The organism is Thioclava sp. 'Guangxiensis' (assembly GCF_045348365.1).
Lineage (GTDB): Bacteria > Pseudomonadota > Alphaproteobacteria > Rhodobacterales > Rhodobacteraceae > Thioclava > Thioclava kandeliae.
In genome coordinates this window covers 57,672-115,342 of sequence record NZ_CP155824.1, presented here as the reverse complement: position 1 = coordinate 115,342, position 57,671 = coordinate 57,672, and the positions used below count along the sequence as shown (strand labels likewise).

Sequence of the window (57,671 nt, the reverse complement as noted above, 5' to 3'; positions counted from 1 at the left end):
GGCACCCGTGCCGATCTGGTGCCGGGCACGGGGCTGGGCCTCACGATCACCAAGCTTCTTGTCGAGATCATGGGCGGACAGTTGCGCGTCGAAAGTGCGCCAGCCGAGGGCACGCGCATGTTCCTGCAGCTGCTGATGTTCGAGGCATCGGGCGGACCACAGGGGCAGGCGCAGGCTATTGCGGGCTATGAGGGACCACGCAAACGGCTGTTGCTGGTCGATGACGATGCCGATCATCTGGCCCTCCTGCGCCGCATCCTTGCGCCTTTGGGCTTTCAGGTCGTGGTGGCGCAGAACGGGGCCGAGGCGTTGCGCCTTGCGCCCTCGCTGCGCCCCGATCTGGCGCTTCTCGACATCACCATGCCGGTCATGACGGGCTGGGAGCTGGCCGGAAAGTTGCGGGCGCTCTCGTCAGAGATGAGGATCGTGATGCTGTCGGGTAATGCTCATGACAGCCATGCCGAGGGCGCGGGGGTGCATGACGCTTTCCTGCCCAAACCGGTCGATCTCGATGCGGTCGTGGCCGAGATCGGGCGTCTTCTGGACCTTCGCTGGCGTGAGGCGCAACCCGCCCGCCCGCCTGCGGCGCAGGTAAAAATCCCGCGCGAGATGCTCGAACGCTTGCTGGCGGCTGCGGAGATCGGTCACCGGCGCGGGGTTCTGGATATTCTGGAGGGCCGCCCGGCCGGATCGGTGGCGCATTGGATGCAGCTGGCGCAGGGGTTCGAGCTGCCACGGCTGGCACAGGAGCTGCGGGCTCTGCTGGAGGAGATAGGCGATGAGTGAGGATATCGTCCTGATCGTGGATGACACCCCGCAGACACTGGGGCTTCTGACCGACACGCTGGAGCGTGAGGGGATGACGGTGCTGGTCGCGACCTCCGGTCAGGCGGCGCTGGACCTTTTGGCCAAGATCGCGCCGCATGTGATCTTGATGGATGCAGTGATGCCGGGTCTTGACGGGTTCACCACCACGCGGACCATCAAGCAGACACCGGGACGCGAGAATATCCCCGTCATCTTCATGACCGGACTGTCAGATACCGAACATGTGGTGGCGGGATTGGCGGCGGGCGGGGTCGATTATGTCACAAAGCCGATAAAGCTGGAGGAGCTGATCGCTCGTATCCGCGTGCATCTGTCCAATGCGCGTCTGGCCGAAGGCGCGCGGGCGGCGCTGGATGCCACGGGCCGGTCGTTGATGGCGATTGATGCGGGCGGGCGGATCTTGTGGACCACGCCACGCGCCGAGGAGCTCTTGGGTGGGCTGTTCCACGGCGGGCAGTTGATGCTGACCGATGCGTTGGTGGGGCAGCTTCTGTCACTGACCCGTCAGGCAGGAGCGAGTGCGGTGGTGCCTCTGGGCGAGGCGGAGATCGGGTTCCATTATCTCAATCCGGTGCGCGAGGGCGAATATCTGTTCCGCGTGACCGAAGACCGTCCGGGTCTACGTGAGGAGATCCTGCGCCACCGGTTTCCGCTGACCCAGCGCGAGGCGGAGGTGCTTGTCTGGGTCGCCGCAGGAAAATCCAATCAGGACATTGCCGACATTCTGGGGAATTCGGTCGCCACCGTCAAAAAGCATCTGTTGCAGATCTATGCCAAATTATCCGTTGAAAATCGGGCCACTGCCGCGGCAATGGCGGTGCAGGTGCTGGCCGAGCAGGGATAGGCCGCTCGGCCAAATTGTCACAAATCACACATTGACCAGATGCGCGACTTCGGCGGCGGTATCCTCTGCCGTGCGTCCCTGACGGACCTGCCGCCCACGTTGCAGCACGCAATACTCATCGGCAAAGGACCATGCGAAATCGAGATATTGCTCGACGATGATGATGGTCACCCCCAGCTCGCTGCGCACGCGGCGCAGGGCCTCCTCGATCTGCTGGACCACATTGGGCTGGATGCCTTCAGTGGGCTCGTCGAGCAGCAGGAGTTTCGGCTGGCCACAGAGCGCCCGACCGATCGCCAGCTGCTGTTGCTCGCCGCCCGACAGAACCCCCGCCTTACGATGGCGGATCTGGTCGAGCTTGGGGAAGAGATCGAAGATATGATCGGGGATGCCCCGGCCAATCAGCCCCTTGCCGCGCCCCGCCAGAGCCGAGAGCCCGGAGAGCAGGTTTTCCTCTACGCTCAGATGCGGGAAAACATGGCGGCCCTGCGGCACAAAGCCGATGCCCGCGCGCGAGCGCTCATGCGGTTTGGTCGAGGTGACATCCGCCCCGTCCAGAGTGATGCGGCCCCTAGTGGCTTTCTGAACGCCCATGATGGTGCGCAAAAGGGTGGTCTTGCCTACGCCATTGCGCCCGATCAGGGCGAGCGCACCGCCGCGCTCTACATCAAGGTCGATATCGAACAGCACGGGGCTCTGGCCGTAACCTGCGCCGACGCGCTCCATTTTCAACAGGCTGTCCATGGGCTTACTCCTTTGCGCGGCCAAGATAGACGGCAGCGACCTCGGCATCGGCACGCACCTCGGCGACCGAGCCCTGTTTGAGGAATTTGCCCTGATGCATCACGGTGACCTTGGCGCCAAGTTCCTCGACAAAGGCCATATCATGGTCGATGACCAGAACCGCATGATCGCCCAGAAGCGAATGGATGAGCTTGGCCGTCTTCGAGGTCTCGTTGGGCCCCATGCCGGCGGTGGGCTCGTCGAGCAGAAGCAGCTCGGCTCCCGTGGCCACCACCATCCCGATCTCGAGCCATTGCTTCTCGCCATGGGCCAGATCGCGGGCATAGGTGTCTGCCCTGTCGGTCAGGCCGATCTTCTCCAGCAGATCATCAACCTGCCGGGCCTCCTCGCGCTTGGCGCCATGGCCGAAGCCCTTCCACCAGCGGCGATCCTTGCGTGCCGAGACGAGCAGGTTGTCGCGCACGGTGAGCGAGGGCAGCACCCCCGGTGTCTGGAATTTACGGCAGATGCCACGGCGGACGATTTCGAATTCGGGCAGGTTGGTGATATTGGCGCCGTTGAAGGTCACCGTTCCCGAGGCCGATTGCACCCGCCCGATGATCGTGTCGCAGAGCGTGGATTTGCCCGCGCCATTGGGGCCGATCAGCACCCGCAGCTGGCCGCGTTCGAGCGTCATCGAGAAATTGTCGATGGCTTTGAACCCGTCGAAATCCACCGTGATACCATCGAGTTTCAGGATATAGGGATCGGGGGTCACTGGGCTATAGGCGTTCATTTCACATCCTCCACCAATTCGGCCTCGGGGGTGCGGCGGTTACGGGATTTCTCGATCAGCTCCTCGATCAGACCGGCGATACCATTGGGCAGGAACATGACCGTCAGGATGAAGACGAGGCCCAGCACATAGAGCCACGCTTCCGGCATGGCCGAGGAGATCACGTCCTTGGCAAGGTTGACCACCAGTGCGCCAAGGACTGCGCCCCAGAGGCTGTGGCGGCCGCCGACCGCGACCCAGACCACCATCTCGATCGAGGGCACCACGCCTACGAATGCGGGCGAGACCACACCGGCATGGAGCGTAAAGAGTGCCCCTGCAATCGATGCGAACATGCCTGCGAATGCGAAGGCCACGACCTTGTAGGGGGTTGTGTTATAGCCCAAGAAGCGCACGCGGTTCTCGCCATCGCGTGTGGCGCGCAAAAGCGTGCCGTAGCGCGAGCCGGTCAGCCATTTGGTAAAGGCGAAGACTACGACCAGAAGCGCCAGTGTGACGAAATAGAGGATGCGGTTGGCCTCCGGAGTGCCCAGTTGCAAGCCGAAGATCTCGGTGAAGCCGGTGAGCCCGTTATAGCCGCCTGTCGTGCTTTGCTGGCTGGTCAGCAGCGTGGCAAAGGTCAGCGCCACGGCCTGTGTGATGAGGGCGAAATAGACCCCCACGATTCGGCGGCGGAAGACGAGCCACGAGAAGAGGGCCGCGAAAGCCGTCGGGATTACGATGATGGCGGCGATGGCAAAGGCGGGGTTGGCAAAGGGTACCCACCACCAGGGAAGCTCCATCACGCCCGACCATTCCATGAAATCGGGCAGGCTGCCCGCGGGCAGCGAGGCCAGTTTCATATACATGGCGATGGAATAGCCGCCCAGTCCGAAGAATACGCCTTGTCCGAGCGTGAGGATACCGGCCTCGCCCCAGATCAGCACGATGCCGATGGCAAGGATGCCCATGGCGAGGAAACGGCCCAGCAGATTGAGGTCGTAGGAAGACACGAAGGAGGGAGCGAGAACGGCCAGTGCCAGCACGGCGATCCAGCCATAGCGGTGAATTGCAGTCATATCAGTCCTCCAGAGCGCGCGAGCGGGTGGCCACCACGCCTTGCGGGCGGAATTGCAGGAAGATGATCACGGCCAGCAGCATCAGCACTTGGCTCATCGAGACATCGAGGAAGATCTGGCTGATCGCCGAGACGAGGCCGAGGATAATGGCGGCAATCGTTGTGCCCACCATCGAGCCAAGCCCGCCCATGACCACCACGAGGAAAGCGGGGATGATATAGCTCTGGCCGACCGAGGGGGTGACGGGTCCGAGAAGCGAGAGCACCACGCCCGCAAGCCCCGCGATGCCCGTGCCGAGGCAGAAGACGGCCAGATCGACGCGGCGGACATTGATGCCCGAGGCGCTTGCCATCATGCGGTCCTGATTGACCGCGCGGACCAGAAGACCCAGCCGGGTGCGCGCGATGAGAAGTCCCAGCGCCATTAGCACCAGAACCGCCACCAGAAGGATGAAGATCCGGGTGGAGGGGAAATAGACACCTGCCAGCATGAAGCCGGTATTGAGCCAGTCGGGCGCGGTGACCCCCACTCCGATGGGGCCGAAGATCGAGCGCGCCGCCTGTTGCAGGATGAGGCTGACCCCCCATGTGGCCAGAAGCGTATCAAGCGGGCGCGCCGAGAGTTTGCGCACTACGGTCAGCTCCATGATGCCGCCCAGAAGTGCCGCGCCGAGGAAGGCCACCGGCATCGCGACGAGGATCGCCAGCGGACCCGGCACGATCAGATAGGTGAGATAGGCCAGATAGCCGCCCAGCATCAGCATCTCGCCATGCGCCATATTGATCACCCGCATCAGCCCGAAGCTGAGCGCGAGACCGAGAGCGGCGAGAACAAAGAGCGAGGCAACACTGAAACCGTTGAAGATCTGCCCGACAACAAGTGCGGTGTCCAACATGGGTTTTCTCCTTCGCGGGAAAGAAATCGGCCCCCGGTGCGATCCGGGGGCCAGTCGGGGGATCAGTTGGTTGCGCTCAGGTCGCAGGATTTGCCCGGGAAGGTGAGAGCGTCATAGGGCTCGGGGGTGATTTCACCTTCGGATTTCCAGACGATGTCGAATTTGCCGTTCTCGTCGAGCTTGCCGACATAGGCGGTCTGGGTCAGCGACTGGTTGGGCGCGAAGGCCACATCGCCCATAGGCGTTGCCACATCGAGGTCGACAGCGGCTTTGCGCACGGCATCGGTCTCGAAGCTGCCGGCCTTTTCAACGGCTGCTTTCCAGGCATAGACATCAAGATAGCCATGCAGCATCGGATCGGTGATCGCGGCATCGGCGCCATATTTCGCGCGGTAGGCCTCGACGAATTTCGCGTTCGCATCGCCCGGCAGGGTCTCGAAATAGTTCCATGCGGCATAGGAACCTGCCACCAGCGAGGTGCCCATTGCTTGCGCTTCCTGCTCGGCGATCGAGAAGCTCATGACCGGCGTATCTTCCAGCGTGATGCCCGAGGCGGCGAGCTGCTTGAAGAAGGACACGTTTGAATCGCCATTGAGCGTGTTGAGGATGATATCGGGCTTGGCCGCGCGGATCTTGGCGACCACAGCGGAGAAATCGGTGCCGCCGAGGGGCACATATTCCTCGCCCGCCATGGTCAGGCCGTCTTTCTCGATATGTTTCTTCACGATCAGGTTGGCCGTGCGCGGGAAGACGTAATCCGAACCGACGAGGAAGAAGCTCTTGTCGCCTTCGGCCTTGGCCCATTCATAGGCGGGCAGGATCTGCTGGTTGGGCTGGGCGCCCGAATACATGATATTGGCCGAGCATTCGTTACCCTCGAACTGGACCGGATACCACAGCAGGTTCCCCGTGCGCTCGAAGACCGGCAGCATCGCCTTGCGCGAGGCCGAGGTCCAGCCGCCGAAAACGGTGACGACATCGTCATTCTCGATCAGCTTGGTGGCTTTTTGCGCGAAGATCGCGGGGTCGGAGGCGCCATCCTCGACAACCGCCTTGATCTGGTGGCCCATCACGCCGCCTGCGGCATTGATCTCGTCAATCGCCATGACTTCGGCGTTTTTCACGGTGACTTCCGAGATTGCCATCGTGCCCGAGAGCGATTGCAGAACACCGACATTCACGGTGTCTTCGGCCAGCGCGCCATGGGCGGAGGCGGCGCCGAAGGCCAGAGCCGCGATGGTCAGATTGGTTTTTTTCATAGTTCATCCCCGTTGTTGATGGTGCCGCGTTATTGGAAGGGGCGGCGTGGGGAGGACGATGACGCGATCGCGCGCAAAGGCATATGCACCAAAGGGAGTATGGCGGGTTGGCGCGCAGAGTGCTTGCCGCCTGGTCTGCCCGCAAAGATGCATGGCCGGTTTGCCTTATTTGCAAGGGGAAAACCGGCGCGGACGCGCTACCTTCAAATCCGGTTAGGTTGTGAAAGGGTAATCGGTGCTGGCGGAATATATTCTCTCGAAAGTCGATGGTCTCGTGCGCAGGACCCTGCAGCCGCGTCCTTCGCGTGAGGCGCGCCGTCATGCGCCACAGGGGCCCGTGCCACAGAGCCTCGTGCCGCGGCGCGGACGGCTTGACGAAGCCGACGACCCGCTCGAGCGGGCCTGTGCCAGGGTAGTGCTGTCGATGCCCGCCGATGAACGGCGTGTGCTGGAGTTGACCTACGGTCTGACCGGCCATCTGCCCGTCAAGCCGCATCGGGCCGCCGATATGCTAGGCTGGGGGCTCGCGCAGACCATGACCATCGGCGAGGGCGCGATCTTGCGGTTGCGCAATTCGGCCAGCGGTCAGGCAGCCTTCGGCGCGCTTCTGGCGGCGCTACATTTGCGACTTCTGGACGCCGCCGAGAGGATCTACGACCTGCGGATGGAAAACGCGCCGCGTGCCGAGAGGGATATGGTCCTCAAGCGGTTCTGGTGTGAGCTGAGCCCTGTCGAGCGGCTCTGCCTGCGGGGGTTCGGCGAGGGTGAAGTGGCCGAGATGCGGGTGGCGCTGGAGGCACGCGCGGACGGCCGGATCTGAAATCGGGGCTTATGCGGTCTCGCGGGCGACCAGCTCGCCCAGAAACATCCGGCTTTGCATCGGTTCCTGCGCCTCGAGCACCTCGACGAGATAGGCGGCCATCTCGGCCAGTGGCTGGCGATAGGTGGTCAGCCGGTAATTGGCGCCTGCCGCCTGTGGCACATCGTCGAAGCCGATCACCGCGATATCCTCGGGCACGCGCAGTTTCAGGTCGTGCCGGATGGCATCAATCGCCCCCAAAGCAAGCGCGTCATTCTCGCAGACGATGACATCGGGCAAGGCCCCCGCCGCCCGTCCGCGCAGGCTCTCGCGGATCAGCGATTCGGCTTTTTGCGAATCATAGGCACCGATCCAGGCGGTTTCCGGCGTGTGCTCATGCTTCTGCACCCAATACTCCATGAAGGTTTCCTTGCGCAGAAGATGCGCCGAGAAGGTCCGCGGCCCTGCCAGATAGAAGGGCCTCCGGAAGCCTCTCTGGGTGACATATTCGGCGATGCAGCGGGTCGCGGCCTGATCATCCACCGCGATCGAGATCACGCCGTCCACCTGCGAGGTCCGTGCGAAGACGATCAGTTTGGGCTGGCGCCCACCCTGATGGACCTGATCAAGGATTTCGTCACGGAACTGGATGCCGATCAGGATCGTCGCATCGACTCGGCGCTGGCTGGCATGGCGCAAGGCCGGCGCAGTATCATCGGTATCGAGCGTGTTCACCAGCAAGATATCCCATCCGCCCTGACGCAGCGCGCGGGTCAGATGCTCCAGCATTACCAGTTTGTGGGGATTGGCAAAATCGTCGATCAGAAGCGCAACCAGATTGGAGCGCGCCGAGACGGAGCGCGCCGAGGCCAGACCTGCTGCACGCAGATCGGGGATATAGCCCAGATCGGCTGCGGCCTGCATCACCTTCTCGCGGGCCTTGGCGGAAATCGAGGCATCTTTGCGGAAGGCACGATTGACCGTCCAGCGCGAGACACCCGCTGCGCGGGCCACGTCATCGGCGGTCACATAGCTGCCGTAAGCGGTGCTGGCCTCTGGGGTCGTCGGGACGTCGTTACTCATGCTCTGGTCCTTGTTACGCGATCGGGCAGCGTGGCTGTCCGGTCACCGTTTCTATAGCGCCTCTTGGACGGCAGCTCCACTCTACAGAGTAACTGTCGGCTGGCTCATAAATTTTGCACACGAGAGCAAATTTAGCTTGCACACGCGAGCAAAGGAAGTCTTAATATCCCCATCGCGGCCTTGAGGAGGGCGGCAACAGGGAGGGATAAATGCTGAAAGTTGGGCTTTTGGGCGCCGGCCGGATCGGTCAGGTGCATGCTGTGAACATTGCCGGAAACCCGCGCTCGACGCTGGTGGCGGTCTCGGATGTCTACCGTCCGGGGGCCGAGGCGCTGGCCGAGAAATTCGGGGCCGAGGCGCGCACCACCGAGGAGATCCTCGCTGATCCGGCGATCGATGCGGTGCTGGTGGCGACCTCGACCGATACCCATTCGGATCTGATCGAGCAGGCCACGGCGGCAGGCAAGGCGGTGCTCTGCGAGAAGCCGGTCGATCTGTCACTGTCGCGGGCCAAAGCCTGTCTGGCGCAGGCATCGATGACGGGCCGTCCGGTGATGATGGGCTTCAACCGTCGCTTCGATCCGAATTTCGCGACGCTGAAGGCTTCGGTGCAGCGCGGCGAGATCGGCAAGCCCGAGCTGTTGTCGATCACCTCCTTCGATCCCGCACCGCCTCCGGTGTCCTATATCAAGGTCTCGGGCGGGCTGTTCCGCGATATGATGATCCACGATTTCGACATGGCGAATTTCCTGATGGGCGAGGCGCCGGTGACGGTGCGCGCGGTCGGCAGCTCGATCGTCGATCCCGAGATCGGCGCGGCAGGCGATGTCGATACGGCCGTGGTCACGCTGACCTATGCCGACGGGCGGATCGCCGTCATCAAAAACTCGCGCCGGGCCGTCTATGGCTATGACCAGCGGGTCGAACTGCTGGGCTCCGAAGGGCTGTTGCAGGCGCAGAACATGCTGGAGAACACCGTGGTGCGGTCGACGACCCAGGGTGTGATGAGTGCCAAGCCCACCTATTTCTTCCTCGAGCGGTATATGCCCGCCTATGCGGCGGAATGGGAGGCCTTCGTGGCAGCCCTTGTGGATGGCGCGGCCCTGCCGACCTCGCTCGAGGACGGGATTGCCGCTTTGGCGATGGCGGAAGCGGCCACGGAATCGGCCAAAACCGGACAGGCTGTCTCGCTCGATCTGCATGAGGAGCTTTACCAGCGCGCGGTCTGACGTGCTGGTCCAGACACCCCCGCGGGGGCCGTGCCGGAAGAGGAGCCGGCAGGGACCACCCCTCGCAGGGTAAGTGGGGGCCGTAAAAGGCCCGACCGGCCAAGGGCCGGATAATCGGCGCAAAGGGCGACAGGGACGCCCGCGCCAAGACCTTTTTGGGAGGAGAGACCAATGAAAACCCTTTTTGCCACAGCAGCTGTGACCGCGATGATGGCTGGATCGGCGATGGCGCAAGAGATCATCGTCGTGACCCATGGTCAGGCCAGTGACCCGTTCTGGTCGGTCGTGAAAAACGGTGCCGCCGAGGCGGCAAAGGATACCGGCGCGACCGTCGATGTCCGCTCGCCCGAGACTTTCGATATGGTCCAGATGAGCCAGTTGATCGATGCTGCCGTGAACCAGGAGCCCGACGGGCTCGTCGTGAGCATTCCCGATGCCGACGCGCTCGGGCCATCGATCCAGCGCGCCGTCGATGCCGGTATTCCGGTGATCTCGATGAATTCGGGGGGCGATGTATCCAAGGAACTGGGCGCGATGCTGCATGTGGGCCAGTCCGAATATGATGCGGGCAAGGCCGCAGGGGTCAAACTCGCCGAGATGGGCGGCACCAAAGGCATCTGTGTGAACCAGGAAGTGGGCAACGTCTCGCTCGACCAGCGTTGCGCGGGCTTTGCGGAAGGGTTCGGCAATTCGGTCGAGGTCATCCCGACCATGACCGATCCGGCCGAGGTGGAATCCAAGGTCCGTGCGGCGCTTGAATCCGATCCGGATGTGAACACGGTTCTGGGCCTGTCGGCGCCGATCGTGGGCGAGCCCTCGGTCAAGGCGGTGAAGGCGATCGGGCGCGATGACGTGCTGGTGGCGACCTTCGATATGTCGTCCTCCTTCCTGCAATCGGTTGTTGATGGCGATGCGGCCTTCGCGATCGACCAGCAGCAGTTCCTTCAAGGCTATCTGCCGGTGGCCTTCCTGGCGCTCAATGCTAAATACGGGCTGATGCCTGCAGGCGATGTGCCCTCGGGTCCGAACCTGATCACGCAGGACAAGGCCGAGCAGGTCATCGACCTCGCGGCCAAAGGTATTCGCTAAGTCAACGGGATGTCCGGAGCACCCGCTCCGGGCATCCGCCGCGCCGTATTACGGGCGCATGTCATGTGACGCATGACACTTCCGGCCCGAGGGCCGGGCTGCTGGGGAAGAGCAGCCAATTTTCCAAGACGGATCGCATGAGGGAGGGAATCATGCCAACGGACGCCACCATCGAGGCGGACGAACGGATCAAATCCGAGTCGTTTGCCACTAAACTTATGAAACGACCGGAGCTGGGAGCGATCGGAGGGTTGATCCTCGTCACTCTGTTCTTCTTGTTCACCGCCGACAGCACGATGTTCACCCTGTCCGGCATCATGAATTTCCTGACGCCTTCGGCACAGCTGGGTATTCTGGGCATTGCCGCCGCCATGCTGATGATCGGTGGCGAGTTCGACCTGTCCATTGGCTCCATGGTAGCCTTCGCAGGCATGGTCTTCGGTGTGTTCACCGTCAATCTCGGCCTGCCGCTGATCTTTTCGATCCCGTTGACCATGGTCTTTGCCGCGGCGATCGGGGCGGCCAATGGTGCCATCGTCATCCGCACGGGGTTGCCCTCCTTCATCGTTACGCTGGCGGGTCTGTTCATCCTGCGCGGCCTGTCTCTGGTCGGGCTGAAGCTCTTCACCGGCGGTTCGACCCAGCTGCGCGGTGTGCGTGAGGCCGTCGAGGGGGATTTCCTGACCCCGTTCTTCTCGGGCGATGCGTTTACCGGCCTGTTCGCATGGATGGCCAAAGCGGGCATCATCGACAGTTTCAAATCGGGCGCGCCCAAAGTGCCGGGGGTGCCGGTCGAAGTGCTGTGGTTCATAGGTTTCGCACTGGTCGCCACCTATATCCTGCTACGCACGCCGGTGGGGAACTGGATCTTCGCCACCGGCGGGGACAGCAATGCCGCGCAGAATTCGGGTGTGCCGGTGAAGCGCGTCAAAATCTCGCTCTTCATGCTGACGGCCATTGCCGCGAGCCTTGTGGCCATCATCACCGTGATCGATGCGGGCTCCACCGACGCGCGCCGTGGCTTCCAGAAGGAATTCGAGGCGATCATCGCGGCCGTGATTGGCGGGTGCCTTCTGACTGGCGGTTACGGCTCGGCCATCGGGGCCTTCTTCGGGGCGATCATCTTCGGCATGGTCACCATCGGCCTGACCTACACCAATTTCGATCAGGACTGGTTCCAGGTCTTCCTGGGCGGCATGCTGCTGATTGCCGTGGTCTTCAACAATGTGGTGCGCAAACGCGTGACGGGGGAGCGTTGAGATGACCCTTCAGGATAGCAAATTCCATCACGGCTCGGTCGCCGGTGCGCAGGCCCCGATCATCGAGATGAAAGAGATCACCAAGCATTTCGGTAATGTCATCGCGCTCAACGGGGTGACTTTCAATGTGAAACCCGGTGAATGCCATTGCCTGCTTGGCGATAACGGCGCGGGTAAATCGACCTTCATCAAGACCATGTCGGGCGTGCACAAGCCCACCTCCGGCACGATCACCTTCGAGGACAGGCCGCTGTCCTTCTCCAGCCCGCGCGATGCGATGGAGGCGGGGATTGCCACCGTGTTCCAGGATCTGGCGATGATCCCGCTGATGTCGGTCACCCGCAACTTCTTCATGGGGCGCGAGCCCACTAAGGGCAGGGGCCTGACCAAGCGTCTCGATATCGAGCGTGCCAACGAGATCACCATGGAAGAGATGCGCAAGATGGGCATCAACCTGCGCGCGCCCGATCAGGCGGTGGGCACGCTTTCGGGCGGCGAACGCCAGACGGTGGCCATTGCCCGCGCGGTGTTCTTCGGCGCGAAGGTGCTGATCCTTGACGAGCCCACCTCGGCGCTGGGGGTGCGCCAGACCTCCAACGTGCTCGCGACCATCGACCGCGTCCGCGATCAGGGGGTGGGGGTCGTCTTCATCTCGCATAACGTGCGCCATGCGATGGCAGTGGGCGACCGCTTCACCGTGCTCAACCGTGGCCAGACCCTTGGAACGGCAGCGCGGGGCGAGATCACCTCGTCCGAACTGCAGGACCTCATGGCTGGCGGTCAGGAACTGGCCGACCTCGAAGGGTCGCTCGGCGGCACGATCTGACGCAAATTCCGGGCGGTAGCGCCCGGAAGCCTTGCAGGTTTTCCGATAGCTATGGAGTTTGCCATGACGGGCACTCTTTCGCAAAAGCCACTCGGGGTAGCCCTGATCGGCACTGGCTTCATGGGCAAATGCCATGCGATGGCATGGAATAACGTCGCAACGGTTTTCGGCGGAGCGCGGCCCCGTCTGGAGCTGCTCTGCGATGCCGACCCCGATGCGGCCGCGCGTCTTGCGCCCCAATGGGGGTTTGCCCGCGCGACAAGCGACTGGCGCGAGGTGATGGCCGACCCGCGGGTCGATGTGGTCTCCATCACTGTGCCCAACGGTCTGCATTACCCTATGGCCATGGCCGCACTTGCGGCAGGCAAGCATATCTGGCTCGAAAAGCCGATGGCGCTGACGTTGCAAGATGCCCGCGCCATGGCCGAGATGGCCGCAGCCCATCCGCAGCAGGTCACCATTCTGGGCTATAACTACCTGCGCTCGCCCGCAGTCCAGGCAATCCGCGCGCTGGTCGATGCGGGGGCGCTGGGGCAGCTGCATACGTTCCGCGGTGTCTATGACGAGGATTATGCCGCCGATCCCGATCTGCCATGGTCGTGGCGCCATACCTTGCAGGGCGGGGGCTTGGGCGTTTTGGGCGATCTTGGCTGCCATCTCGTCTCGCTCATGGTGGCTCTGATGGGGTCGGTCGCGGGGCTGTCTGCCCGGACCCATATCGCCATTGCCGAACGTCCTTCGCCCGAGGGGATGAAAGCGGTCGAAAACGAAGATAGCGCGATGGCGGTTCTGCGTTTCGCCTCGGGCGCACAGGGGAGCTTTGCCACCTCGCGGGTCGCGCGCGGGCGTAAATGCCATCTGTCGTTCGAGATCCACGGCAGCCTCGGGGCCTTGCGCTTCGATCAGGAGCATATGAATGAATTCTGGCTGCACAGGCAGGGCGAGGCAGGGTTTGTCCGCCACCTCACCGGCCCCGAACAGCCCGATTTCGCGGCATTCTGTCCCGCGCCCGGCTATAATTTCGGCTTCAACGAGCAGAAGGTTATCGAGGCGCGCGATCTGGTGGCGTGCATCGGGGGGGCGTCCGCATGCGGCCCCGATTTCGCGCAGGGTCTTGTGATCGAGGAAATCATTCACGCTATGGCCCGCTCGAACGGCACATGGCGCGACATTCAGGAGGCCCGCAGCCTTTCATAAGCGGGCGCGAGGGAGGAAGACATGAAACCATTGGATGTAATTACGATTGGTCGCGCTGGCGTTGACCTTTACGGCTCTCAGGTTGGGGGTCGTCTGGAGGATATGGGGTCATTTGAGAAATATATTGGCGGGTCTCCGACGAATATCGCCTGCGGGACGGCGCGTCTTGGGTTGAACTCGGGTCTGATCACGCGGGTTGGCGACGAGCATATGGGTCGGTTCATCCGCGAGGAGTTGGTGCGTCACGGGGTGAATGTCGAGGGTGTGACCACCGATCCCGAGCGTCTGACGGCGCTGGTGATTTTGGGGATCCGCGACGAGGAGCAATTCCCGCTGATCTTCTACCGCGAGAACTGCGCGGATATGGCGCTGTGCGAGGATGACATCTCGGAAGATCTGATCGGGCGCACGCGCTCGGTCGTGGCGACCGGCACGCATCTGTCGAACCCCAAGACGGAAGCGGCGACGCTGAAAGCGCTGGCGCTGGCGCGCAAACATGGTGCGCAGACGGCGCTCGATATCGATTACCGCCCCAATCTCTGGGGGGTTGCGGGCCATGGCGATGGCGAGAGCCGCTTTGTGGAAAGCGCCGAGGTGACGGCCAAGCTGCAGAAGTCCTTGCATTATTTCGACCTGATCGTGGGCACCGAGGAAGAGTTCCATATTGCGGGCGGCACGACGGATACGATCGCGGCGCTCAAGGCGGTGCGGGCGGTGTCGAATGCGACGCTGATCTGCAAACGCGGGGCGGCGGGGGCTGCGGCCTTTGAAGGCGCGATCCCCGAGAGCCTCGACGAGGGCCAGACGGGCCCGGGCTTCCCGATCGAGGTGTTCAATGTGCTGGGCGCGGGCGACGGGTTCTTCTCCGGCCTCCTGAAGGGCTGGCTCGATGGGGAAAGCTGGCCGAAGGCGCTCGAATATGCCAATGCCTGCGGGGCGTTTGCGGTCTCGCGCCATGGCTGCACGCCGGCCTATCCCTCGCTCGAGGAGCTGGAGTTCTTCCTGAGCCGCGGCGTGATCCAGCCCGATCTGCGCAATGATGCCGAGCTCGAGCAGATCCACTGGGCAACCAACCGCCATCGCAGCCATGGCGGCGACTTCTCCGAGATGCGGGTGTTCGCCTTCGATCACCGGATGCAGCTCGAGGAGATGGAGGGCTATACGCTGAAAAAAGGCGGGGCCTTCAAGGAGCTGTGCCTCGAGGCCGCACTCAAGGTGCAGGATGGCCGTCCGGGCTATGGGATCCTGTGCGACAACCGCATCGGGCGCCATGCGCTGCATGCGGCCTCGGGCACGGGCCTGTGGATCGGGCGTCCCTGCGAATGGCCTGGTTCCCGTCCGCTGACGCTGGAGCCGGAACTGGGCGATGATTGCGGCGGCCTGAAGGAATGGGCGCGCGAGAATGTGGTGAAGGTTCTGGTGTTCTGCCATCCCGATGATGATGCGCAGACCTGGGCCAGGCAGCTCGACAGCGTCAAGAAACTCTACGCGGCCTCGCGCCGCAACAATCTCGAGTTCCTCCTCGAGATCATCCCCTCCAAGGTGGCTGCGGTGACCGATGACACCACGGCTATCCTGATCCGGCGGTTCTATGCGGAAGGGATCTATCCCGACTGGTGGAAGCTGGAGCCGATGGCATCGCAGACCGGATGGGCCAAGGCCTGCGATGCCATCGAGGAGCATGACCGCCACACCCGCGGGATCGTGGTTCTGGGGCTGGATGCGCCGGAGGCGGAACTGGCGGCAAGCTTCGAGGTGGCCGCAGGCTTCCCGCTGGTGAAAGGCTTTGCCGTGGGCCGGACGATCTTCGGGTCGGTGGCGCGCGACTGGCTGGCGGGGCGGATGGATGACGAGGAGGCGGTTGCCGAGATGGCCACGCGCTACACCCGTCTGGCCGGGATCTGGGACAAGGCCCGCGCGGCAGCGACCTCTGTGGCTGCCGAATAATCGAAAGGACCGGCGCGCCCCATCGGGGGCGCAGCCCGCGATGCGCGCCCGCAGGTGGCTCGATGCCGCCAAGGGCGCGGCCCCCCACAGGGCGGGGCGTATAACAAAGGAAGAAGAGTATGGGCACGATCCGCATGACGGCCGCACAGGCCATGGTAAAATGGCTGAGCGTTCAGCTGACGCCCGAGGGCGAACGGTATATCGAGGGGATCTGGGCGATCTTCGGCCATGGCAATGTGGCGGGTCTGGGTCAGGCGCTCGAGGAGATCGGCGAGGCCTTCCCGACCTGGCGCGGGCAGAACGAGCAGACCATGGCGCATGCGGGTCTGGCCTATACCAAGGGCATGGGCCGCACCCGCGCGCATGCGGTGACCTCCTCGATCGGGCCGGGCTCGACGAACCTCGTGACGGCGGCGGCGCTGGCGCATGTGAACCGTCTGCCGATCCTTCTGATCCCGGGCGATGTCTTCGCCAATCGCCGCCCCGATCCGGTGCTGCAGCAGGTCGAAGGCTTCGAGGATGGCACGATCTCGGCCAATGACTGCCTGCGCCCCGTCTCGCGCTATTATGACCGGATCACGCGGCCCGAGCATCTCCTGACGGCGCTGCCCCGCGCATTGGCCACGATGACCGATCCTGCCTCGGCAGGCCCTGTCACGCTGGCCTTCTGTCAGGATGTGCAATCGGAAGCCTTCGATTACCCCGAAGCGTTCTTCACCCCCCGCACCTGGCATATCCGCCGCCCCGCGCCCGATGCGCGCGAGCTCGATCATGCCATCGCGATGATCCGCGCGGCCAAGGCCCCTGTGATCGTGGCCGGCGGCGGGGTGATCTATTCGCAGGCCGAGGCCACGCTGGCCGGGTTCGCCAGCCGCCACAACATCCCCGTGGTCGAGACGCAGGCGGGCAAATCGGCGCTCTCGCAATTCCACCCGATGAACTTCGGGGCGAGCGGCGTCGACGGCTCGGCGGCGGCCAATGCCGCAAGCCAGCGCGCCGATCTGGTGATCGGTGTGGGCACGCGCCTGCAGGACTTCACCACCGGCTCGCGCACGCTCTTTGCGAACCCGCAAGCGAAACTCCTCTCGATCAACGTCGCCGCTTATGATGCCATGAAGCACGGCGCCGAGCCCCTGATGGCCGATGCGAAAGTGGCGCTCGAAGCGCTGACCGAAGGCCTCGGCGCCTACCGCGCCGAGGATGCCGATCAGGCCGCCCGCGAGGATTGGCTGAAGGCCGTGACCCATCACTGCCGCGACCGCTCGGAGGAGCGGGGCGCGGGCGAGCTGCCGCTCGATGCGGAAGTCATCGGCGCGGTGCAGCGCGCGGCCCCCGAGGCCGTTGTGATGTGTGCCGCAGGCACCATGCCGGGCGCGCTGAAGCTCCTCTGGCAGCCCACTCAAGGCGGCTATCACATGGAATACGGCTATAGCTGCATGGGCTACGAGGTCGCAGGCGGCATGGGGCTGAAGCTCGCGAACCCCGACCGCGAGGTGATCTGCTTCGTGGGCGATGGCTCCTATATGCTGGCCAATTCCGAGCTGGCCACTGCCGTCATGCGCCGCATCCCCTTCACCGTGGTGCTGACCGATAATGCGGGCTATGGCTGCATCAACCGGCTGCAGACGCTGGGCTGTGGCGGCAACCCGTTCAACAACATGTATGTGAACTGCAATATCGAGGCGCAGCCGCAGATCGATTATGTGATGCATGCGGCCTCGATGGGCGCGCATGCGGTGAAGGCACGCGATATCAAGGATCTGGAAGCGCAACTGGCGGCCGCCCGCACGCGCGATATCCCCACCGTCATCGTGATCGACACCACCGCGAAAGACTTCCCCGGCACCGGCATCGAGACCACGGCAGGCCACGCCGGCCACTTCTGGGACGTCGCCGTCCCCGCAACAGGCCACGCCCCGAACCGCCCCGCAGCCTACCAACGCTACCTCGAAAATACCGCCAAACAACGGCTCGTGAACTAACCACCGGCGCGGCAGGCGGACCCTATGGGGACGCCTGCGCCGCGCGAGGGGGTTCGATGCCCCCGAGCGCGGCCCCTACCCATAAGGAGATCCCCATGATCAAATTCGGCACCAACCCCATCGCCTGGGCCAATGACGACGACCAGTCCATCGGCGCGGATATCCCCACCGCGCGCATCCTCGAGGAGGCGGGCCGCCTCATCGGCTTCGACGGTATCGAGAACGGCCACCGCTGGCCACAGGACGACGCGGAGGCCCTGCGCGCCCTGCTGGCCGGATATGGCCTCGCCTTCATCTCCGGCTGGTATTCGACCGAACTCCTGACCCGCTCGGTCGAGGCGGAGATCGAGGCCGTCCAGCCCCATCTGGCCAAGCTCAAACATAATGGCTGCAAGGTCTGCATCGTCTGCGAATGCTCCAACACCGTCCATGGGCGCCCCGATGTGCCGGTCAATGACCGCCCCAAACTCAGCGCCGCCGAGATGAGCGCGTTCGGCGCCAAGATGGAAGCCTTCGCCGCCTATCTCGCAACCCAGGGCATCCGGCTTGCCTATCACCACCATATGGGGACCGTGGTCGAGAGCCCCGCCGAGATCGACGCCTTCATGGCCGCGACGGGCCCCGCCACGCATCTTCTCTTCGATGCGGGCCATTGCACCTTCGGCGGCGGCAATCCCGAGGAAGTGCTTGCCCGCCATATCACGCGCGTCGCCCATTTCCACGCCAAGAATATCCGCCCCGAGATCACCGCGAAGGTCCGTGCCGAGAACCTGTCCTTCCTGCAGGGCGTGCTGGCCGGCGCCTTCACCGTGCCCGGCGATCAGGAGGGTGCCGTCGACTTCACGCCGCTTCTCACGATCCTCGCGCAGAACGGCTATGACGGATGGATCGTCATCGAGGCAGAGCAGGACCCCCATATCCGAAACCCGCTCCTCTACCAGACCCTCGGCCTCCACACCCTCAAACGCATCGCAAACGAGGTCGGCCTGACAAACACCCAAAAACAACCGGTCGAGGCCTGAGGGCCGTAGACTTCAGGGAGGATACAGAATGACACAGGATTTCCAACTTGCAGCCTGCGCCGAGATGCTCTGGCTCGACAAGCCCATCGAGTGGCGGGCGGCGCGCCTGACCGAGCGCGGATTGGGCGTCGGGCTCTGGAATTGGCCAGAACATGATCTGGCCAAGCTCGAAAAGGTGGGGGCCAATTACACGATCATGAACGGCTATATCGAGGGCCGTCTGGCCGATAGCGAGGGGGCCGACAGGCTGCTCGCCTCGGCGCGCGAGACAGTGCAGGTCGGCAAGCGGCTGGGGGTCAGCCGCCTCAACCTGCACGGCACCGGTCTGGGCGATGGCGGCATTCCGATCTGGAAGCACGAGGTCGTCACGGGCGCGATGTGGCTGAAGGCGCGTGAGACGCTCGAGCGGATCTGCGATATGGCGGAGGAGGAGGGTGTCGTCTTCACGCTCGAGAACCTCAATCCGATGGACCATCCGGGCTGTCCGTTCGGATCGACGGCGGATGTTCTGGCGCTTGTCTCTGCGGTAAACCGGCCGCAGCTGAAGATCAATCTCGATCTCTATCATACCCAGATCGGCGAGGGCGACCTGATCCGCTGGTGCGAGAAATGCCTGCCATGGATCGGCGAGGTGCAGGTGGCCGATAATCCGGGCCGCTGCGAGCCGGGAACCGGCGAGATCAATTATGCAGGCGTGGCCAGAGGGTTGCAGGCGATGGGGTATCGCGGGCCTGTCGCAATGGAGGCCTGGGCCAAGGGCGAGAGCGATGCGGCCGTCGACGCCTTTGTCGCAGCCTTCACGCTCTGACAGTCCGCCATCCCCTGACTGGCGCGCGGGTCACCCCGCGCGCTCTTTTTATTGCAGTGGCTGCGCGGGGACTGGTGCCTGCCCGTCATAGCCACCCCAGACCGACTGGTCGAAATGGACCACAGCCCCGCTCATGAGACCGCTATCGGGGGAGGCCAGATAGAGTGCGGCACGCGCGACCTCCTCGGGATCGACCAGTCGACCGAAGGGCAGGTTGGCACGGGCTTTCTCTTCCCAGTCGGGATCTCCTGTTTCGGCGATCTGGAGCGCGCGCTCGTGATCGGAGGCCATCCAGCCGATATCGAGCTGGTTGACGCGGATCCGGTTGCGCATCAGCGCGAAGGCCGTGTTGCGTGTGAGCGTGGCCAGTGCACCTTTCGAGGTGGAGTAGGCCGACAGATTGGGCTGGCCCGCATGTTCCGAGGTGGAGCCGATATTCACGATCCGGCCTTCGATCCCCTGATCGATCATCTGGCGCACGACCTCCTGCATCAGGAAGAAGGGCGCACGCACATTGGTGGCAAAGATCGCATCGAAAAGTGCGACATCGGTCGACAGGATCGTGCCGCGATCGGTGAGGGCTGCGGCATTCACCAAAATGTCCACACGCCCGAACCGCGCGCGTGCTTCCTTGACGATCCGCGCGGGCGTTTGCGGGTCCGACAGGTCCGCCGCGATCATCAGCACCGGAATGCCGGTCTCTTGTGTGATACAAGCGGCCACGGCCTCGCCCTTGGCCTGATCGCGCCCGACAATGGCAATCCCTGATGCTCCTGCATGGGCAAAGCAGCGCGCGATCGCAGCGCCCAGTCCCTGCGTGCCGCCTGTCACCAGCGCGATCGCTCCGTCAATTCTGTTCATCGTTTTCTCCCCCCCCCATGGAACGGGCCATGCGCTTCACATGGCCCGTTATGGCTCAGCTTTTGTTCTTCCATACCAGATCGTCCATCATCGCGGCAAAGCGCGCCGTGTCCAGATCCTCCTCCAGGGCATGCAGCATGAGCGCGGCCTGTGATTTCGGCGCAAGCCCGCCAATCGGAGGATTTCTGTCGAGATTGGTGGGGAAGGCATAGCCCTCGGCCGCGGCAGCCACCGCATTGCGGCGGATATCGGGGGCCATGCCCGAGAGTGCGGGATAGAGCGCGCGCACCATCGCGTCGCGATTGACGCTTTCCATCGCACGACCAAAGGCCGAGGAGATCTGGAACAGGTTCACGAGCCGGAACCTGTCTTCGGTCACATTGCGGCCCGCCCCGTGCATCACAGCCGGATTGAAGAAGACCGCATCGCCTTTCTTCAAGGGCAGCTGGACGTGATGCTGCGCGAAATAGTCCTGATAGGGGGCCTCGGTATAGGCCAGATAGCCCTCGAAGAAGAGCTGCGAGAAGGGCAGGAACAGGGTGGGCCCCGTCTCGAGCGGCATATCGCAATGCGCCAGCGCCCCCTGCAGCGTCAGCATCGGCGAGACGTGATGGATATGCGAGGGATAGTCCTCCATGCGCGAGGGCGTCATGAAACCCAGATGGTAATCGCGATGCGCCGTCTGCGCCGCCCCGCCCGGATTGACGCGGTTGACCTGCGCGGTCATCTGGTAATCGGGCCCGATCCATGCCAGCGCCGCCATGGCGAGCGCGCTCGCGCCGTAATAGCGGGCGAAATTCTCGGGGTCGGCAAGGCAGTGTTTCTCGAGGCTGTTCCAGATCCGGTCATTGGCGCCGGGTTTGGCGAAATGGTCGCCGCCGCCCATGGCCGCCGCCTTTTCGTGCGCGATGACCGCATCGAAAACGTCGCTCGCGCGGTCGATGACGGCGTGGTCGGGCACAGCCTGCCGGATCACGATGATCCCCGCCCCGTGTGCAAAGACCCGCGCCCATTCGGCCATCAGATCGCGTCCGGCATCGGTGCTGGTGGCGCAGGTCTCAACGAATGCGCCCTCATAGATCGGTATGTTGCAGACCACCTCGCTGGCACGGGGCACGGTGGCGGGATCGGTGCTCTGCTCGACCTGCGCCCTGAAGGTCGCGAAATCGGCATCCTTTGCGCTAATCCAGACGGGGGGGTGGCGGGTGGCGTGGTGAATGGTCATGGGGTCCTCCTCCTGATGGCCCCAGAGTGTCGTGCAAAAGGTGCAACGGGTAGTTGCCATTCACCTCAAAATCACCTCAAATCGGAAGATGGCCCATCGTTTTACCGTCAAGGAAATCGCGCTTCAGTCGGGGCTCAGCGCCGCCACCGTCGACCGTGCCCTGCATGGGCGGGCGCATCTGCGCGCGCAGACCGCGCAGCGGGTCGCGCAGGCCATCGAGGAGCTGGAGGCGCAGGCCCATGAGGCGCAGGCTCTGGGCACGCGGCTGACCATCGATATCGTGATGCAGGCGCCGCTGCGCTTTACCAATCCGGTGCGTGCGGCCTTCGAGAGCGAGCTGCCGCTGACCAAGCCTGCCGCCATCCGTGCGCGCTTCCATCTGGCCGAGGTGATGACCGAGCGCGAGATCCTCGCCAAGATCGCGGCCATCGCCAAGCGTGGCAGCCATGGGGTGATGGTGAAGCTACCGGCCACGCCTGCCATCGAGGCACAGCTGGATCTGTTGGCCGCCAAGCGCATTCCGGTGGTGAGCTATGTCACCGATCTCGCGCCCGCCCGCCGTCTGGCCTATGTGGGCATGGAGAATGGCCGCGCGGGAGCCAGGGCTGCGTGGTTGATGGCGAAGATGATGGGGCCGGGGCCCGCACGGGTGCTGATCTCGCAATCGAGCCAGATGTTCGAGGGCGAGGAAAGCCGCCGGACGGGGTTTCTGGCCTGTCTGGCGCAGATCGCGCCACAGATGCGCTGCGTCACGCTGTCGGACGGGCAGGGCGTCAACCGGACCACCAGGACGCTCGTGGCGCAGACGCTGGCCGCGCATCCCGACATTTCATGCGTCTATTCCACTGGCGGCGCCAACCGCGCGATACTGGAGGCGTTCGACGAGGCGGGGCGTAGTCCGCAGGTCTTTGCGGCGCATGATCTGGACCGTACCAACGAGACGCTCCTGCGTCAGGGTCGGTTGAGTTTCGTGCTCCATCACAACTTCCGTCTCGATGCGCGGCGGGTGGCACAGCATTTCGCCCGTCATCACCGGATCCTGCCGAAAGGTGTGGAGATCGAGGAGACGGCGATCCAGATCGCGCTGCCCAGCGATTATCTGGATCTCGGCGGGCCGGAGGTCAGCAGCTCTCGCTGATCATGATCCGGAAGGGCAGGGTGCGCTGGATCTGGCGTGCGTTGTCGGGCGCACGGATCGCCTCGTCCATCACATCGATCGAGGCATCGATCATATCCTGCACCGGATGGACCAGAAGCACATCGATCAGTCCGCGCCGAAGCGCGGAGCGCGAGCGCTCGGTCAGTTCGTTGGCGATGACGCGCAGGCGGGGGCCGCGCGGACCTGCCGCTTCAAGGGCAGCGATCACCCCGTCTATGCCGCCGCCTGTCACGAACAGACCGGTCAGATCGGCGCCATATTCTTCCAGCAACTCGGTCATGATGCGCTGTGCCATGCCGTCATTCTCCTGCGTCGAGCGGCTGTCGAGAATGCGATACTGTGCGGGTGCGCCGTTCAGGAAGGCGCGGAAACTGACATTCTGGGATTGCTGGCTGGTATAGCGATGCGAGCCGTCGAGCACCGCGATGGTGCCACCCTCGGGGGCAAGGAGCGACATGAACCATCCCGCGCTACGCCCCAGCTGCCATTCATTGGCTCCCACAAATCCCGCGCGTTCGGGCGCCGAGAGATCGGTGATCAGGGCAAAGACCGGAATGCCGCGGCTCGCAAGCTCGGAGATCGCCTCGCTGATCACCGGATCATCGACCGAGGCACAGGCGATGGCATCGCATTCTTGGGCCAGTTCCATCAGTGCCGAAACCATCAGGTCCGGGTCGGGCGAGGGCACATGACGCACCACAGCACGCATCCGTGGCTGACGCGCGACGCGGCGCAGGGCATGTTCGGCCAGATCGCGGTAGAAGCCCCGCTCGCGCGCGTTGAGGACGAACCCCAGAACGCGTGGCTCGGTGCCGTCATTGAGCTGCGTCCGGATCGCGCCGGTCGCATGGAAATTGATCCGTTCGGCGACAGCTAGAACATGTTCGACGGTGGTCGATTTCACCGACCCCCGACCGCTCAGGATCCGGTCAATGGTGGATTTACTGACATTCGACTCGCGTGCGAGATCTGCAATCGTTGCGCGTTTCATTGTGACTCGGCCATGTGATGGATCAATCGAGCAAGTAGTAAAAATACGCGCGATATGTCAATGTTTCGGCGACATCAGAATTGATAAGCTGCGTATACATCATTTTTCGCCTCAAAATGATGTGTCAGCGTTAGATGTTTAAATGGCCTGAAGAAGTGAAATGACGGCGGTATACAAAACTATACAGTTGAGACCTTGTTGAACGCTCTTCCGCTTTCTACAGAGCGGCCAAAGCTTGGATATCCGGTGTTGCGGGTCCAGTCGCCTGCACCACTTGTCTTCCCCACTGTCGGCTCCCCCCGACGGAAGCGCAAGCCCCTCATGGCTTTGGACCTCTGGCTCCGGTCTGCCACGCCAAAACCGCACCTCACGCCTGCGTGATCTTCGGTGAATGTGCGCTATCTGGCTTGAACGATGCAACCTATAACAGGAGCCAACCGAATGAATCGTCGTGAAGCGCTCTGGTCTCTTGGCGCACTGGCCGCCGGTACGACCACGGTTCTGGCAGGCAAATCCTCCGCTGCCGAACTCTCGGGCTTTCCCGCCCAGACTGCACAAAGTGCGGATCACCTGACGACGCCTGTGCGTCGCGGTGGTGCTATGCAGGTCCTTACGAATGAGACCGACCGAAAGACCGTCACTGCTGTCTTCGACCGCCTGATCCCCGCAGATGATAACGGCCCCTCGGCAAGCGACGCAGGTTGCGTTGATTTCCTGGATGCCCAGCTTGCAGGAGATTACGGTTCGGGCAAGGCACTCTATCTTCAGGGCCCGCTGCGCCCCGAGAACGAAGAGATGCTGATGGGCTCGCCGCAATTCCTGACTTCGCCCCGCGAGCGTTACGAGACGGGTCTGAAGGCACTCGAAGCCTATGCACAGGCCAATGATAACGCAGCCTTCCATGCGCTCTCGCCCGACCGGATCGACGAGATCCTGAGCGGTCTGGAAGCCGGAGAGATCGATCTTGGCGATGACGTCAACGGTCAGGCTTTCTTCGAGCTGATGTTGCAGAACGCCCGCGAAGGCTATCTGGCGGACCCGATCTACGGTGGCAACAAGGATATGGCAGGCTGGAAGATGATCGGCTTCCCCGGCGCGCGCTATGACTACCGCCCCTATATCGACCGCCACAACGAGGATCTGGGGCTGACCACCGTCTCCCTGATCCCGTCGAACTGATCTCGGAAGGTATACTATTATGACGATTGAACGTCCTAAGGCCGATGTGGTCATCGTGGGCCTCGGCTGGGCCGGTTCGGTTATGGCCGAAGAGCTCACCCGCGCAGGTCTGAACGTGGTCGCGATCGAGCGTGGCGCATGGCGCGATACCTCGACCGACTTCCCTCCCGCCGTCGATCCTGACGAGCTGAAATGGCATACCCGCCGTTCCATGCTGCAGCCGATGAGCGTGGAAACCACCACCTTCCGTAACAACTCGGGCCAGACCGCGGCTCCGGTGCGCAACTGGAACGCCTACCAGTTCGGATGGAACGTCGGCGGTGCCGGCACCCACTGGGCAGGGATGTCCTGGCGCTTCACGCCGTGGGACTTCCAGGTCGCGACCCAGACCGCAGAGCGTTACGGTTCGGCCAAGCTGGAAAGCCTGCGCGCCGAGGGCCTGCACCTGCAGGACTGGGGTGTCACCTATGAGGATATGGAACCCTATTACGACCGTTTCGAGCGGATCGCGGGCACCTCGGGCAAGGCTGGCAATATCAAGGGCCAGAAATTCGAGGGTGGTAACGTCTTCGAAGGTCCGCGTTCGCGCGAGTATCCGACGCCTGCGCTGAAAGACAGCGCATGGATGGCAAAATACCGCGAGACCGTGAACGGCATGGGCTACCATCCCTTCACCATTCCCGCCGGTAACCTCAGCCAGGCCTATGTGAACCCGCTGGGCGTCACCATGGGGCCGTGCACCTATTGCGGCTTCTGTGACTTCCACGGCTGTGGCAACTTCTCGAAATCCTCGCCGCAGGCCTGTATCCTGCCGGTGCTGATGCGTCGTCCGAACTTCACAGTTCTGACCGAGACCGAAGTGCTGCATGGTGTTAAACACGAAGACGGCAAGACCCTGAAGGGCGTGAACTTCGTCACCCGCGAGGGCGAGGAAGGCTTCCAGGAGGCCGATATCGTGGTCTTCACCGCCTATCAGATGGACAACGTCCGCCTGATGCTGCTGAGCCAGGTCGGCACCCAATACGACCCCGAGACCCAAACGGGTACCATCGGTCGTAACTACAACTACCAGACCTGCGCTTCTGTCTCGGGCTTCTTCCCGGGCGCGAAAATGAACCCGTTTGTCGGTGCCGGTGCGCTTGGCGTGCAGATCGATGACTTCAACGGCGATAACTTCGACCATACCGGTCTGAACTTCATCGGCGGTGCGGGCATCATGGGCTATTCGACCGACGGGCGTCCGATCGCCAAGATGAACGGTCTGCGTCCCGGCTCCAAGCGTTGGGGTTCGGAGTGGAAAGAAGCCTATGCGCGCGACTATCAGGAAGCGGGCAACATCTTCGTTCAGGGCACCTCGCAATCGACCCGCGATGCCTATCTGTCGCTCGATCCGACCTATAAGGACCGTCATGGTCAGCCGCTTCTGCGCACGACCTTCGACTGGAACCGCAACGACCGTGACATGGCTGCCTATATGACCGCGAAGGCCAAGGAGATCATGATCGAGGCGGGTGCCGAAGGCATCTCGACCGATAACCAGGCGGCCGAAAGCTGGAATCCCTACAAGCAGCATAGCTCGCACACCATCGGTGGTGCGGTCATGGGTGCGGATCGCTCGACCTCGGCGCTCAACCCCTATCTGCAAAGCTGGGACTGCCATAACCTGTTCGTCGTCGGCGCCTCTGCCTTCCCGAACAATGGCGGCTACAACCCGACCGTGACCGTGGGTGCACTTGCCGTGCGTGCCGCACAGGCAATCCACGAGAAATATGTCAACAATCCCGCACCGCTGGTGGAGGGCTGATCCATGTCGAAATGCAAGAAAATTGGCGTCACGATTGGCGCGATCGTCGTGGTCGGCGCGGTAGTTGCAGGCGGTTGGGCGTATAATACGCTCAACACGCAGCGCTCCTCGGTTGCGGATGACAAAGTGGCACTGGCCGATTTCCATTCGGATGACAAAGACGCCATCACGCGTGGTGAGTATGTCATGCGTATGGGCGATTGCGCGGCCTGCCACACCAAAGGCCAAGGCGATTTCGCCGGTGGCTACAAGATCGAGACGCCCTTCGGCACGCTCGTCTCCTCGAACATCACCCCCGATGCCGATACCGGTATCGGCAAGATGACCGAGCGGGATTTCTTCAACGCCGTCCGTCAGGGCATCGGCTCGCATGGTCTCCTCTATCCGGCTATGCCCTATACCGCCTATGCCAAGCTGAGCGATGCGGACATGCATGATCTCTGGGCCTATATGTCCACGATCAAGCCGGTGAAGAATGATATCGACGAGAATGGCGGTATGAGCTTCCCGTTCAATATCCGCCTAGCGATGGCTGGCTGGGATATGCTGTTCTTCGACAATAACGGCTTCGAGCCGGATACGTCCAAGGACGAGGCATGGAACCGCGGCAAATACCTTGTGGATGGCCCCGGCCACTGCTCGGCCTGCCACAGCCCGCGTAACCTCCTGAGCGCCGAGAAATCGGACGAGTATCTCTGGGGTGCGCCGCTGGAAGGCTACCATGCAGCCGATCTGACCTCGAATGACGCGGTCGGCCTTGGGCAGCATTCGCCCGAGGAGATCGCCGAATATCTGCGCACGGGCATCAACAGCCTCGGGGCTGCCGGTGGTCCGATGGCCGAAGCGGTCGAGCATTCGCTGCAATACATGACCGAAGATGATGCGATGGCGATGGCCACCTATCTGAAATCGGTTCCGGCCTCGACCAACAAAGCCGCCGAACCGATGGATCTGGGCGATGCCAAATCCGCGTTGGCCGACACATATGAAGTCAACTGCTCGGCCTGCCATGGTCTTGACGGTGAAGGCATCGACGGGATGATCCCCGCCTTTGCAAGCAACACCGGCTTCCAGTCGGATGATGCGGCCAGCATGATCCACGCGATGCTGGTGGGGGCCCGCGCGCCCTATACCCAGTATCGTCAGACAGCGGCGGGCATGCCCTCCTTCGCGTGGAAGTTCAACGACCAGCAGATCGCGGATATCCTGAACTATGTCCGCAACAGCTGGGGCAATGGCGCCAAGCCCGTCTCGGTCGATCAGGTCACCGAGATGCGCAAGGAGCTGGATGCCGCCCAGCCGCGTCGCGCCAACTAAGCGACCAGCACCAGAACGTTGAAAGGCGCGGAGCATGTCTCCGCGCCTTTTTCATTGGTGCTCCGGCCTTCGCATAGATCTGGCCGATGGCCCCTATCGCGCGTCCTGATTGGCGCTGTGCCGCATTCCGTGTTTCCCTTTGGCGAAAGCTAGGGGAAAGGCGCGGATATGGATGGCAGGACACAGCTTGGCGGGATCGACAAGGAGCGCCTCTGGGCGGATCTGATGACCTTGGGTGCCATCGGTGGCACAGCGGCGGGTGGCTCGATGCGCGGTGCGCTCAGCTCGGCTGACCGCGAGGGGCGCGCACTCTTTGCCCATTGGGCAAGGGAGGCGGGGCTCGCGCTGCGTGTGGACCGGATCGGCAATATGTTTGCCCGCCGCGAGGGGCGCAATCCGCAGGCGGCCCCTGTCGTGATTGGCAGCCATCTCGACACCCAGCTTCCGGGGGGGAAGTTCGACGGGCCTCTGGGGGTGCTTGCGGGGCTTGCGGTGTGTCGTGCGCTCGATGCGGCAGGGACTGTCACGGCCCGCCCGATCGAGGTGGTGAACTGGACCAATGAGGAAGGCGCGCGGTTCCAGCCGGGCGTGATGGGATCGGCGGTCTATACCGGCGCGCTGGATCTGACGCAGGCGCTCTCGCGGACCGATCCGACGGGTGCGAGCGTTGAGGGCGAACTGGCACGGATCGGCGCGGCAGGCACGACCCCCGTGCCGGGCGCTGTGCCGCACAGCTATTTCGAGCTGCATATCGAGCAGGGGCCGGAGCTGGAAGAGGCGGGCCTCGACATCGCGATGGTCACGCGCTCCTCGGCCATGTGCTCGGGCTATGCCACGATCCGTGGCGAGAACGGCCATACCCAGACGCTGGCCATGTCCAAACGGCGCAATGCGCTGACCGCGGCAGCGAAGCTGGTGCTGGCGATTGATGCGATCGGTGCCAGTATCGAACCTCATGGGACGGTCAGCGCCTCGGTTATCGAGAACTGGCCCAATAACCGTGTGAATATCCCGCATCTGAGCAAGCTGTCATGGGCGATCGTGGGGTTTGATCCGGCAATCCGCGAGGCAACCGTTGCGCGGATCGAGGCCGCCTGCGCCGGGATCGCGACCGAGACGGGGCTGGTGATCGAACTGGATCACCGCCATTACCGCGAGCCCTGCCTCTTTGACGAGGCTCTGATCGGCAAGGGGCTGGCCGCCGCCGCGACCCGCGGATATGCCGCCACCCGGATGCCCACACTGACCGCCCATGATGCGCTGAGTTTCTGCGCGCTTTGCCCGACCGCGCTGGTCTTTGTGCCCTGCAGGGGCGGGATCTCGCATAGCGAGGCCGAATGGTGCAGCCCCGATCAGGCGGCGAAGGGGGCGGATATCCTGCTGGATCTGGTGCAGGAGGCGGCTGAGTCCGAGTGATGGATTAAGCGCAGTCAGCCCCGAGCGCTGCCTCTTCGTTAAGCAGATCCGTTTTCGGCGCTGATTGCCCTCGGGTTGTATACAGGATCCCCTTGACCGGAGTGCCGCTCTTTGGCGCCCTTGAGCATATTGCAGGCTCTGGTGCTACCGCGCCGGAGCAGAAGGGGATTTTCCGGATGAAAGATATCGGCTTTTCGCATCTCGACTGGAACCTGCTGCGCAGTTTCGTCACCATCGCGCAATCCAGTTCGATTACCGATGCCGCGCAGCGGCTGTGCCTGACCCAGCCCGCCGTCTCGGGCAGCCTCAAGCGGCTCGAGGAACAGGTGGGCTACCGGCTGATCGAGCGGTCCTCGACCATGTTCGAGCTGACCGAGGCCGGCCGTGCGCTATTGGGCGAGGCGCTCGAGATCACAGCCACCGTCTCGCGGCTGCCTGCCTCTCTGGGCGAGGCCGAGAAAGTGTTGAGTGGAGACGCGACCATCGTTCTGGCCTCGCATGTGGAAAGCCCCGATTTCGATGCAGCCCTGGCAACCTTCCATCAGCGCCACCCTCAGGTGCGGCTGACGCTTCAGGTCGAGGCCTCGCGCGAGGGGCTGGCCATGGTCGCGGCCAAACGCGCTGATATGGGCGTTTGTGTCGTGGGTGATAGTAATAATATGCAGCTCGATTATACATTGCTCTTTCAGGAACATTTCGGGCTCTATTGCGGTCCGACCCATCCGCTTTTCGGGCGCGAGGGCCTGTCGGTCAGCGATCTCGAGGGGTTTTCCTCGGTGGGCTATCTTGCCGAAAGCAGCAACCGTGCGCTCCACGAACTGACGGCGCTGCGCCAGCGCTGCGGGCTCAACCCCGATCTGGTAGGGCGCTCGCATAATCTCGAGGAGATCAAGCGCATGGTGATTGCGGGCTTCGGTATCGGCCCGTTGCCCGTGCATGTGGTCGAGCGCGACTGCGCGGCAGGCAGGCTCTGGCGGCTGCCGCCCTATGAAAGCACCCCGCAGGCGGGGGTCTATTTTGTAACACAGCCAGCCCCGCTGCGTTCACGCATCGCCGAGGAATTGCACCGCATCTTCACCGAACAGGTCGAGACCCGTCCTCCCGAGGATCGTGTCTATGGCCGTTCCGTCCTGTGATCAGGGCCTTTTACGACCGGCCCATAACCGCATCCGATCCCCCATAGCGCAGACTAATGGGACGGATCGCCCGATATAATTCGACAACGCGGATGGGCCATCGCAAGCTTTCTTCCAGGGTGACGCCCATCGCCCTGACAGCAATTCGGGAATGACCCTCGGGGACAGGTGCGTATGTGCCGCCCCTATTTAAGGCCGGACCACACGGCCATATCAACAGGAAGGTCCAAACCATGATTTATTCTACTGCGCTCCGCCGAGGAGCGTTGGCGCTATCGCTTTGCCTGAGCGCCGGTGTTGCTACCGCGCAGGATACCCCCGTCGAGGGTGGACGTCTCGATCTGGTCGTGCAGCCCGAACCGCCCAGCCTCTTTATCGGCATTACTACCAATGGTCCGAGCCTTCTGGTGGCGGGTTCGATCTATGAAGGCCTCTTGCGTTATAATGACAAACTCGAGCCGATGCCCTCTCTGGCCGAGAGCTGGGAGGTCTCCGATGACGCGTTGACCTATACGTTCCATCTGCGTCAGGGCGTGAAATTCTCGGATGGCGAACCCTTCTCGTCGAAGGACGCGATGTTCACCTTCACCAAGCTTCTCCCCGAGACCAACCCGAAATGGCGCGAGGTCATGCGCCATGTCGAGACTATCGATGCTCCCGATGACCATACGGTGGTCTTCAAGCTGAATGCGCCCTATGGTCCGTTCATACGGTCCTTCGCCTATACGCTGGCGCCGATGATCCCTGCCCATCTCTACGAGGGCACCGATTTCGCCAAGAACCCCAATAACGACAACCCCGTGGGCACCGGTCCGTTCGAGCTGAAGGAATGGAAAAAGGGCGCCTATATCGATCTGGTGAAAAACCCCGATTACTGGGCGGCGGGCAAGCCGCATCTGGATGAGGTCGTCTATCACGTTGTCCCCGATGCCGCCTCGCGTGCGACGGCCTTCGAGACCCGCACCGTTTCGGTCCTGCCGGGGGGCTCGGTGGAAAACTTCGACATTCCGCGTCTGGCCAAGGAAGAGGGCGTGTGCACCACCGAGAAGGGGTGGGAATATAACGCGCCCATGTCCTTCCTGTGGCTCAATAATCGAACCGCGCCGATGGATAACGTGAAGTTCCGTCAGGCGGTCATGTATGCGCTCAACCGCCCCCTGATGCAGAAAGTCGTCTGGAACGGCTATGGCAAGGTGGCCAGCGGCCCGATCACCTCGACGATCCCCTTCTATGACAAGGTCGATCCGCAATATGACTACGATCCGAAAAAGGCCAAAGAGCTCCTGAAGGAGATCGGCTATGACGGCAAGCCGCTGCGCCTGTTGCCGCTGCCTTACGGTGAGACGTGGCAACGCTGGGCCGAGGTGGTGAAACAGAACCTCTCGGCGGTCGGTATTCCGGTCGAGATCGAATCCACCGATGTGGCGGGCTGGAACCAGAAGACCTCGCAATGGGATTACGATATCGCCTTTACCTATCTCTACGAGAATGGCGATCCGGCTCTGGGGGTTGCGCGTAACTACATCACGAGCCAGATCACAAAGGGCAATCCCTTTGCCAATGTCGAGGGCTATTCCAATGCCGATATCGACAAATGGTTCGATGAGGCGGCGGTCGCGGCAAGTGACGACGAGCGTCAGGCGCTTTACACCAAGATCCAGACCAAGCTGCAGGAAGATGTGCCGGTGGCATGGCTGCAGGAGCTCAGCTTCCCCACGCTTTATGATTGCAAGGTCCATGATCTGGTGAATACCGGCCTCGGTATCGGCAATTCGCTGGGCGATACCTGGATCGAGAAGTAACGCATTTTCCGGGCGCCGCGCGCGCCCGGACCTCCCCCGACCAAAACGAGCCTCCCTCTCATGCTACGTTTCCTGATCGGGCGCGTGGTGAAGATCGTGATCATCCTCTTCGCCATTACCGTCCTGAATTTCTGTCTGATCCATATGGCCCCCGGCGATCCCGCGCTGGTGATGGCGGGCGAGGCCGGTGACGCCGACCCGCAATTCATCGAGGATCTGCGCCGCCAGTTCGGGCTGGACCAGCCGTTCTATGTGCAGCTCTGGACCTATCTGGCGCATTTCGCGCAAGGCGATCTGGGCTATTCCTACCGCCAGCAGGCGAGCGTTGCCTCGCTGATCCTCGATCGGCTGCCGGCCACGCTGATCCTGTCGATCTCGGCCTTCGTCATTTCGCTGGCCTTCGGTGTGTTGGCAGGTGTGGTGGCCGCAGCCCGTCAGGGTCGCTGGTCCGACAGCATCATCTCCACCGTCGCGCTTTTGTTCTATGCCACGCCGCTCTTCTGGATGGCGCTGATGGCGGTGCTGCTTTTCTCTGTTAATTTCGGCTGGTTTCCGGCCTTCGGTTACGAGACGGCGGCATCAAGCTACACGGGTCTCGCCCGCGCATGGGATATCGCCCAACACCTCGTGCTGCCTGCGGTGACGCTGGGGCTGTTCTTCATGGCGACCTATGTGCGTATCACCCGCGCCTCGATGCTCGAGGTCAACCGGCTCGATTTCGTGAAAACCGCCCGCGCCAAGGGGCTGAAGTCCTCGGTGATCCAGCGCCGCCATGTGCTGCGCAACGCGATCCTGCCGGTGGTGACACTCGCGGGTCTGCATGCGGGCCAGTTGGTCGGTGGCGCCGTGCTGATCGAGACGGTCTTTGCCTGGCCCGGCATCGGGCGGCTGATGTTCGAGGCGCTCCAGAGCCGCGATTACAACCTGCTTCTGGGCGTGTTCACCGTCTCGGCGGCGCTGGTGCTGCTGTTCAACCTCTTCACCGATCTCGTCTACCGCGTGGTCGATCCGCGTATCCGGCTGGCCTGAAGGAGCATGCGATGAAAGATTTCTGGAAAGCCTATGCAAGCAATCGCGGCGCGGTTGTGGGGCTCGTCATTCTGGCCGTGGTGCTGCTGGGCTCGATCCTTGCGCCCTTCCTCTTTCCGACCTCGCCCTGGGATATGGTCAACATGCCCTTCGTGGCGCCGTTCCAGGACCAGATGACGCCTCTGGGCACCGATACTCTGGGCCGCGATATCGCCGCAGGGCTGGCCCATGGGGCCTATGTGTCGCTCCTCGTGGGCGTGATCTCGACGGTAGTTAGCCTCGCCATCGGCATCCCGATCGGGGCGCTGGCAGGCTATTTCGGCGGCTGGGTGGATGATGTCCTCTCGCGTATCACCGAGTTCTTCCAAGTGATCCCGTCCTTCGCCTTTGCCGTTGTGCTTGTGGCGATCTTCGAGCCCTCGATCTGGTCGATCATCACCGCCATCGCCCTTGTCAGCTGGCCGCCCGTGGCGCGTCTCTTGCGCGGCGAGGTCATGGCGCTGCGCCACCGGGAGTTTATCGAGGCCGCGCAGCTTTCGGGCCAGTCGGGTCTGACCATCATCCGCCGCCAGATTCTGCCCAACACCATCTCTCCGGTAATCGTGCTGGCCTCGATGATGGTGGCCACCGCGATCCTGACGGAAAGCGCTCTGGATTTCATGGGCTTGGGAGATCCGAATATCATGAGCTGGGGCTATATCATCGGCGCGGGGCGGACCGTGCTCAATCAGGCTTGGTGGATCAGCTTCTTCCCCGGAGTGGCAATCCTGCTGACGGTTCTTGCCTTCAACTTGATCGGCGAGGGCCTCAACGACGCCCTCAACCCGCGCCTTGCCAAAAGGAGAGCGTGATGCTGGATGCAACCATGACCAAACCTGCGGTGCGCATCGAGGGGCTGAAGATCGCGCTGCCCGAAGGGGCCGACCGTCTCTATGCGGTGGACCGCGTGAGCTTCGATCTCTGGCCCGGCAAGATCCTGTGCGTGGTGGGCGAAAGCGGTTCTGGCAAATCGATGTCGGCCAATGCGCTGATGGGGCTCCTGCCCGAGGGGCTGCGCGTCAATGATGGTCGCATCCGGCTGGGCGATCAGGATCTTGTGGGTGTCACCGAGGCCGAGATGCGCGCCCTGCGCGGCAAGCGGGTGGCGATGATCTTTCAGGAACCGATGTCGGCGCTCAATCCGCTCATGCGGATCGAGGATCAGATCGCCGAGGTCTTCGAGGCTCATGGCCTCTTGCGCCCTTCCGAACGCCGCGCCCGTGCGCTGGATCTGCTGACCGAGGTGGGTCTGCCCGACCCCAAACGCGCAGCGAGGGCCTATCCGCACCAGCTCTCGGGCGGGCAACGCCAGCGGGTGGTGATCGCCATGGCGCTGGCCCTCGAGCCGGAGGTTCTGGTGGCAGACGAGCCGACCACCGCGCTCGATGTGACCACACAGGCGCAGATCTTGGAACTCATCCGCAACCTCCAGCAAAGCCGCAACATGGCGGTGATGTTCATCACCCATGATTTTGGTGTGGTGGCGGAGATTGCCGATTATGTGACGGTGATGAAACTGGGCCGCGTGGTCGAGGAAGGCCCCGCCGAGAAGGTTCTCCACCACCCCGAGCACCCCTATACGATCGGGCTGATCGATGCGATCCCGAAGCTGCGCGCAGGACGGGCAGCATGCCCCGAACGCCCGCCCTTGATGCAGGTGGAAGGCGCGTGCAAGACCTATCGCACAGGCGGCGGCATGTTCCGCAAGGCCCGTGTGGTCGAGGCGGTGAAGGATATCACCGTCACCATCGGACGCGGTGAAACCCTTGGGATTGTTGGTGAAAGCGGTTCGGGGAAATCCTCTCTGGGCCGCTGCCTGGTGAAGCTGCAGGATCTGGATGCGGGCCGGATGGTGCTGGACGGGCAGGATATGACCCATGCCACAGGCCCCGCATTGCAAGAGCTGCGCGCCCGTGTGCAGATGATCTTTCAGGACCCGTTTTCCTCGCTCAACCCGCGTATCCGCGTGGGGCAGACGATTGCCGATGGCCCCATCGCCCATGGCACGCCGCCCAAACAGGCTTTGGCCGAGGCCGAGGCGCTTCTGGCCCGCGTGGGCCTTCCCGGATCGGCCAAACGCTTCCCGCATGAATTCTCGGGCGGGCAGCGCCAGCGGATCGGGATTGCCCGTGCGCTCGCGCTGAAACCCGAGATCATCGTGGCCGATGAGGCGGTCTCGGCGCTTGATGTCTCCATTCAGGCGCAGGTGCTGGAGCTGCTGGAAGAGCTCAAACGCGAGCTGGGCCTCAGCCTTGTGTTCATCACCCATGATCTGCGCGTGGCCGCCCAGATCTGTGATAGGGTGATGGTCATGCAAAAGGGCCGTTGCGTCGAGATCGGGCCGGGCGCGCAGGTGTTCGACGCTCCCCAGCACCCCTACACACGCTCTCTGATCGAGGCCATTCCCGGCAAGGACTGGGATCTGGCCTTCAGCTGAAATCTTATGGCGCGCAAGCGCCGGAACCAAGGACGACAAAGATGTCTCAATCGAAAACCATTGCGCCCAATTCCATCGAGGCCCGCGATATTGCCTATCAGTTCCACCCCTCGGTCGATTTGCGGGTCTATGAGGAAAAAGGCGGCCTGATCATCGACCGTGGCGAGGGCATCTATGTCTTCGACCAGTCGGGCAAGCGCTATATCGAGGGGCTTGCAGGGCTCTGGTCGGTGGCTGTGGGCTTCAACGAGAAGCGTCTGGCCGATGTGGCCTATGCGCAGATGCAGAGACTGCCCTATTATCACAGCTTCAACTACAAGGCGCATGGCCCTTCGGTCGATCTGGCCGAGAAGCTGGTGCAGATCTCGCCCGCGCATCTAACGAAGGTGCATTTCACCTCCTCGGGGTCCGAGGCCAATGATCTGGTCGTGAAGATGATCTGGTATCGCTCGAATGCGCTGGGTCTGCCCGAGAAGAAGAAGATCATCGGGCGGGTGAAGGGCTATCACGGGGTGACGATCGCGGCAGGCTCGGTCACCGGTATTCCGGCCAATCACGGCAGCTTCGATCTGCCGCTCGACCGGATGATCCATACGCTCACGCCCGATTATCCGCGCGACCATCTGGACGGCGAGACCGAAGAGCAATTCTCCGCCCGTATGGCCGAGGCGCTGGAAGAGCTGATCCTGAAAGAAGGCCCCGAGACGATTGCCGCCATGTTTGGCGAGCCGGTGATGGGCGCAGGTGGCGTGATCGTGCCGCCCGAAGGCTATTGGGAGGCCATTCAGGCGGTTTTGCGCAAATATGACATCCTTCTGGTGGCCGATGAGGTCATCTGCGGCTTTGGCCGGACGGGGAAGATGTTTGCCTGCGAGACCTTCGGGATCACTCCCGATGTGATGGTGACCTCGAAGCAGATCTCCTCGTCCTATATGCCGCTTTCCGCGATCCTGATGAGCGATGAGTTCTACAATCCCATCGCGGATGAAAGCCACCGTCTGGGCGTGTTCGGCCATGGCTATACCGCCTCGGGCCACCCCGTTGCCACGGCTGTGGGCCTCGAGAATATCAAGATCATCGAGGAGCGCGATCTGGTGGGCAATGCCGCCCGCCTTGAAGGCCAGTTTCTGGCAGGATTGAAGGCGCTCGAGAGCCATCCGATGGCGCTCTGGTCGCGCGGTGTGGGCCTGATCGGTGCACTCGAGCTGAAGGGCACGGCCAAGGTCGGCCAGATGGGTCAGGCGGCGCAGGCCTGCCTGCTGGAAGAAGGGCTGATCGTGCGCGCCATCGGTGATGCGATCTGCCTGTGTCCGCCGATGATCATCACTGCCGAGCAGGTGGACGAGATGATGGCGGCGATGAAACGCGCGCTGGATGCGCTGGCCGAGACCGATCTGGCCCGCAGCGTGCTTGAGGAGGCGTAACATTATGGATGTGATCGACAAAACCGATCTGGGCGAGATGAGCGCCACCGAACTGACCCGCGCTTATGCGGCCAAAGAGGCGTCGCCCGTCGAGGCGGTGCAGGCCGCGCTCGACCGGATCGAACGGTTTGACGGCGACGTCAACGCCTTCGTCTATGTGGTGGCCGAGGAGGCGCTGTCCGAGGCGCGCGCCTCGGAGGCCCGCTGGGCCAAAGGCGAGCCGCTCTCGCCCATCGACGGGGTGCCTGCCACCATCAAGGAACTCACCCGCGTGAAGGGCATTCCGTTCCGCAAGGGCTCGGTTCTGGGTGAGAAGGACCCGTCTCCGACCGATCTGGAGATCGTCACCAAGCTGCGTCAGGCAGGCACGCCGATCCTTGGCACCACCGCCTCGCCGGAATTCGGCTGGAAAGGTCTGACCCATGGACCAGAGGGCGGCAACACACTCAATCCGTGGAACACCGCGCGTGCCTCGGGGGGCTCTTCGGGCGGTGCGGCCGTGGCTGCGGCGCTCAATATGGGCGTGCTGCATGAGGGCTCGGACGGGGCGGGCTCGATCCGTATCCCTTCGTCCTTCTGCGGGGTCTTCGGGATCAAGCCGACCTTCGGCTGGGTGCCTTCGACCGCACCCACAGGCCTTTTCGAGCTTGCCCATCGTGGTCCGCTGACCCGCACCGTCGAGGATAGCGGGCTGTTTCTCAATGCGGTGTCCGGCCCTTCGGTGAATGCGCTTTATGGCCGCTCGCCCAAGGATGTGCCCGATTTCGCCGCCGCCACACGCCGCTCGATCAAGGGGATGCGTATCGCCTATGCCCGCACGCTGGATGGCGCGCCCGTGGCCCCTGCCGTGGCCGAGGCCGTCGACCGTGCCGCGAGGGCCATGGCCGATCTGGGTGCGATTATCGAAGAAGCCGATCCCGGTTTTGCCAGCCCTCAGCAGGCGCTTCTGGATCTGTGGTATGCCGCTCAGGCCTGGGCGGTCGAGCAGGTCAATCCTAGCCCCGAGCAGATCGCCAGAATGGATCCCGGTTTCGTATCGATCACCGAACAGGGCCGCCTCCTGAGCGCGCGCGATTTCATCGCTGCCGATCAGGTCCGCGCCCAGCTGAAGGTGACCATGGCTAAGTTCCATGAACGCTATGATGCGCTGATGCTGCCCACCATGCCGCTGACCGCCTTTGAGGCGGGTGTCGATGTGCCGCCCGGCTCGGGGATGACGGAATGGACCGACTGGTCGCCTTTCACCTATCCGTTCAACATGACCGAGCAGCCTGCCGTATCGGTCAATTGCGGCTTCGATGCCGATGGCCTGCCGATCGGGTTGCAATTCGTGGGCCGCTGGTTCGAGGACGAGGTGGTGCTGGCGTTGGCGGCTGCCTATCAGTCCGCTCATCCGACACCATTTGTGAGCGCGCCGCGAAGCTGATAGCTCTTGGCCCGTCCCGATGCGGGGCGGGCCGGAGCCGGAGAGTGACATGACAGATCTGAATGACGCGCTTCGCTTTGCGGGGCAGGGGGGGCTGGCCACGCGCTTTACCCGTATCGGCCGCCATGAGGCCGCCCGCCTGTGCCAAGAGGCTTACGGGATCTCGGGGGCGATGAAGCGGCTCGAGACCGAGAAGGACGATACCTATCTGATCACGGCTCCAGACGCCCGCTATATCCTGAAGATCGCCAATCCCGACGAGACGCAGGGTGAACTTGATCTGCAGAACGCGGTACTGGATCATCTTGCGGAGCATTTTACCCGGCCCGCGCCGCGTGTGATCCGTGCCAGAACGGGCGAGGGGATGCTGCGCGAGCCGGCCTCGGGGCGGTTCTACCGGCTGCTCAGTTTCGTTGAAGGCACACCCTTGGACATGATGGAAACCCGTACCGAGACCCTGCCCGAGATCGGGCGGGTGCTGGCCGAGCTGCGTCTTGCCCTAGGTGGCTTCCGCCATCCCCATCAGAGCCGCCAGCTGGTTTGGGATGTGCAGCATGTGATGCGGCTGAGGCCCCTTCTGGGCGAGGTCAGCCTGCCGCCCCGTCATCAGGCACTGGCCGGTGAGGCCTTCGCGCGGCTGGCCGAGGTGGCACACCGCATTCCGGCGCTGCCGCGGCAGGTGGTGCATAACGATTTCTACGCCTCCAATATCGTGGCCGATCCCGAAACGGGCCATGTGACGGGGGTGATCGATTTCGGAGATGTTGTGGAATCGGCGGTGGCGATTGATCTTGCGGTGGCGCTGATGGGGCAGATCCTGAAGGCGTTCACCCCCGATCAGGATATCTTCGCCAACGCCTATCCGGTGCTTGCGGGCTATCTGGAACGGGCGCCGTTGAGCGATGAAGAGCTGGCCATCATCCCGCATATGGTCATGGCGCGGGTGCTGGTGCGGGCGGTAATGACCCAGTATCGCGCAGCGCTCATGCCCGAGAATGCCCCCTATATCCTACGCAATGCCGCGCCCAGCTGGGCGCAGCTCCAATGGTTTCTTGCGCGCCCGACCGCTGAGGTTGAAGCGATCCTGCGCGCCCGTCCCGAATTCCGGAGAGGCTCATGAGCATCGATACCCTATCCAAACCCGCCATCGGCATGGTCAACGGGTTCGACCCGTCCAAAGCTGCCGATCTTGCCCCCGCGCTGGCCGAGCGCATCGAGCGCCGCGCGCGCCTGCTGGGCCCGGCCTACCGGCTGTTCTATCAAGATCCCCTGACGGTCGAACGTGGCGAGGGCGCCTATCTCTATGACCCCGATGGGCGCGATTATCTCGACGCTTATAACAATGTGGTCTCGCTGGGCCACGCCCATCCCCGCGTGGTCGAGGCGGTCTCGGCCCAGATGGGGCGGCTATGCACCCATACGCGCTATGTGCAGGACGGGATCCTTGATCTGGCCGAGGAAATGCTGCCGAGCTTCGGCGGGCAGATCGCGGAGAACGGCCATATGATGTTCACCTGCACGGGGTCCGAGGCCAATGATCTGGCAACCCGCATCGCGATGCACAAAACCGGCAAACGCGGGGTGATCATCACCTCCGAGGCCTATCACGGCACCTCGCATCTGACGGCGGGCTATTCGCCCTCGCTGGGCGCGAAATCGCCCTTGGGCACATGGGTGCGCCGCGTGGCCGCGCCTGACAGCTACCGCCGCGATGTGGCAACCTTGGGTGCGCAGATGGCTGCCGAGGTGAAGGCGCAGATCGAGGATCTGGAGCGCCATGGCGATGGCATCGCCTGTTTCATCGCCGACAGCCTGTTTTCCTCCGATGGCATCTATTCCGACCCGAAGGGGCTTCTGGCGCCCGTGGCCGAGGTGGTGCGCGCCCATGGCGGCATCATGATCGCCGATGAGGTGCAATCGGGCTTTGGCCGCTCGGGCGAGGCGATGTGGGGCTATCAGCGCCTTGGCATCGACCCCGAGATCGTCACCATGGGCAAACCGATGGGCAATGGCTTTCCGGTGGCGGGGATCGCGGTCCGCCATGATGTGGTCGCGCCCTTCGGGCAGGATCTGCGCTATTTCAACACCTTCGGCGGCAATACGGTGGCAGTGGCCGCAGCCCGCGCCGTCTTCGACACGATCCGCGAGGATAACCTGCTGGCCAATGCGGTCACCATGGGCGATGCCATCCGTGATGGCCTGCGCAGCCTGAAGGACGAGCGTATCGGCGATGTGCGCGGTGTGGGGATGTATGTGGCTTGCGAGTTCGTGACCGATCACGCGGCTAAGACCCCCGATGCCGCGACGGCGACCGCCTGCGTCAATCTGATGCGTCAGAAGGGCGTGCTGATTTCCTCAACGGGGCCGGGGGCGAATATCCTCAAGATCCGCCCCCCGCTGATTTTCAATGCGCGCCATGTGGACCGGCTCCTCAGCACGGTCGAGGCCGCGCTGAAGGAGATCTGATCAAAGAGCGGGCGCGCGGGCCTTCCTGCGCGCCACCCGTGCCCGAATGGCCTCCAGATCGGTGACGGGCGTGGCGGCAAAGAGCTGGCGGGTGTAGGGATGCTGTGGGTCGCTAAAGATCGCATCGCGCGAGGCCTGCTCGACCGCCTCCCCCTTGTTCATTACCATCACCTCATCGGCGATATAGCGCACGACCGACAGATCGTGGCTGATGAAGACATAGGTCAGGCCCAGCTCTTCCTGCAGATCGGCGAGCAGGTTCAGCACCTGCGCCTGCACCGAAAGATCGAGCGCCGAGACCGCCTCGTCCAGCACCAGTAGCTCGGGGTTGAGCATGAGCGCCCGCGCAATGGCGATCCGCTGGCGCTGCCCGCCCGAGAACATATGGGGATAGCGGTTGAAATGCGCGGCCTGCAGCCCGACCTTTTCCAGCATCGCCTCGGCTTTCTCGCGCCGTTCCTTGCCGCTGAATTTGGTGTTCAGCAGAAGCGGCTCGGTCAGGCAATCGCCTACCTTCTGGCGCGGGTTCAAAGACCCGTAGGGGTTCTGGAAGACCATCTGCACCATCGAGCGCAACTTGTGGTCAGGCTTGCGTTTCGAGATGTCGACAGCCTCTCCGCCAATCTCCAGCGTGCCACCCGATTGAGCATCGATCAGAGCGATGATCCGCGCCAAGGTGGATTTGCCCGAGCCACTCTCGCCCACGATGGCCAGCGTCTTGCCCTTCTCGACGGCGAAATCGACACCTTTCACGGCGCGCACGGTCTTCGCGCGGCCAAGCATGCCGCCCGACACATGGTAATCCTGCGTCAGGCCGCGCCCTGCAACGACTGTGGTCATACGCCAGCCTCCGTATAATAATCCGAGACCGTGGGCAGCCTGTCGCCCGTGGCCAGTTCCGGCAGTGCCGAGAGAAGCGCCTTCGTGTAGGGATGTTGCGGCGCCTCGAAGAGCGAGAGCACCTCGGCCTCTTCCATCTTGCGCCCCTTATATTGCACCATCACGCGGTCGGCGGTCTCGGCCACCACCCCCATATCATGGGTGATCAGGATCAGCCCCATCCCATGCGCCTCCTGCAACTCCATCAACAGATCGAGGATCTGCTTCTGGATCGTCACATCAAGCGCGGTCGTCGGCTCATCGGCGATCAGCAGCTTCGGGCCGGTGGCGATCGCCATCGCGATCATCACCCGCTGGCATTGGCCGCCCGACATCTGATGCGGATAGGCGTCGATCTTCACCTCTGGCTCGGGGATGCCCACCTGCTCGAACAGATGGATCGCCTGCGCCCGCGCCTCGCGTTTGCCCAGACCCTTGTTGATCCGCAGCACCTCCTCGATCTGGAAGCCCACCGTAAAGGCGGGGTTGAGCGAGGCGATGGGCTCCTGGAAGATCATCGTGATCTCGCGCCCGATCAGGCGGCTGCGTTCGGCCTTTGACATATGCAACAGGTCGCGCCCGTCATAGGTCATTTCGTCGGCGGTGACGGTGGCGGTGTCGGGCAAAAGCCCCATCACTGCCAGCATCGAGACCGATTTGCCCGAACCGGACTCGCCCACAATGGCCAGAACCTCGCCGGCATCGACATAGGCGTCGATCCCGTCCACGGCCTTAAACGGGCCTGCCGAGGTGGCGAAGCTGACCGTCAGGTTCTTGATGGATAGCAGTGCCATGGATCAGCTCCGTTTCAGTTTCGGGTCAAGGGCATCGCGCAGCCCGTCGCCCATCAGGTTGATCGCCAGCACCGAGATCAGGATTGCCAGACCGGGGAAGGTGACCACCCACCATGCCCGCAAAATGAACTCGCGCGCCTCGGCCAGCATGGTGCCCCATTCGGGCGAGGGCGGCTGTGCGCCCATGCCAAGAAAGCCCAGGGCGGCGGCATCGAGCACGGCGGACGAAAATGACAGCGTCGCCTGCACGATCAGCGGCGCGAGGCAATTGGGCAGGATGGTCTTCAGCATCAGCCGGACAGGCCCTGCGCCTGCCATCCGCGCCGCCACTACATAATCACGCGATTTCTCGCCCATGACCGCGGCGCGGGTGAGGCGGGCGAAATGCGGCTGGTAGACGATGGCGATGGCGATCATCGCATTGGTCAGGCCCGGCCCCAGGATTGCCACCAGCACCAGTGCCAGCAGAAGCGAGGGGAAGGCCAGGATGATATCCATTATCCGCATGATCACGGTATCGACCCAACCGCCGAAGAAGCCGGCCAGAAGGCCAAGAATAATCCCGCCCGAAAGCGCGACCAGCACCACAACCACGCCGATGAACAGCGAATAGCGCGAGCCGTAGATCAGGCGCGAGAGCATGTCTCGTCCCACGGCATCGGTGCCCAGAAGGAATTCGGACTGGCCGCCTTCGGACCATGAGGGCGGCACAAGAAGGGCGTCGCGATATTGCATTGTTGCGTCATGGGGCGCGATCAGCGGCGCGAAGACGGCAATCAGAACCATCAGCGCAAAGACGCAAAGCCCCACCACCGCGCCCTTGTTGCGGCGGAAATCATGCCAGAAATCCGCGATCATTTTGCGGCGGATCTGGCCGTCGGTCATCTGGAGAGTAGTGCTCATTTGTGACGGATCCTCGGATTGATGAGGCCATAGGTCAGATCGACGATCAGGTTCACGATCATCACGATCCCCGCGATCAGCAGCAGACCCGATTGCACGACCGGATAGTCGCGCCGCGAGATGGAATCGATCATCCATTTGCCCACACCGGGCCAGCTGAAGATCGTCTCGGTCAGAATGGCACCGGCCATCAGAAGGCCGATCTGCAGCCCGATCGTGGTCACCACCGGCACCATCGCATTGCGCAGCGCATGGACCATGACAACGCGTCGGCCCGACATACCCTTGGCGCGGGCGGTGCGGACATAATCCTCGCCCATCACCTCGAGCATGGCCGAGCGGGTCTGGCGGGCAATCACCGCCAGCGGAATGGTGCCCAGCACCACTGCCGGCAGGATCAGATGCGAGAGCGCCGAGGTGAACGCGCCGTCCTGACCGGAGAGGAGGCTATCGATCAGCATGAACCCCGTGGGCGTGTCGAAATAGAACATCAGCGACATCCGGCCCGAAACGGGCGTCCAGCCGAGCGTTCCCGAGAAGAAGATGATCAGCAGAAGGCCCCACCAGAAGATCGGCATCGAGAAGCCCACAAGGGCCGTGGTCATCGAGATCTGGTCGAACCAGCTGCCGCGTTTGACGGCCGCCAGCACCCCCACCGGCACGCCGATCAGCGTGGCAAGGATAATCGCGCAGAGCGACAGCTCGACGGTGGCAGGGAAGAGCTGCAGGAATTCGCTCAACACGGGCTGTTTGGTGACGATCGAATTGCCGAAATCGCCATGCAGAAGCCGCCAGAGGAAATCGAGATATTGCGCCCAGACGGGCCGGTCGAAGCCCAGCTGGGCCGCGAGCTCGGCATGGCGTTCGGGGGTGATCCCGCGCTCGCCCGCCAGAAGGGTGACCGGATCGCCCGGCAGCACCCGCACGAAGCCGAAGGCCACGATGGTGATGCCGATCAGGGTCGGGATCAGGTAGAGAAGCTTGTTGAGGAAGAAGCGGATCATGTCATCGCCTTGCAAAGAGGCGCGCGAGAGGGGTCTCCCGCGCGCCTGATGTGGATTTACGCGAGGCTTATTTCAGGTCGACGGTCTCGAAGGTGAAATCCCCCAGAGGGCTCATCTGGAAGCCTTCAACATTGGCGCGCATCGGCACATATTGGGTGGAATGCGCGAGCGTGTCCCACGGGGCCTGTTCCTTGAAGATCACCTGCGCCTGCTCGTAGAGCTTGGCGCGCTCGGCCTGATCGGTGGTGGCTTTGGCCTTGGTCAGCAGCTCCGAGAAGTCCTCGTTGCACCATTGTGCGCGGTTCGAGCCGCCATCACCGGTGGCCGCACAGCTCAGGAGCACGCCCATGAAGTTGTCGGGATCGCCATTGTCGCCGGTCCAGCCCATGATGACCGCCCCTTTGCGCGCCGGATCGGTGGAGCGTTTCAGATACTCGCCCCATTCATAGGAGACGATCGAGGCCTTCACGCCCACCTTCTCCAGATCGGACTGCATCAGTTCGGCGGTACGGCGGGCATTGGGCATATAGGGGCGCTGGACGGGCATCGCCCAGATCTCCATATCCAGATTGCTCACGCCCGCATCAGCCAGCATCTGCTTGGCTTTTTCGGGGTCATAGGGGTCGTCCTGGATGCTGTCATTATAGGACCACATGGTCGGCGGAATCGGGTTTTTGGCCACTTCGCCCGCGCCCTGGAAGACGGCATCGATGATCGCCTGCTTGTTGATCGCCATATTCAGGGCCTTGCGGACCTCGGGCTTATCGAAAGGTGCGATGGTGGTGTTATAGGCCAGATAGGCCACGTTCAGGCCCGGTTGCTGGTCGAGCTTGAGATTGCTGTCGGCCTTGATCGCGTCCAGATCGGCAGGCGAGGGATAGGGCATCAGCTGGCATTCATTGGCCTGCAGACGCTGCAGACGGACCGAGGCCTCGGGCGTGATGGCAAAGACAAGATCGTCGATCTTGGGCGCTGTGCCCCAATAGTCGGCGTTTTTCTTGTAGCGGATGACGGCATCCTGCTGATAGGCCACGAACTGGAACGGGCCGGTGCCGACGGGCACCTGATTGAACTGCGCCTGCTTGCCCTCTTCGGCCAGCGTATCGGCATATTCTTTCGATACGATCGACATGAAGGGCATGGCGAGGTTTGCAAGGAAGGGGGCCTCGGGGCGGGTCAGGGTGATCTTGACCGTCATGTCATCGACCTTCTCGATGGACTTGATCAGATCGGCCATCTCCATCGCCGAGTAATATTCATAGGTGATGCCGGGCAGGTAATCATGCCACGGATTGTCGGGATTGCCCTGACGGTCGAAGCTGAAGATAACGTCATCGGCATTCATCGTGCGAGTGGGTGCGTAACCATCCACCGATTGCCATTTCACATCGGGACGCAGGTGGAACGTATAGGTCAGCCCGTCATCGGAGACATCCCATGAGGTCGCAAGACCCGGCTCGATCTCGGTCGTGCCCTTCTTGAATTCCACCAGACGGTTGAAGACCGGATGCGCAGAGGCATCGAAGGTGGTGCCGGCGGTATAGGGCGCCGGATCGAAGCCTTCGGGCGAGGCTTCCGAGCAATATACAAAGGTTTTTGCGAATGCCGGTGCCGAAAGCCCGAGCATGAGTGCAGAAGCAGCCAAAAGGCTACGCGTCATCTTCGACATGATTTCCCCTCTCTGTCGTTGACGAACCTGCCCCTCATTGGCGGGGGCAGTCCGGTCTCGCGGTTTTTTGACTTACCGGTCAACAATGGAAAAATATCGGCTCGATCGAAGCTGGCAAGGGAGTATCTGCTTACAAAGGGCCATTTTGTGAAAGAAAATTTTATATTGCGACATATTGCAGCAGATCATCACAAAACTTGCCAATTTGACAAGATTTCGGGAATTTCCGTTCAAACGGAACCTCTCCATATGCGCATGATATCCAGTTAGCGTGGGGAAGGAGGAGATCAACCCCACTCACAGGACGCGGCGTATGGCGGAGAATCCGTCGGGTGCTTAGGAGAACCGTGGCGCGTCTGGCTGGGTGAAGAAAGGTGCAATGAGCGGGCGAATATCCTCGACCTCTGAGATGTCCGCGAGCGAGGTGAGCAGGGTTTCGGGATGTGGTATACCCGCCTGTGCCATGAGACGCGCGGCCTTTGCATGGACGACTTCCGGCGGGACGGGGCGTAGTGCTCCCCCTAGGGGCGCGTCGATCCGGCAGCTATGGTGACCGCCATCGGTCAGGGTCAGCTCCACGCGCGCCTGTGGTCTGCGACCGACCCCGCGCATGGCGGCATCCATCTCCGGATCGGTATGGAAGGAGAGCCGGGTGGCCAGCTGGGCGGTCTCGAGCTGGTCGAGGGCGTCTGGCGTGAACCATGGCAGTCCAGCTTCGCGCCCGAGGGCCTGACAGGCCATGAGATGCGGTAGGGAAAACTGGGCATCAATGGCATTTTCAGGCGATGTATGAGCCATCTTTGTCGCGACATCGGCAAAGGAATGGACCTCGATACGGGCGATCCGGTCAAAAGGCGCGCCGCTTTCGGCCAGAACTGTATCGAACGCCTCCAGCACAGGCGCGATCCAGCGGCAGGCGGGATAGGTCTTGACCGCACCGTCCCCGGCATACCAGTCGTGGCCCAATCCCTCGGTCAGCAGGTCGGGCGCAAAGTGGTCCGAGCCCACCATCCGCCAGAACCCCTGTGGTCCCTCGAAGATATCCGCCGGCCCCTGTAACCCCGCTAGCGCCAGATCGACGCCCTGCACGCCCGCCTGGGCGGATGGGGCCACAAAATCCTTCAGGCTGATGATCGGTCGGGTGAACCAGTTATATTTGTGCAGGCTCGGCACCGCACTGAGGCTGGCCGCGAGGTTGAGCGCGTTGGACATCTGCGGCGCGCCCAACCCCTTGAGCCGCGCATAGGTGACCGCAGCACCCACCGATTGATGCTGTCCGATGCCGTAGACTTCCACGAAGCGTTTGGCACTCGGCTGGACCGAGAGGATCAGTCGGTTGTTGATCTCTGCCCCCAATACGAGAGCGGTCAGAAACGCGCGCCCCGTTACCGGCGCATCGCCCAGAGCCGCGAGCCCTGCGGCCACCAGCGAGGCTCCCGGATGGCCCATACCTTTGCCATCATGCTCGAACCCGTCATCAAAATCGAGAAGATTGGCCGCGAAGGCATTGGCGAAGGCCGCCAGCATCGGCCCGCTCGATCCGCCACCGATGAGCGGGCGACCCGATCCCTGCTGGCGGGCATAGGTGGCCACACTCTGCGCAAGGGGGAGCCTGCTACCGGCTGCCGCGCAGGCCAGCGTGTCGATCAGATGCAGGACCCATGACTGCATCACGCTATCGGGAATCGCCTCGGCGGGCGTCTCGCTGGCAAAAAGGCTCAGGCGCGGGGCAAGCCCCGTTGGCGGATCGAAGGGAAGGGTCATCGTTTAGCGCCTGAAATACCGACGGTGGATCTTGCGCTCTATGGCGCCCGCAATCAGTGAGAGCGGCATGATCGTGCAGATGAAGAAGAAGGCGACGAAGCTGAGCACCTCCAGCGGGCGGAAACTATGGGTGCTGAGCCTCTGTCCTTCATAAAGGATCTCGCCCACCGCGATATAGCTGCCCAGAACCGAGTTCTTGATCGCCATGATGCACTGGCCGGTAAAGGGCGGCATGATGCGCAGGAAAGCAAGCGGCAGCACGATCCGGTGCAGGATACGCCAGCGCGGCATGCCGACCGATTGCGCGGCCTCGACCAGCCCGCGATCAACGGCCTGCACCCCCGAGCGGAAGATCTCGGCGAAATAGACGCCCGAATAGACCGAGATCGCGAAGACGCAGGTCCAGTAGGCAGGCAGTGTCAGCCCTGCGATGATCGGCAGGCAGTAATAGGTCCAGACGACCAGCACCAGAGGCGGGCAGGAGCGGAACACCTCGATCATGGCGGTGGCGGGCCAGCGCAACCAGATCCGTTCCGACATGCGCAGAGGTGTGAGAAGCATCCCGATCAGGATGCCGAGTACGACCGAAAGCGCCACGATCTTGGCGGTCATCAGCACACCCTGTGCCAGAAGTCCGCGATATTCCCACAAGACGCCGAAATCCCAATCATAGCTCATTGTGCGGCCTCCTCGCGCAGTCCGGCGAAGAAGGACGCGGCGACAGGGTTTTGCGATTGCAGCATGACCTCGGCGGGCGGGCCCTGCTCGATCAGCTGGCCCTCATGCAGCAAAAGGACGCGGTCGCAGACGTCACGCGCGAAGGCCATCTCGTGGGTCACAACCAGCATGGTGGTGCCCGCATCGGCCAGATCGCGCATGACCTTGAGCACCTCGGCCACCAGTTCGGGATCAAGCGAGGAGGTCGGCTCGTCGAACAGCATCAGCCTGGGTCGCATCGCCAGCGCACGGGCAATGGACACGCGCTGCTGCTGACCACCCGACAGGCGGATCGGATACTGGTCTTCCTTCGTTTCCATGCCGACCTTGACCAGGAGGCTGCGCGCTTCGGCCACGGCCTCGTCCTTGGACAGTCCCAGCACCTTGACGGGACCTTCGGTGATATTCTCCAGCACTGTCATATGCGGCCAGAGATTGAAGTTCTGGAACACCATTGCCATCTGGCGGCGCTGATAGGCAAGGCGTGCCGCCGGAACAGGCTTGCGCCCTCCGGCGGCACTGCGGACACCCACTTCTTCCTGCTCGAGAAAAATTCGTCCGGCATTGGGCTGTTCGAGGAAATTCAGACAGCGCAGCAAGGTTGACTTGCCGGAGCCACTGCGCCCCAGAAGCCCCACGACCTGACGGGGATACACATCAAACGAGATACCTTTGAGCACTTCGAAGACACCGTAGGATTTACGGAGATCCTCGATACGAAGAATGGGGTCCGTTCCGGTCATGACTTGGTCGAACCCTCGACGCTGGTGTATTTCGCCCAGATCTTGTCCATTGTGCCATCGGCTTCGAGGGCGGCAATGCGGGTATCGAGCCAGTCAAGAAGCTCGTGGTCCTCGGATTTGCGCAGGCCGATATTGGTGGGCTGACGCTCGACCGGTTCGGGGATGACCATGGTGCCACGGTCGCGGCTGGCGATGTAATCGGCGACCTGCGCATCCGAGGTCACGATGGCATCGACGCGCCCGCTTTCCAGTTCGAGGAACATGGTATCGCTCGAGGGCGTGGCGACCCATGTGGTCTTGGTCAGTTTGGGCTGCAGGATGCGGGCCGCCCCCGAGCCGTCTATCACGGCAAGTTTGACATCGGGACTATCGATCGCGTCCCAGTTGGCAAAGCTTGCGGCGTTGTCTTTCAGCGTCAGGATCGTCAGGCGCAACCCGCCAATTGCCTTGGTGAAATCGATGGCTTCGGCCCGTTCGGGCGTGGAATTATAAGCGCCCATCAGGTCGAAGCGGCCCGATTGCAGGCCCGCCACAGCAGTGCCCCATTGGGTGTCGATATAGTCCACGGAGATGCCTTCGGGCGCGAACACCGCCTCGAGGATATCGGGCACGAGGCCTTTCCAATCACCGCTTGCGAAATCCTGTGTGAACCAGGGTTTCGCCTCGACCGCGCCGGCACGCACCTTGCCTGCCGCCTTGATCCCAGCCCATTCGGTCTTGCCTTGCGCCAGAAGCTGTTTGGGCAATAGGGCAGTGGCTGCGGCCGCCATCAGCGCCGCACGTCTGTTCAGTTTCATGTGCTTACTCTCTGTTGGACCAGTTTTTTAGATTTTGGTTCTCTTAGGCTTGACTATGGATCGGCAAAATTCATTCTGTCTAATACTTTATTTTAGGTATCCTATAGCCAAAGGGAATAGATGGACCGGCGCGAGATCGAGGTATTCGTCACTGTCATGCAACTCGGATCCGTGTCTGCGGCGGCGCGCCTTTTGAACATGGCACAGCCTTCGGTTTCGAAGGCCATCGCCATGATCGAACGTCGCCATGGCATCTCGTTGTTCGAGCGTCACAAGGGGCGGCTGACCCCGACAGAGGCCGCCCGTCAGCTTCTGGGAGAGGCGTCGCGGCTCGAGGCGGAGCTGTCACGCTTTGATCGCTATGTGGACACGATCCGCCAGATGCGCCCTGGTCTGATCCGCGTGGCGGCGACCCCCTCGCTTTCGCTGGGTCTGTTACCGGTGCTGGCGCGGCTTTACCGCGAAAGGCATGGCGATCAGGGGTTTATCTTTGATATGCATCCCAATCACGATATCACGGCGGCGGTGGAGCGGGGGCAATATGATCTGGGGCTGATGGTGCAGGCGGGCGCGGACCCGTTGCCGGGCACGCTCAAGATCGCAGGGGGCCACATCATCTGTATCATGCCCGAGGATCATCCTCTGGCCGCGCATGCCGAGATCGGGGCCGGAGATATCTCCGGTCAGGATCTGGTCGCCATCACCACCGACCGCGATATCGTGGCGATGCTGATGCGCAATGTTCCGGGTTTCGACCGGCGCAGCTCGCGCAGCCTCGAGACGAACCGCTACAATATCGCGGTCAATCTGGTGCGTCAGGGGCTGGGGATGACACTGGTAGACGGGTTTACTACGTTCGATCTCCCAAAGGAGGGGCTTGCGTGGCGGCCTGTCACGCCCAGCATGGAGGTCAGCCTTCTGGCGGCGATAGGCGAGACCACGGCGCAGCGCCCCGAAATGCGCGCATTGCTGGACATACTGGGCGGGCTGGAATTTGGCACCGCCGGATAGAGGGCTCAGATTGCCTGCGGTTTGAAATCCGAGGCAGCGACCGGCATGACGCCTTGCAAAAGTGCGACGGATTTCTCGAGCCCTTCCAGAGAGTTCAGCAGGACATCCTCGTGTTCGATAGATAACCAGCCATCATAGCCCGCCATTTTAAGCCGGTAGCAGAACTGACGCCACCACTCCTCCCCGTGACCGAAGCCCAGCGTGATATAGGACCAGCTGCGTGCCGGAATATCCATCAGGGAACCGTTTTCCAGAAGGCTCGTGGTGGCCTGAACCGGCGCATTGAGGAAGGTGTCCTTGGCATGGACATGGTAGATCGCCTCACCCAGTGCCTCGGTGGCCTGAAGCGGATCTGCCCCCATCCAGAACAGATGGGAAGGATCGAGATTTGCTCCGATCACCGGCCCTATCTCGGCGCGCAGCCTCAGGAGCGAGGGCACGTTATAGACGCATTGATTGCCATGCAGCTCGAGCGCGATCCGTTCCACCCCGCTTTCACGGGCTAGCTCCGCGATTTCATGCCAGAACGGGAATAGCTTCTCGTGCCACTGATAATGCAGAATTTCCCGGGTCTCGGGTGGCCATGAAGACACCACCCAGTTGGGCATCCGGTCCTCGGGCGATCCGGCAGGCAGGCCCGACATGGTGCAGACGGTCTTGATGCCCATTTCACCCGCCAACCGGATTGTGGTCCTCAGATCCTCACCTTGGCGCGGATCGGTCGGGTGGAGCGGGTTGCCATTGGCATTGAGGCTGATCACCTCGAGCCCGCGTTCGGTAACCTGTTTGAGGAAATCCTTGCGGACGCCCGCATCCCCCGCCATCCGCGCCAGATCGAAATGTGGGGCGGTGGACCAGCCGCAGGTGTTGATCTCGAGGCCCGAGACCCCCATCCGCTGCGCGTGCTCGAGCACATCCCCGAATGCCATCCCACCAAGACTGTCGGTCACAAATCCCAGTTTCATAGGGTGTCTCCCTTACGCGATTCATAAAAGGCAGGGCGGGAAGCCATGTTTACGGGTTCTTTGGCACCGCTGGCCAGAGCCCGTGCTCCTGTCTCGGCCACGAGGGCGGCGCAATAGCCATCCCAGCAATCGGCGGCGATCTCGGGGAAGAGGCCGGTTTCGACAAAGCCCAGAAAGGCGCGGTTCTGTGCCACATAGGCCTCGTGATATCGTCCGCGCCAATCGGCGTCATAGGCGGCGCTGCTGGCAAGCGCGCCTTCCATGCGGGTATAGGCCACATGGTTCATAGAAATGGAGGCCGTCTCGCCCACCAGCTCGGCGCGCACATCATAGCCATAGGCTGCGTTATTGTTCACCTCGATCGTGACGATTTGCCCGTCTCCGGTTTCCAGCACCATCACGACAGGGGCCACGCGGCTATCGGACCGGCGCGGTTGCGAAGCCGAGATGCTCGTATACTCGCACCCCAGCACATGGCGCACCACGTCGAACTCATGCGGGGCGGAATTGGTGATCGCCATCGCGCCGGTGAAATCCGCCGCCGGGGTTTCGACATTGCGGTGGAAATTATGCATCATCAGCGGGCGTCCCAGACGGCCCGCGCCCAGAGCCGCGCGCATCTCTGCATAGGCGCGGTCATAGCGCCGCATGAACCCCAGCATGACATGGCGTGCGCCGCTGCGGGTCTCGGCCCCGATCACTTCCAGACATTGTGCAGGCGATTGCGAGAGAGGCTTTTCCATCAGCACCTTCTTGCCCGCATGAATACAGGCGAGCGACAAGGGCGCGTGGGTGAAATCGGGGCTCGCCACGATCAGCGCATCCACATCCTCGCGGGCGATCACCGCCTCGGGGTCGCTGGCGATATCGGCGGCTCCACAGGCATCGGCCACAGCGCGCGCACGGGTCGGGTCCATGTCGCAGACCACTTGCAAGGATGCGTCAGGCAGATCGAGGGCGATGATGCGGGCGTGGTCCGCGCCCATGAGGCCCGCGCCGATCAGGCCTAATCGGATGGTCATGGAAATCTCCTTCTTGGCGCAAGAGGACAGGGCCGCCAGAGCGGCGGTCCTGTCGGGTCAGGTAGTGGGAAGATCAGCCGGCGGTCTGCGGGCTGTGCCCGTCATGGGTGTCCTGATAGACCTCGATCGAGGCCTCCAGAGCCGACATGGACTCTCCCCCTGCCATGAGATCGGCAATCTCCTCGCGGGTTTTCTCTCCCTTACGGAAATCTGCGGCAATCGCGCCGCGGATCAGCACCGCGAAATGGTCGCCTACGGCCATCGCATGCATGACCTGATGGGTGATGAAGATCACGGCCAGACCCCGGCGCTTGGCCTCGTTGACGATGCGCAGGACGTGGGCCGCCTGTTTGACGCCCAGTGCGGCGGTCGGTTCGTCGAGGATCAGCACGCGCGCCCCGAAATGCACCGCGCGTGCGATGGCCAGCGATTGGCGCTCGCCGCCCGAGAGCGCGCCCACCAGACGGTCGCCATCGGTGATCCGAGTGATGCCGAAATTCTGCACGGCCTCCACGGCGATCCTATTGGCCACATGGCGGTCGAAGCGGCGGAACGGACCCCAACCCTTGGTGGGCTCGGCGCCCATGAAGAAGTTGCGCCCCACCGACATCAGCGGATAGGTGCCGCCGAACTGGTGGACGGTGGCGATGCCGTGATCCTGCGCCTCGCGGGGCGTGTTGAACAAAACCGGCTTGCCATCCATCAGCATCTCGCCGGAGCTGGGCTGGTGGACCCCCGAGAGGGTCTTGATCAGCGTGGATTTGCCGGCACCGTTATCGCCCAGAAGGCAGAGCACCTCGCCCGCATGCACCTTGAGCGAGATCTCGTGCAGCACGTCGATCGGCCCGAAGCTTTTGTCGACTTTGCGCATTTCCAGAACGGGAGCAGTCATGAGCGGATCTCCTTATTTCTTCTTGCCGGACATCGACAGCGCCATACGGCGGAAACTGTCATTCATCAGAACCGCGATCAGCAGCATGACCCCGATGATCAGCGAGCTGAGATTACGGTCGAAGGGCGTGTAGCCGATGCCCTGCTGGACGATGGCCAGGGTCGCGGTGCCGAAGAAGATCCCGGAGACGGTGCCAAAGCCGCCTGTCAGCAGCACGCCACCCACGACGACCGCGATAATGCAGTTGAAGATCAGTGCGAAGTTGGTGGTGGTGGTGGCCGAGTTTGCCAGCGTTGCCTCGCAGATACCCGAGAGGGCGGCGGCCATCGCGGTCAGCACGAAGAGGCCGATTTTCAACTTGTCGGTAGGGATGCCCGCATTATGTGCGCTTTCCTTGTCGCCTCCCATCCCGAAGATCCAGTTCCCCCAGGGCGATTGATGCAGGAAGAAATAGAGCATCGCGGCCAGTGCAAACCACCAGAAGACCGAGGATTGCAGACCCCAGATATGATAGGAGCCGAAGACGAATTTGGCCCATTCGGGCGAAGGCATGGCCTGGCTTGTGGTGTCGGTCAGGAAGAGCGACAGGAAGAGCGTCAGGCCGGCTACGGAAAACAGTGTGGCCAGCGTCACGATGAGTGAGGGCACCTTGGTGCGAGTGACCAGAAGCCCGTTCACCGTGCCCACCGCTGCGGCAATCGCGAAGGTCAGCACAAGGCCCACCACGAAAGGCAGCCCGTAATAGCCGCAACTTATGGCCATCGCCATCTTGGCTGCGGGGACCATAGCACCGATGGAGATATCAAGCTCACCTGCGATCATCAGAAAACCAACGGGAATAGCAATGATCCCGATGGTCGAAGCCGCGTTCATCCAGCTGGACGTGCCGAAGGGCGAGAGGAAGTTACGATCATATCCGAAGATACTGAAAAAGATAAAAACAAGCACCATACCCATGAAGGCGCCCATTTCGGGGCGTCGGAACAGGCCGGAGACGGAAAACGGGGTAGATGTGGGCGCATTGGGTTTCGGGGGCATAGACAGGTCCTCATGCGACAGAAGCGGCAATCGGGCACCCCGCGCGGGGGTGCCCGTCAGGCGGTGTCAGACGGATTAACGCGCGCCTTTGGCGACGCCTTGCAGGGCGGTATCGATGTTGCTGGCATCGATGATCGCGGGGCCGGTCAGGACGGGATCGGTCGCCAGTTCGGTGCCGAAATCGATATGCGCCGCCAGCATCGAGGTTGCGAGGAAGCCTTGCAGATAGGGCTGCTGGTCGATCGCCATGGTCTGGGTGCCCCCCTTGATGCGGTCAAGCACCGCGGGGTTCATGTCGAAGCTGCCGATCTTCACACGGTCCTGCGCGCCGATCTGGCCCACGGCATTGGCCGCGGCATCTGCCGACCACGCGGCAAGGGTGATGACCGCATCGATGCCCTGGTCGGCGACCAGTTCCGATTTGATCGACTCGGCGGTGCCGGTCACATCGCCATCAAGATTGGCCGGGGTCCGCAGGATATTGACCTCGGCGCCGCCTTTCTTGGCTCCCTCGACCACACCCGCGCAGCGTGCTTCGTGGTTCACCGCACCGGGCGTGTGGATGTGGCACAGGATCTTCTTGGCACCATGTTCGGCCATGTATTCGCCACCCGCAACACCGGCGACAAACTCATCCGAGCCGAAATAGTTGATGCCGTGGACATCCTCTTTTACATCCGAGCCCGAGTTATACATCATGATCTTGATGCCTTTATCGGCGGCTGCCTGCAGGGCAGGAACCTGTGCCTCGGGTACCCAGACGGGGATCGCGATCCCGTCCACACCCTGTGCGACAGCCTGATTAATGAGCGTTACCAGATCGGGGCCGAAATTGTCGTAATTGGGCGTGCGCAGGTAGTTGACCTGACCGCCATTGGCTTCGACGACCAGCGTCGCATCATCGACGCCTTTCTTGATCAGGTTGAAGAACCCGTCCTCGATGGAGCCCGCGATCACCGCGATGTTGGCGGCCATGGCGCCCGAGGCGCTTAGCGCCAGTACCGATGCTGCAAGCAGGGCAGATTTGAATTTCATGTCGACACTCCTCCACTGACGCCGTCTCCTCCGACGGCGCGACATGCGTGGCCGAAACCACATCTCTTCCGGCAGTTTGATTTTCTTCACCTCAGAATTGCCCGCGCTAGGCACCATGAGGCTGATGGCGACCTCCACCGCCAACGCTCATTTTCTGAAACGAAATCTCCCTGTCTGAGTAATAAATGATCTTATTAAATCAAAGCTAGCGGGCTTGTGATAATAATACGATGTTATTCACATCAAAATTAGTCGTTTGTTTCGCTTGCAATGTAAGTTTGAAATTTGCCTATTTATCGGGCGGTGTATGCCGGCGATGTAAAACGGATCATTAAGGACGCTGTGGATGCCGAAAGCTGGCAAGAACTGGAAAGGCCCGAATATCGCGCAGATTGCCGCCCTTGCCGGTGTGGGGCCGGCCTCCGTCGACCGCGTGCTCAACAACCGGCCCGGCGTCAAAGAAACGACCCGAAACCGCGTGATGGCGGCACTCGACAAGCTGGCCGCCGATCACCGGATGCAGGATCTGCGTCAGATCGGGTTTTTCTGTATCTCCGGCCCGTCCTTCAACGGACAGATGATACAGGCGATGCAGATGGTGAATGCCTCTATCGCGGGGGTGGAGCTAACGGGGCAGTTCTTTACTACCGAGGAGATCGAACCGGGGCGATTTGCGGCGGCACTGGAACAGGCGGGGCGCGAGCTGGATGCGGTGATCGTCATTGCCTACGAGCATCCGGCCATCAACGGCGCGCTGCGCAAGATCGCGGCCCTCGGCAAGCCCACGGTCTGCCTGACCTCGGATCTGCCCAGTTCGCGTCGCACGGTCTATGTTGGCAATGACCAATATGCGGCGGGTAGCGTGGCCGCGCAGCTGATCGGACAGATTCTCCCGCCGGTTCCGCAACATATCCTGCTGGTGATGAGCGTGCCGTTCCGTTGCCAGCAGGAGCGCGAGATGGGGTTCCGCCGGGTGCTGCGGCAGGACTACCCGCATCTAAGCATTCAGGAGCGGGTGATCTCGAATGACAATGTCGAACGCACCGAGGAACTTCTGGCGAGCCATCTGGCATCGGCCCGCCC

51 protein-coding genes (2 of these 51 cut by a window edge) are annotated in these 57,671 nt (G+C 62.5%); 28 read left to right on the top strand and 23 right to left on the bottom strand.

Annotation, left to right across the window (positions count from 1 at the left end; translation table 11 throughout):
* Window positions 1–786 carry the 3' portion of an ATP-binding protein gene (locus ABEB22_RS17815; protein WP_349295166.1) on the top strand. It extends 2,517 nt beyond the left edge of the window, so the window shows 786 of its 3,303 coding nt (coding positions 2,518–3,303); its start codon lies beyond the left edge, outside the window; its stop codon occupies window positions 784–786.
* Entirely contained in the window at window positions 779–1,672 is an 894-nt protein-coding gene (locus ABEB22_RS17810; RefSeq protein ID WP_349295165.1) for a DNA-binding response regulator, read from the top strand. Before ABEB22_RS17815 ends, ABEB22_RS17810 begins: the two co-directional genes overlap by 8 nt.
* Window positions 1,673–1,696: 24 nt before the next feature.
* Here ABEB22_RS17810 and urtE read toward each other — a convergent pair whose 3' ends face one another.
* From urtE to urtA, 5 genes are all read right to left on the bottom strand, one after another.
* On the bottom strand, window positions 1,697–2,416 hold the full coding sequence (urtE, locus tag ABEB22_RS17805) for an urea ABC transporter ATP-binding subunit UrtE (RefSeq protein ID WP_339115265.1): 720 nt from the start codon (window positions 2,414–2,416) through the stop codon (window positions 1,697–1,699).
* A 4-nt stretch (window positions 2,417–2,420) separates the two neighbouring features.
* Complete coding sequence (urtD, locus tag ABEB22_RS17800; RefSeq protein WP_349295164.1) at window positions 2,421–3,191, bottom strand: urea ABC transporter ATP-binding protein UrtD; 771 nt, start codon at window positions 3,189–3,191, stop codon at window positions 2,421–2,423.
* Entirely contained in the window at window positions 3,188–4,249 is a 1,062-nt protein-coding gene (gene urtC, locus ABEB22_RS17795) for an urea ABC transporter permease subunit UrtC (protein ID WP_349295163.1), read from the bottom strand. The genes urtD and urtC overlap by 4 nt, the downstream gene beginning before the upstream one ends.
* Window position 4,250: 1 nt before the next feature.
* A complete protein-coding gene (gene urtB / locus ABEB22_RS17790) occupies window positions 4,251–5,144 on the bottom strand; it encodes an urea ABC transporter permease subunit UrtB (RefSeq protein ID WP_349295162.1) in 894 nt (297 codons plus the stop codon).
* Between the two features lie 62 nt (window positions 5,145–5,206).
* Window positions 5,207–6,403 carry an urea ABC transporter substrate-binding protein gene (gene urtA / locus ABEB22_RS17785; RefSeq protein WP_349295161.1) on the bottom strand — a complete coding sequence of 399 codons (1,197 nt, stop codon included), beginning with the start codon at window positions 6,401–6,403 and terminating at the stop codon, window positions 5,207–5,209.
* Between the two features lie 235 nt (window positions 6,404–6,638).
* Between urtA and ABEB22_RS17780 the strand changes: the two genes are divergently transcribed.
* The gene (locus tag ABEB22_RS17780; protein ID WP_349295160.1) at window positions 6,639–7,223 is read left to right on the top strand and encodes a hypothetical protein; all 585 of its coding nucleotides are present in this window, start codon (window positions 6,639–6,641) and stop codon (window positions 7,221–7,223) included.
* Window positions 7,224–7,232: 9 nt separating this feature from the next.
* Here ABEB22_RS17780 and ABEB22_RS17775 read toward each other — a convergent pair whose 3' ends face one another.
* Window positions 7,233–8,285: a LacI family DNA-binding transcriptional regulator gene (locus ABEB22_RS17775; RefSeq protein ID WP_349295159.1), complete on the bottom strand. Its 1,053-nt coding sequence runs from the start codon at window positions 8,283–8,285 to the stop codon at window positions 7,233–7,235.
* Window positions 8,286–8,494: 209 nt separating this feature from the next.
* Between ABEB22_RS17775 and iolG the strand changes: the two genes are divergently transcribed.
* From iolG to ABEB22_RS17730, 9 genes are all read left to right on the top strand, one after another.
* The gene (iolG, locus tag ABEB22_RS17770; RefSeq protein WP_339115258.1) at window positions 8,495–9,514 is read left to right on the top strand and encodes an inositol 2-dehydrogenase; all 1,020 of its coding nucleotides are present in this window, start codon (window positions 8,495–8,497) and stop codon (window positions 9,512–9,514) included.
* A 171-nt stretch (window positions 9,515–9,685) separates the two neighbouring features.
* The gene (locus ABEB22_RS17765; protein WP_349295158.1) at window positions 9,686–10,603 is read left to right on the top strand and encodes a sugar ABC transporter substrate-binding protein; all 918 of its coding nucleotides are present in this window, start codon (window positions 9,686–9,688) and stop codon (window positions 10,601–10,603) included.
* 152 nt (window positions 10,604–10,755) lie between these two features.
* Window positions 10,756–11,862 (top strand): ABC transporter permease, encoded by a 1,107-nt coding sequence (locus tag ABEB22_RS17760; RefSeq protein ID WP_349295157.1) that lies wholly within the window; start codon window positions 10,756–10,758, stop codon window positions 11,860–11,862.
* A 67-nt stretch (window positions 11,863–11,929) separates the two neighbouring features.
* Complete coding sequence (locus ABEB22_RS17755) at window positions 11,930–12,688, top strand: ATP-binding cassette domain-containing protein (protein ID WP_406871220.1); 759 nt, start codon at window positions 11,930–11,932, stop codon at window positions 12,686–12,688.
* Between the two features lie 63 nt (window positions 12,689–12,751).
* On the top strand, window positions 12,752–13,885 hold the full coding sequence (locus tag ABEB22_RS17750) for a Gfo/Idh/MocA family oxidoreductase (protein ID WP_349295156.1): 1,134 nt from the start codon (window positions 12,752–12,754) through the stop codon (window positions 13,883–13,885).
* A 21-nt stretch (window positions 13,886–13,906) separates the two neighbouring features.
* Entirely contained in the window at window positions 13,907–15,832 is a 1,926-nt protein-coding gene (gene iolC, locus ABEB22_RS17745) for a 5-dehydro-2-deoxygluconokinase (RefSeq protein ID WP_349295155.1), read from the top strand.
* 119 nt (window positions 15,833–15,951) lie between these two features.
* Window positions 15,952–17,814, top strand: a complete 1,863-nt coding sequence (iolD, locus tag ABEB22_RS17740; protein WP_349295086.1) for a 3D-(3,5/4)-trihydroxycyclohexane-1,2-dione acylhydrolase (decyclizing) — start codon at window positions 15,952–15,954, stop codon at window positions 17,812–17,814.
* A 95-nt stretch (window positions 17,815–17,909) separates the two neighbouring features.
* Window positions 17,910–18,836: a myo-inosose-2 dehydratase gene (gene iolE / locus ABEB22_RS17735; RefSeq protein WP_339115142.1), complete on the top strand. Its 927-nt coding sequence runs from the start codon at window positions 17,910–17,912 to the stop codon at window positions 18,834–18,836.
* Between the two features lie 28 nt (window positions 18,837–18,864).
* Window positions 18,865–19,644, top strand: a complete 780-nt coding sequence (locus tag ABEB22_RS17730; RefSeq protein WP_349295154.1) for a TIM barrel protein — start codon at window positions 18,865–18,867, stop codon at window positions 19,642–19,644.
* Window positions 19,645–19,692: 48 nt separating this feature from the next.
* Here ABEB22_RS17730 and ABEB22_RS17725 read toward each other — a convergent pair whose 3' ends face one another.
* Both ABEB22_RS17725 and ABEB22_RS17720 read right to left on the bottom strand, forming a co-directional pair.
* Complete coding sequence (locus ABEB22_RS17725) at window positions 19,693–20,505, bottom strand: SDR family oxidoreductase (protein ID WP_349295153.1); 813 nt, start codon at window positions 20,503–20,505, stop codon at window positions 19,693–19,695.
* Between the two features lie 55 nt (window positions 20,506–20,560).
* Window positions 20,561–21,730 carry a phytanoyl-CoA dioxygenase family protein gene (locus ABEB22_RS17720; RefSeq protein WP_349295152.1) on the bottom strand — a complete coding sequence of 390 codons (1,170 nt, stop codon included), beginning with the start codon at window positions 21,728–21,730 and terminating at the stop codon, window positions 20,561–20,563.
* An 88-nt stretch (window positions 21,731–21,818) separates the two neighbouring features.
* Here ABEB22_RS17720 and ABEB22_RS17715 point away from each other — a divergent pair, with 88 nt between their 5' ends.
* On the top strand, window positions 21,819–22,868 hold the full coding sequence (locus ABEB22_RS17715; protein WP_339115249.1) for a LacI family DNA-binding transcriptional regulator: 1,050 nt from the start codon (window positions 21,819–21,821) through the stop codon (window positions 22,866–22,868).
* Here ABEB22_RS17715 and ABEB22_RS17710 read toward each other — a convergent pair.
* Window positions 22,852–23,880: a LacI family DNA-binding transcriptional regulator gene (locus tag ABEB22_RS17710; protein ID WP_339115248.1), complete on the bottom strand. Its 1,029-nt coding sequence runs from the start codon at window positions 23,878–23,880 to the stop codon at window positions 22,852–22,854. The genes ABEB22_RS17715 and ABEB22_RS17710 overlap by 17 nt on opposite strands.
* 441 nt (window positions 23,881–24,321) lie before the next feature.
* On the opposite strand from ABEB22_RS17710, the gene ABEB22_RS17705 reads away from it, so the two are divergent.
* The 13 genes from ABEB22_RS17705 to ABEB22_RS17645 all read left to right on the top strand — a co-directional run bounded on the left by ABEB22_RS17705 (window position 24,322) and on the right by ABEB22_RS17645 (window position 41,355).
* On the top strand, window positions 24,322–25,059 hold the full coding sequence (locus ABEB22_RS17705) for a gluconate 2-dehydrogenase subunit 3 family protein (RefSeq protein WP_339115247.1): 738 nt from the start codon (window positions 24,322–24,324) through the stop codon (window positions 25,057–25,059).
* Window positions 25,060–25,078: 19 nt separating this feature from the next.
* Window positions 25,079–26,863, top strand: coding sequence for a GMC family oxidoreductase (locus ABEB22_RS17700; RefSeq protein WP_339115246.1), 1,785 nt, complete (start codon window positions 25,079–25,081; stop codon window positions 26,861–26,863).
* 3 nt (window positions 26,864–26,866) lie between these two features.
* A complete protein-coding gene (locus ABEB22_RS17695; RefSeq protein ID WP_339115245.1) occupies window positions 26,867–28,180 on the top strand; it encodes a c-type cytochrome in 1,314 nt (437 codons plus the stop codon).
* A gap of 168 nt (window positions 28,181–28,348) precedes the next feature.
* A complete protein-coding gene (locus ABEB22_RS17690; protein WP_349295151.1) occupies window positions 28,349–29,596 on the top strand; it encodes a Zn-dependent hydrolase in 1,248 nt (415 codons plus the stop codon).
* A gap of 176 nt (window positions 29,597–29,772) precedes the next feature.
* Entirely contained in the window at window positions 29,773–30,732 is a 960-nt protein-coding gene (locus tag ABEB22_RS17685; RefSeq protein WP_350938893.1) for a LysR family transcriptional regulator, read from the top strand.
* A 233-nt stretch (window positions 30,733–30,965) separates the two neighbouring features.
* Window positions 30,966–32,534, top strand: a complete 1,569-nt coding sequence (locus ABEB22_RS17680; protein ID WP_349295150.1) for an ABC transporter substrate-binding protein — start codon at window positions 30,966–30,968, stop codon at window positions 32,532–32,534.
* A gap of 60 nt (window positions 32,535–32,594) precedes the next feature.
* The gene (locus ABEB22_RS17675; RefSeq protein ID WP_339115241.1) at window positions 32,595–33,563 is read left to right on the top strand and encodes an ABC transporter permease; all 969 of its coding nucleotides are present in this window, start codon (window positions 32,595–32,597) and stop codon (window positions 33,561–33,563) included.
* Between the two features lie 11 nt (window positions 33,564–33,574).
* Complete coding sequence (locus tag ABEB22_RS17670) at window positions 33,575–34,414, top strand: ABC transporter permease (RefSeq protein WP_339115240.1); 840 nt, start codon at window positions 33,575–33,577, stop codon at window positions 34,412–34,414.
* 14 nt (window positions 34,415–34,428) lie between these two features.
* A complete protein-coding gene (locus ABEB22_RS17665) occupies window positions 34,429–36,039 on the top strand; it encodes an ABC transporter ATP-binding protein (protein WP_349295312.1) in 1,611 nt (536 codons plus the stop codon).
* Between the two features lie 41 nt (window positions 36,040–36,080).
* A complete protein-coding gene (locus ABEB22_RS17660; RefSeq protein WP_349295149.1) occupies window positions 36,081–37,463 on the top strand; it encodes an aspartate aminotransferase family protein in 1,383 nt (460 codons plus the stop codon).
* A 4-nt stretch (window positions 37,464–37,467) separates the two neighbouring features.
* A complete protein-coding gene (locus ABEB22_RS17655; protein WP_349295148.1) occupies window positions 37,468–38,889 on the top strand; it encodes an amidase in 1,422 nt (473 codons plus the stop codon).
* Window positions 38,890–38,938: 49 nt separating this feature from the next.
* Window positions 38,939–40,009 (top strand): phosphotransferase, encoded by a 1,071-nt coding sequence (locus tag ABEB22_RS17650; RefSeq protein WP_349295147.1) that lies wholly within the window; start codon window positions 38,939–38,941, stop codon window positions 40,007–40,009.
* Window positions 40,006–41,355: an aspartate aminotransferase family protein gene (locus tag ABEB22_RS17645; protein ID WP_349295146.1), complete on the top strand. Its 1,350-nt coding sequence runs from the start codon at window positions 40,006–40,008 to the stop codon at window positions 41,353–41,355. The genes ABEB22_RS17650 and ABEB22_RS17645 overlap by 4 nt, the downstream gene beginning before the upstream one ends.
* On the opposite strand, the gene ABEB22_RS17640 is transcribed toward ABEB22_RS17645, so the two are convergent.
* The 9 genes from ABEB22_RS17640 to ABEB22_RS17600 form a co-directional block, all read right to left on the bottom strand.
* Window positions 41,356–42,195 (bottom strand): ATP-binding cassette domain-containing protein, encoded by an 840-nt coding sequence (locus tag ABEB22_RS17640; protein WP_349295145.1) that lies wholly within the window; start codon window positions 42,193–42,195, stop codon window positions 41,356–41,358. It abuts the gene before it with no gap.
* On the bottom strand, window positions 42,192–43,028 hold the full coding sequence (locus ABEB22_RS17635; protein WP_349295144.1) for an ABC transporter ATP-binding protein: 837 nt from the start codon (window positions 43,026–43,028) through the stop codon (window positions 42,192–42,194). The genes ABEB22_RS17640 and ABEB22_RS17635 overlap by 4 nt, the downstream gene beginning before the upstream one ends.
* A 3-nt stretch (window positions 43,029–43,031) precedes the next feature.
* Window positions 43,032–43,913: an ABC transporter permease subunit gene (locus ABEB22_RS17630; RefSeq protein WP_406871219.1), complete on the bottom strand. Its 882-nt coding sequence runs from the start codon at window positions 43,911–43,913 to the stop codon at window positions 43,032–43,034.
* A gap of 14 nt (window positions 43,914–43,927) precedes the next feature.
* Complete coding sequence (locus ABEB22_RS17625) at window positions 43,928–44,935, bottom strand: ABC transporter permease subunit (RefSeq protein WP_349295142.1); 1,008 nt, start codon at window positions 44,933–44,935, stop codon at window positions 43,928–43,930.
* A 67-nt stretch (window positions 44,936–45,002) separates the two neighbouring features.
* Window positions 45,003–46,604: an ABC transporter substrate-binding protein gene (locus ABEB22_RS17620; RefSeq protein WP_349295141.1), complete on the bottom strand. Its 1,602-nt coding sequence runs from the start codon at window positions 46,602–46,604 to the stop codon at window positions 45,003–45,005.
* A 336-nt stretch (window positions 46,605–46,940) separates the two neighbouring features.
* A complete protein-coding gene (locus tag ABEB22_RS17615) occupies window positions 46,941–48,368 on the bottom strand; it encodes an MmgE/PrpD family protein (RefSeq protein WP_349295140.1) in 1,428 nt (475 codons plus the stop codon).
* Between the two features lie 3 nt (window positions 48,369–48,371).
* Complete coding sequence (locus ABEB22_RS17610; protein WP_339115229.1) at window positions 48,372–49,046, bottom strand: amino acid ABC transporter permease; 675 nt, start codon at window positions 49,044–49,046, stop codon at window positions 48,372–48,374.
* A complete protein-coding gene (locus ABEB22_RS17605) occupies window positions 49,043–49,828 on the bottom strand; it encodes an amino acid ABC transporter ATP-binding protein (protein WP_349295139.1) in 786 nt (261 codons plus the stop codon). Before ABEB22_RS17605 ends, ABEB22_RS17610 begins: the two co-directional genes overlap by 4 nt.
* A complete protein-coding gene (locus ABEB22_RS17600; RefSeq protein WP_349295138.1) occupies window positions 49,825–50,625 on the bottom strand; it encodes a transporter substrate-binding domain-containing protein in 801 nt (266 codons plus the stop codon). Before ABEB22_RS17600 ends, ABEB22_RS17605 begins: the two co-directional genes overlap by 4 nt.
* A 120-nt stretch (window positions 50,626–50,745) precedes the next feature.
* Here ABEB22_RS17600 and ABEB22_RS17595 point away from each other — a divergent pair, with 120 nt between their 5' ends.
* Window positions 50,746–51,636: a LysR family transcriptional regulator gene (locus ABEB22_RS17595; protein ID WP_349295137.1), complete on the top strand. Its 891-nt coding sequence runs from the start codon at window positions 50,746–50,748 to the stop codon at window positions 51,634–51,636.
* A 5-nt stretch (window positions 51,637–51,641) separates the two neighbouring features.
* Here the strand turns inward: ABEB22_RS17595 and ABEB22_RS17590 are convergent, their stop codons facing one another.
* From ABEB22_RS17590 to ABEB22_RS17570, 5 genes are all read right to left on the bottom strand, one after another.
* On the bottom strand, window positions 51,642–52,601 hold the full coding sequence (locus tag ABEB22_RS17590; RefSeq protein ID WP_339115225.1) for a sugar phosphate isomerase/epimerase: 960 nt from the start codon (window positions 52,599–52,601) through the stop codon (window positions 51,642–51,644).
* Window positions 52,598–53,623, bottom strand: coding sequence for a Gfo/Idh/MocA family oxidoreductase (locus ABEB22_RS17585; RefSeq protein ID WP_349295136.1), 1,026 nt, complete (start codon window positions 53,621–53,623; stop codon window positions 52,598–52,600). The genes ABEB22_RS17590 and ABEB22_RS17585 overlap by 4 nt, the downstream gene beginning before the upstream one ends.
* Window positions 53,624–53,696: 73 nt before the next feature.
* Window positions 53,697–54,515 carry an ATP-binding cassette domain-containing protein gene (locus tag ABEB22_RS17580; protein WP_339115223.1) on the bottom strand — a complete coding sequence of 273 codons (819 nt, stop codon included), beginning with the start codon at window positions 54,513–54,515 and terminating at the stop codon, window positions 53,697–53,699.
* Between the two features lie 12 nt (window positions 54,516–54,527).
* A complete protein-coding gene (locus tag ABEB22_RS17575; protein ID WP_349295135.1) occupies window positions 54,528–55,553 on the bottom strand; it encodes an ABC transporter permease in 1,026 nt (341 codons plus the stop codon).
* Between the two features lie 75 nt (window positions 55,554–55,628).
* Window positions 55,629–56,588 carry a substrate-binding domain-containing protein gene (locus ABEB22_RS17570; RefSeq protein WP_339115221.1) on the bottom strand — a complete coding sequence of 320 codons (960 nt, stop codon included), beginning with the start codon at window positions 56,586–56,588 and terminating at the stop codon, window positions 55,629–55,631.
* 346 nt (window positions 56,589–56,934) lie between these two features.
* Between ABEB22_RS17570 and ABEB22_RS17565 the strand changes: the two genes are divergently transcribed.
* Window positions 56,935–57,671, top strand: the 5' portion of a protein-coding gene (locus ABEB22_RS17565; RefSeq protein WP_349295134.1) for a LacI family DNA-binding transcriptional regulator. It continues 277 nt past the right edge of the window; the window shows 737 of its 1,014 coding nt (coding positions 1–737); it begins with the start codon at window positions 56,935–56,937; its stop codon lies off the right edge, out of view.

Coding starts and splice junctions, on each gene's coding strand:
- ABEB22_RS17720 (WP_349295152.1), bottom strand. CDS start 21,730: ATGACCATTCACCACGCCACCCGCCACCCCCCCGTCTGGATTAGCGCA.
- ABEB22_RS17665 (WP_349295312.1), top strand. CDS start 34,429: ATGACCAAACCTGCGGTGCGCATCGAGGGGCTGAAGATCGCGCTGCCC.
- iolE (WP_339115142.1), top strand. CDS start 17,910: ATGATCAAATTCGGCACCAACCCCATCGCCTGGGCCAATGACGACGAC.
- ABEB22_RS17630 (WP_406871219.1), bottom strand. CDS start 43,913: ATGACCGACGGCCAGATCCGCCGCAAAATGATCGCGGATTTCTGGCAT.
- ABEB22_RS17595 (WP_349295137.1), top strand. CDS start 50,746: ATGGACCGGCGCGAGATCGAGGTATTCGTCACTGTCATGCAACTCGGA.
- ABEB22_RS17755 (WP_406871220.1), top strand. CDS start 11,930: ATGAAAGAGATCACCAAGCATTTCGGTAATGTCATCGCGCTCAACGGG.
- ABEB22_RS17600 (WP_349295138.1), bottom strand. CDS start 50,625: ATGAAACTGAACAGACGTGCGGCGCTGATGGCGGCCGCAGCCACTGCC.
- ABEB22_RS17680 (WP_349295150.1), top strand. CDS start 30,966: ATGATTTATTCTACTGCGCTCCGCCGAGGAGCGTTGGCGCTATCGCTT.
- ABEB22_RS17765 (WP_349295158.1), top strand. CDS start 9,686: ATGAAAACCCTTTTTGCCACAGCAGCTGTGACCGCGATGATGGCTGGA.
- ABEB22_RS17570 (WP_339115221.1), bottom strand. CDS start 56,588: ATGAAATTCAAATCTGCCCTGCTTGCAGCATCGGTACTGGCGCTAAGC.
- iolD (WP_349295086.1), top strand. CDS start 15,952: ATGGGCACGATCCGCATGACGGCCGCACAGGCCATGGTAAAATGGCTG.
- urtC (WP_349295163.1), bottom strand. CDS start 4,249: ATGACTGCAATTCACCGCTATGGCTGGATCGCCGTGCTGGCACTGGCC.
- ABEB22_RS17810 (WP_349295165.1), top strand. CDS start 779: ATGAGTGAGGATATCGTCCTGATCGTGGATGACACCCCGCAGACACTG.
- ABEB22_RS17730 (WP_349295154.1), top strand. CDS start 18,865: ATGACACAGGATTTCCAACTTGCAGCCTGCGCCGAGATGCTCTGGCTC.
- ABEB22_RS17590 (WP_339115225.1), bottom strand. CDS start 52,601: ATGAAACTGGGATTTGTGACCGACAGTCTTGGTGGGATGGCATTCGGG.
- ABEB22_RS17760 (WP_349295157.1), top strand. CDS start 10,756: ATGCCAACGGACGCCACCATCGAGGCGGACGAACGGATCAAATCCGAG.
- ABEB22_RS17580 (WP_339115223.1), bottom strand. CDS start 54,515: ATGACTGCTCCCGTTCTGGAAATGCGCAAAGTCGACAAAAGCTTCGGG.
- ABEB22_RS17705 (WP_339115247.1), top strand. CDS start 24,322: ATGAATCGTCGTGAAGCGCTCTGGTCTCTTGGCGCACTGGCCGCCGGT.
- ABEB22_RS17690 (WP_349295151.1), top strand. CDS start 28,349: ATGGATGGCAGGACACAGCTTGGCGGGATCGACAAGGAGCGCCTCTGG.
- ABEB22_RS17655 (WP_349295148.1), top strand. CDS start 37,468: ATGGATGTGATCGACAAAACCGATCTGGGCGAGATGAGCGCCACCGAA.
- ABEB22_RS17585 (WP_349295136.1), bottom strand. CDS start 53,623: ATGACCATCCGATTAGGCCTGATCGGCGCGGGCCTCATGGGCGCGGAC.
- ABEB22_RS17605 (WP_349295139.1), bottom strand. CDS start 49,828: ATGACCGGAACGGACCCCATTCTTCGTATCGAGGATCTCCGTAAATCC.
- ABEB22_RS17660 (WP_349295149.1), top strand. CDS start 36,081: ATGTCTCAATCGAAAACCATTGCGCCCAATTCCATCGAGGCCCGCGAT.
- ABEB22_RS17650 (WP_349295147.1), top strand. CDS start 38,939: ATGACAGATCTGAATGACGCGCTTCGCTTTGCGGGGCAGGGGGGGCTG.
- ABEB22_RS17670 (WP_339115240.1), top strand. CDS start 33,575: ATGAAAGATTTCTGGAAAGCCTATGCAAGCAATCGCGGCGCGGTTGTG.
- ABEB22_RS17575 (WP_349295135.1), bottom strand. CDS start 55,553: ATGCCCCCGAAACCCAATGCGCCCACATCTACCCCGTTTTCCGTCTCC.
- ABEB22_RS17610 (WP_339115229.1), bottom strand. CDS start 49,046: ATGAGCTATGATTGGGATTTCGGCGTCTTGTGGGAATATCGCGGACTT.
- urtE (WP_339115265.1), bottom strand. CDS start 2,416: ATGGACAGCCTGTTGAAAATGGAGCGCGTCGGCGCAGGTTACGGCCAG.
- urtA (WP_349295161.1), bottom strand. CDS start 6,403: ATGAAAAAAACCAATCTGACCATCGCGGCTCTGGCCTTCGGCGCCGCC.
- ABEB22_RS17640 (WP_349295145.1), bottom strand. CDS start 42,195: ATGACCACAGTCGTTGCAGGGCGCGGCCTGACGCAGGATTACCATGTG.
- ABEB22_RS17775 (WP_349295159.1), bottom strand. CDS start 8,285: ATGAGTAACGACGTCCCGACGACCCCAGAGGCCAGCACCGCTTACGGC.
- ABEB22_RS17675 (WP_339115241.1), top strand. CDS start 32,595: ATGCTACGTTTCCTGATCGGGCGCGTGGTGAAGATCGTGATCATCCTC.
- ABEB22_RS17615 (WP_349295140.1), bottom strand. CDS start 48,368: ATGACCCTTCCCTTCGATCCGCCAACGGGGCTTGCCCCGCGCCTGAGC.
- ABEB22_RS17620 (WP_349295141.1), bottom strand. CDS start 46,604: ATGTCGAAGATGACGCGTAGCCTTTTGGCTGCTTCTGCACTCATGCTC.
- ABEB22_RS17635 (WP_349295144.1), bottom strand. CDS start 43,028: ATGGCACTGCTATCCATCAAGAACCTGACGGTCAGCTTCGCCACCTCG.
- ABEB22_RS17750 (WP_349295156.1), top strand. CDS start 12,752: ATGACGGGCACTCTTTCGCAAAAGCCACTCGGGGTAGCCCTGATCGGC.
- ABEB22_RS17625 (WP_349295142.1), bottom strand. CDS start 44,935: ATGATCCGCTTCTTCCTCAACAAGCTTCTCTACCTGATCCCGACCCTG.
- ABEB22_RS17710 (WP_339115248.1), bottom strand. CDS start 23,880: ATGAAACGCGCAACGATTGCAGATCTCGCACGCGAGTCGAATGTCAGT.
- ABEB22_RS17715 (WP_339115249.1), top strand. CDS start 21,819: ATGGCCCATCGTTTTACCGTCAAGGAAATCGCGCTTCAGTCGGGGCTC.
- ABEB22_RS17700 (WP_339115246.1), top strand. CDS start 25,079: ATGACGATTGAACGTCCTAAGGCCGATGTGGTCATCGTGGGCCTCGGC.
- ABEB22_RS17725 (WP_349295153.1), bottom strand. CDS start 20,505: ATGAACAGAATTGACGGAGCGATCGCGCTGGTGACAGGCGGCACGCAG.
- iolG (WP_339115258.1), top strand. CDS start 8,495: ATGCTGAAAGTTGGGCTTTTGGGCGCCGGCCGGATCGGTCAGGTGCAT.
- iolC (WP_349295155.1), top strand. CDS start 13,907: ATGAAACCATTGGATGTAATTACGATTGGTCGCGCTGGCGTTGACCTT.
- urtB (WP_349295162.1), bottom strand. CDS start 5,144: ATGTTGGACACCGCACTTGTTGTCGGGCAGATCTTCAACGGTTTCAGT.
- ABEB22_RS17685 (WP_350938893.1), top strand. CDS start 29,773: ATGAAAGATATCGGCTTTTCGCATCTCGACTGGAACCTGCTGCGCAGT.
- urtD (WP_349295164.1), bottom strand. CDS start 3,191: ATGAACGCCTATAGCCCAGTGACCCCCGATCCCTATATCCTGAAACTC.
- ABEB22_RS17645 (WP_349295146.1), top strand. CDS start 40,006: ATGAGCATCGATACCCTATCCAAACCCGCCATCGGCATGGTCAACGGG.
- ABEB22_RS17695 (WP_339115245.1), top strand. CDS start 26,867: ATGTCGAAATGCAAGAAAATTGGCGTCACGATTGGCGCGATCGTCGTG.